Origin of the sequence: Thalassolituus alkanivorans (assembly GCF_020447205.1) — a bacterium.
In the GTDB taxonomy this organism is placed as follows: Bacteria; Pseudomonadota; Gammaproteobacteria; order Pseudomonadales; family Oceanobacteraceae; genus Venatoribacter; species Venatoribacter alkanivorans.
This window is the reverse complement of sequence record NZ_JAJAEL010000006.1, coordinates 187,536-244,467: the sequence shown is the minus strand read 5'-3', so window position 1 is coordinate 244,467 and position 56,932 is coordinate 187,536. Positions and strand designations below refer to the sequence as shown.

At 53.1% G+C, this 56,932-nt stretch carries 56 protein-coding genes (2 of these 56 only partly in view); 24 read left to right on the top strand and 32 right to left on the bottom strand.

What is annotated here, in order from left to right; translation table 11 throughout:
• The 5 genes from gcvP to LGT44_RS03035 form a co-directional block, all read right to left on the bottom strand.
• A protein-coding gene (gcvP, locus tag LGT44_RS03055) for an aminomethyl-transferring glycine dehydrogenase (protein ID WP_230331833.1) crosses the window boundary here: on the bottom strand, nt 1-286 show its start. The gene continues 2,630 nt to the left of window position 1, outside the view; 286 of the gene's 2,916 nt are visible here — the first part of the coding sequence; the start codon lies at nt 284-286; its stop codon lies beyond the left edge, outside the window.
• 118 nt (nt 287-404) lie between these two features.
• On the bottom strand, nt 405-788 hold the full coding sequence (gene gcvH, locus LGT44_RS03050) for a glycine cleavage system protein GcvH (RefSeq protein WP_230331834.1): 384 nt from the start codon (nt 786-788) through the stop codon (nt 405-407).
• A gap of 49 nt (nt 789-837) precedes the next feature.
• On the bottom strand, nt 838-1,932 hold the full coding sequence (gene gcvT / locus LGT44_RS03045) for a glycine cleavage system aminomethyltransferase GcvT (protein WP_230331835.1): 1,095 nt from the start codon (nt 1,930-1,932) through the stop codon (nt 838-840).
• 285 nt (nt 1,933-2,217) lie between these two features.
• Nucleotides 2,218-2,898, bottom strand: a complete 681-nt coding sequence (locus tag LGT44_RS03040; RefSeq protein WP_230331836.1) for a TetR/AcrR family transcriptional regulator — start codon at nt 2,896-2,898, stop codon at nt 2,218-2,220.
• Between the two features lie 32 nt (nt 2,899-2,930).
• Nucleotides 2,931-3,947, bottom strand: a complete 1,017-nt coding sequence (locus tag LGT44_RS03035; protein WP_145465995.1) for a helix-turn-helix transcriptional regulator — start codon at nt 3,945-3,947, stop codon at nt 2,931-2,933.
• Nucleotides 3,948-4,207: 260 nt separating this feature from the next.
• Between LGT44_RS03035 and LGT44_RS03030 the strand changes: the two genes are divergently transcribed.
• The 4 genes from LGT44_RS03030 to LGT44_RS03015 all read left to right on the top strand — a co-directional run bounded on the left by LGT44_RS03030 (nt 4,208) and on the right by LGT44_RS03015 (nt 9,226).
• The gene (locus LGT44_RS03030; RefSeq protein WP_145465994.1) at nt 4,208-5,356 is read left to right on the top strand and encodes an efflux RND transporter periplasmic adaptor subunit; all 1,149 of its coding nucleotides are present in this window, start codon (nt 4,208-4,210) and stop codon (nt 5,354-5,356) included.
• 10 nt (nt 5,357-5,366) lie between these two features.
• Complete coding sequence (locus LGT44_RS03025; RefSeq protein WP_145465993.1) at nt 5,367-8,414, top strand: efflux RND transporter permease subunit; 3,048 nt, start codon at nt 5,367-5,369, stop codon at nt 8,412-8,414.
• A 158-nt stretch (nt 8,415-8,572) separates the two neighbouring features.
• Nucleotides 8,573-8,923 carry a DUF3301 domain-containing protein gene (locus LGT44_RS03020; protein WP_145465991.1) on the top strand — a complete coding sequence of 117 codons (351 nt, stop codon included), beginning with the start codon at nt 8,573-8,575 and terminating at the stop codon, nt 8,921-8,923.
• A 69-nt stretch (nt 8,924-8,992) separates the two neighbouring features.
• Nucleotides 8,993-9,226 carry a GNAT family N-acetyltransferase gene (locus LGT44_RS03015; protein WP_145465990.1) on the top strand — a complete coding sequence of 78 codons (234 nt, stop codon included), beginning with the start codon at nt 8,993-8,995 and terminating at the stop codon, nt 9,224-9,226.
• A 53-nt stretch (nt 9,227-9,279) separates the two neighbouring features.
• Here LGT44_RS03015 and LGT44_RS03010 read toward each other — a convergent pair whose 3' ends face one another.
• Both LGT44_RS03010 and LGT44_RS03005 read right to left on the bottom strand, forming a co-directional pair.
• Complete coding sequence (locus tag LGT44_RS03010; protein ID WP_225693346.1) at nt 9,280-9,984, bottom strand: glutamine amidotransferase-related protein; 705 nt, start codon at nt 9,982-9,984, stop codon at nt 9,280-9,282.
• Between the two features lie 11 nt (nt 9,985-9,995).
• The gene (locus tag LGT44_RS03005; protein ID WP_145465988.1) at nt 9,996-10,253 is read right to left on the bottom strand and encodes a DUF3820 family protein; all 258 of its coding nucleotides are present in this window, start codon (nt 10,251-10,253) and stop codon (nt 9,996-9,998) included.
• Nucleotides 10,254-10,431: 178 nt separating this feature from the next.
• On the opposite strand from LGT44_RS03005, the gene LGT44_RS03000 reads away from it, so the two are divergent.
• Nucleotides 10,432-11,085, top strand: a complete 654-nt coding sequence (locus LGT44_RS03000; RefSeq protein ID WP_145465987.1) for a flagellar brake protein — start codon at nt 10,432-10,434, stop codon at nt 11,083-11,085.
• A gap of 26 nt (nt 11,086-11,111) precedes the next feature.
• On the top strand, nt 11,112-13,775 hold the full coding sequence (locus LGT44_RS02995; protein ID WP_145465986.1) for a putative bifunctional diguanylate cyclase/phosphodiesterase: 2,664 nt from the start codon (nt 11,112-11,114) through the stop codon (nt 13,773-13,775).
• A gap of 37 nt (nt 13,776-13,812) precedes the next feature.
• On the opposite strand, the gene ppnP is transcribed toward LGT44_RS02995, so the two are convergent.
• A complete protein-coding gene (ppnP, locus tag LGT44_RS02990; RefSeq protein WP_145465985.1) occupies nt 13,813-14,094 on the bottom strand; it encodes a pyrimidine/purine nucleoside phosphorylase in 282 nt (93 codons plus the stop codon).
• Nucleotides 14,095-14,165: 71 nt separating this feature from the next.
• Nucleotides 14,166-16,247, bottom strand: a complete 2,082-nt coding sequence (locus tag LGT44_RS02985; protein WP_230331837.1) for an ATP-binding protein — start codon at nt 16,245-16,247, stop codon at nt 14,166-14,168.
• Between the two features lie 407 nt (nt 16,248-16,654).
• On the opposite strand from LGT44_RS02985, the gene LGT44_RS02980 reads away from it, so the two are divergent.
• Nucleotides 16,655-18,541: a DEAD/DEAH box helicase gene (locus LGT44_RS02980; RefSeq protein ID WP_145465983.1), complete on the top strand. Its 1,887-nt coding sequence runs from the start codon at nt 16,655-16,657 to the stop codon at nt 18,539-18,541.
• Here the strand turns inward: LGT44_RS02980 and LGT44_RS02975 are convergent.
• The 8 genes from LGT44_RS02975 to urtA form a co-directional block, all read right to left on the bottom strand.
• Nucleotides 18,538-18,723: a hypothetical protein gene (locus LGT44_RS02975; RefSeq protein ID WP_230331838.1), complete on the bottom strand. Its 186-nt coding sequence runs from the start codon at nt 18,721-18,723 to the stop codon at nt 18,538-18,540. The two genes, LGT44_RS02980 and LGT44_RS02975, sit on opposite strands and share 4 nt — an antisense overlap.
• The gene (locus LGT44_RS02970) at nt 18,705-19,079 is read right to left on the bottom strand and encodes a zinc ribbon domain-containing protein (protein ID WP_145465981.1); all 375 of its coding nucleotides are present in this window, start codon (nt 19,077-19,079) and stop codon (nt 18,705-18,707) included. Before LGT44_RS02970 ends, LGT44_RS02975 begins: the two co-directional genes overlap by 19 nt.
• Nucleotides 19,080-19,093: 14 nt before the next feature.
• Nucleotides 19,094-20,326: a formamidase gene (gene fmdA, locus LGT44_RS02965; RefSeq protein WP_145465980.1), complete on the bottom strand. Its 1,233-nt coding sequence runs from the start codon at nt 20,324-20,326 to the stop codon at nt 19,094-19,096.
• Between the two features lie 122 nt (nt 20,327-20,448).
• A complete protein-coding gene (gene urtE / locus LGT44_RS02960; RefSeq protein WP_145465979.1) occupies nt 20,449-21,138 on the bottom strand; it encodes an urea ABC transporter ATP-binding subunit UrtE in 690 nt (229 codons plus the stop codon).
• Between the two features lie 21 nt (nt 21,139-21,159).
• Nucleotides 21,160-21,924: an urea ABC transporter ATP-binding protein UrtD gene (urtD, locus tag LGT44_RS02955; protein ID WP_145465978.1), complete on the bottom strand. Its 765-nt coding sequence runs from the start codon at nt 21,922-21,924 to the stop codon at nt 21,160-21,162.
• Nucleotides 21,908-23,095 (bottom strand): urea ABC transporter permease subunit UrtC, encoded by a 1,188-nt coding sequence (gene urtC, locus LGT44_RS02950; RefSeq protein ID WP_230331839.1) that lies wholly within the window; start codon nt 23,093-23,095, stop codon nt 21,908-21,910. The genes urtD and urtC overlap by 17 nt, the downstream gene beginning before the upstream one ends.
• A 9-nt stretch (nt 23,096-23,104) precedes the next feature.
• Nucleotides 23,105-24,031 (bottom strand): urea ABC transporter permease subunit UrtB, encoded by a 927-nt coding sequence (urtB, locus tag LGT44_RS02945; RefSeq protein WP_145465976.1) that lies wholly within the window; start codon nt 24,029-24,031, stop codon nt 23,105-23,107.
• 57 nt (nt 24,032-24,088) lie between these two features.
• The gene (gene urtA, locus LGT44_RS02940) at nt 24,089-25,342 is read right to left on the bottom strand and encodes an urea ABC transporter substrate-binding protein (protein ID WP_145465975.1); all 1,254 of its coding nucleotides are present in this window, start codon (nt 25,340-25,342) and stop codon (nt 24,089-24,091) included.
• A 302-nt stretch (nt 25,343-25,644) separates the two neighbouring features.
• Here urtA and LGT44_RS02935 point away from each other — a divergent pair, with 302 nt between their 5' ends.
• Both LGT44_RS02935 and LGT44_RS02930 read left to right on the top strand, forming a co-directional pair.
• On the top strand, nt 25,645-29,127 hold the full coding sequence (locus LGT44_RS02935; RefSeq protein ID WP_230331840.1) for an ATP-binding protein: 3,483 nt from the start codon (nt 25,645-25,647) through the stop codon (nt 29,125-29,127).
• Complete coding sequence (locus LGT44_RS02930) at nt 29,114-30,025, top strand: response regulator transcription factor (protein WP_145465973.1); 912 nt, start codon at nt 29,114-29,116, stop codon at nt 30,023-30,025. Before LGT44_RS02935 ends, LGT44_RS02930 begins: the two co-directional genes overlap by 14 nt.
• 170 nt (nt 30,026-30,195) lie before the next feature.
• Here the strand turns inward: LGT44_RS02930 and LGT44_RS02925 are convergent, their stop codons facing one another.
• A complete protein-coding gene (locus LGT44_RS02925) occupies nt 30,196-30,777 on the bottom strand; it encodes a TetR/AcrR family transcriptional regulator (RefSeq protein WP_230331841.1) in 582 nt (193 codons plus the stop codon).
• A gap of 156 nt (nt 30,778-30,933) precedes the next feature.
• On the opposite strand from LGT44_RS02925, the gene LGT44_RS02920 reads away from it, so the two are divergent.
• Both LGT44_RS02920 and LGT44_RS02915 read left to right on the top strand, forming a co-directional pair.
• Nucleotides 30,934-31,545 carry a glutathione S-transferase family protein gene (locus tag LGT44_RS02920; RefSeq protein WP_225693360.1) on the top strand — a complete coding sequence of 204 codons (612 nt, stop codon included), beginning with the start codon at nt 30,934-30,936 and terminating at the stop codon, nt 31,543-31,545.
• Nucleotides 31,546-31,603: 58 nt separating this feature from the next.
• The gene (locus tag LGT44_RS02915) at nt 31,604-32,212 is read left to right on the top strand and encodes an NADPH-dependent FMN reductase (RefSeq protein ID WP_230331842.1); all 609 of its coding nucleotides are present in this window, start codon (nt 31,604-31,606) and stop codon (nt 32,210-32,212) included.
• 50 nt (nt 32,213-32,262) lie between these two features.
• Here LGT44_RS02915 and LGT44_RS02910 read toward each other — a convergent pair whose 3' ends face one another.
• The 10 genes from LGT44_RS02910 to LGT44_RS02865 form a co-directional block, all read right to left on the bottom strand.
• Nucleotides 32,263-32,574 carry a DUF3601 domain-containing protein gene (locus LGT44_RS02910; protein ID WP_230331843.1) on the bottom strand — a complete coding sequence of 104 codons (312 nt, stop codon included), beginning with the start codon at nt 32,572-32,574 and terminating at the stop codon, nt 32,263-32,265.
• Nucleotides 32,571-32,954 (bottom strand): hypothetical protein, encoded by a 384-nt coding sequence (locus tag LGT44_RS02905; protein WP_230331844.1) that lies wholly within the window; start codon nt 32,952-32,954, stop codon nt 32,571-32,573. The genes LGT44_RS02910 and LGT44_RS02905 overlap by 4 nt, the downstream gene beginning before the upstream one ends.
• A 63-nt stretch (nt 32,955-33,017) precedes the next feature.
• The gene (locus LGT44_RS02900; protein ID WP_230331845.1) at nt 33,018-33,443 is read right to left on the bottom strand and encodes a DUF1761 domain-containing protein; all 426 of its coding nucleotides are present in this window, start codon (nt 33,441-33,443) and stop codon (nt 33,018-33,020) included.
• Between the two features lie 1,074 nt (nt 33,444-34,517).
• Entirely contained in the window at nt 34,518-34,826 is a 309-nt protein-coding gene (locus LGT44_RS02895; protein WP_230331846.1) for a hypothetical protein, read from the bottom strand.
• 111 nt (nt 34,827-34,937) lie between these two features.
• Nucleotides 34,938-35,378, bottom strand: a complete 441-nt coding sequence (locus tag LGT44_RS02890; RefSeq protein WP_230331847.1) for a tetratricopeptide repeat protein — start codon at nt 35,376-35,378, stop codon at nt 34,938-34,940.
• A gap of 101 nt (nt 35,379-35,479) precedes the next feature.
• The gene (locus LGT44_RS02885; protein WP_145465967.1) at nt 35,480-35,686 is read right to left on the bottom strand and encodes a hypothetical protein; all 207 of its coding nucleotides are present in this window, start codon (nt 35,684-35,686) and stop codon (nt 35,480-35,482) included.
• A 115-nt stretch (nt 35,687-35,801) separates the two neighbouring features.
• Nucleotides 35,802-36,191, bottom strand: a complete 390-nt coding sequence (locus tag LGT44_RS02880; RefSeq protein ID WP_230330466.1) for a hypothetical protein — start codon at nt 36,189-36,191, stop codon at nt 35,802-35,804.
• A 487-nt stretch (nt 36,192-36,678) separates the two neighbouring features.
• Entirely contained in the window at nt 36,679-37,227 is a 549-nt protein-coding gene (locus LGT44_RS02875) for an NADAR family protein (protein ID WP_230330467.1), read from the bottom strand.
• Between the two features lie 24 nt (nt 37,228-37,251).
• Nucleotides 37,252-38,202, bottom strand: coding sequence for an alpha/beta hydrolase family protein (locus LGT44_RS02870; RefSeq protein ID WP_230330468.1), 951 nt, complete (start codon nt 38,200-38,202; stop codon nt 37,252-37,254).
• Nucleotides 38,199-38,807: a DUF998 domain-containing protein gene (locus LGT44_RS02865; protein WP_230330469.1), complete on the bottom strand. Its 609-nt coding sequence runs from the start codon at nt 38,805-38,807 to the stop codon at nt 38,199-38,201. Before LGT44_RS02865 ends, LGT44_RS02870 begins: the two co-directional genes overlap by 4 nt.
• 334 nt (nt 38,808-39,141) lie before the next feature.
• On the opposite strand from LGT44_RS02865, the gene LGT44_RS02860 reads away from it, so the two are divergent.
• The 3 genes from LGT44_RS02860 (at nt 39,142) to LGT44_RS02850 (ending at nt 43,536) form a co-directional block, all read left to right on the top strand.
• On the top strand, nt 39,142-41,571 hold the full coding sequence (locus tag LGT44_RS02860; RefSeq protein ID WP_230333519.1) for an ATP-dependent helicase: 2,430 nt from the start codon (nt 39,142-39,144) through the stop codon (nt 41,569-41,571).
• Between the two features lie 59 nt (nt 41,572-41,630).
• Complete coding sequence (locus LGT44_RS02855; RefSeq protein WP_230330471.1) at nt 41,631-42,866, top strand: DUF4124 domain-containing protein; 1,236 nt, start codon at nt 41,631-41,633, stop codon at nt 42,864-42,866.
• 184 nt (nt 42,867-43,050) lie between these two features.
• Nucleotides 43,051-43,536: an FKBP-type peptidyl-prolyl cis-trans isomerase gene (locus tag LGT44_RS02850; protein ID WP_145465959.1), complete on the top strand. Its 486-nt coding sequence runs from the start codon at nt 43,051-43,053 to the stop codon at nt 43,534-43,536.
• 114 nt (nt 43,537-43,650) lie between these two features.
• Here LGT44_RS02850 and LGT44_RS02845 read toward each other — a convergent pair whose 3' ends face one another.
• Both LGT44_RS02845 and leuA read right to left on the bottom strand, forming a co-directional pair.
• Nucleotides 43,651-44,055 carry a cyclophilin-like fold protein gene (locus tag LGT44_RS02845; RefSeq protein ID WP_145465958.1) on the bottom strand — a complete coding sequence of 135 codons (405 nt, stop codon included), beginning with the start codon at nt 44,053-44,055 and terminating at the stop codon, nt 43,651-43,653.
• A gap of 139 nt (nt 44,056-44,194) precedes the next feature.
• Complete coding sequence (leuA, locus tag LGT44_RS02840) at nt 44,195-45,880, bottom strand: 2-isopropylmalate synthase (RefSeq protein ID WP_230330472.1); 1,686 nt, start codon at nt 45,878-45,880, stop codon at nt 44,195-44,197.
• Between the two features lie 391 nt (nt 45,881-46,271).
• Here leuA and LGT44_RS02835 point away from each other — a divergent pair, with 391 nt between their 5' ends.
• The 3 genes from LGT44_RS02835 to LGT44_RS02825 all read left to right on the top strand — a co-directional run bounded on the left by LGT44_RS02835 (nt 46,272) and on the right by LGT44_RS02825 (nt 49,366).
• Entirely contained in the window at nt 46,272-46,769 is a 498-nt protein-coding gene (locus LGT44_RS02835) for an Lrp/AsnC family transcriptional regulator (protein ID WP_225693373.1), read from the top strand.
• Between the two features lie 28 nt (nt 46,770-46,797).
• Nucleotides 46,798-47,682 (top strand): bile acid:sodium symporter family protein, encoded by an 885-nt coding sequence (locus LGT44_RS02830; RefSeq protein ID WP_230330473.1) that lies wholly within the window; start codon nt 46,798-46,800, stop codon nt 47,680-47,682.
• Between the two features lie 61 nt (nt 47,683-47,743).
• On the top strand, nt 47,744-49,366 hold the full coding sequence (locus tag LGT44_RS02825; RefSeq protein ID WP_145465955.1) for a sensor histidine kinase: 1,623 nt from the start codon (nt 47,744-47,746) through the stop codon (nt 49,364-49,366).
• 76 nt (nt 49,367-49,442) lie between these two features.
• Here LGT44_RS02825 and LGT44_RS02820 read toward each other — a convergent pair whose 3' ends face one another.
• A complete protein-coding gene (locus LGT44_RS02820) occupies nt 49,443-50,354 on the bottom strand; it encodes a LysR substrate-binding domain-containing protein (protein ID WP_225693377.1) in 912 nt (303 codons plus the stop codon).
• 132 nt (nt 50,355-50,486) lie between these two features.
• Between LGT44_RS02820 and LGT44_RS02815 the strand changes: the two genes are divergently transcribed.
• From LGT44_RS02815 to LGT44_RS02795, 5 genes are all read left to right on the top strand, one after another.
• Nucleotides 50,487-51,176, top strand: coding sequence for a sterol desaturase family protein (locus LGT44_RS02815; RefSeq protein WP_230330474.1), 690 nt, complete (start codon nt 50,487-50,489; stop codon nt 51,174-51,176).
• Nucleotides 51,173-51,871: a lysoplasmalogenase gene (locus tag LGT44_RS02810; RefSeq protein WP_230330475.1), complete on the top strand. Its 699-nt coding sequence runs from the start codon at nt 51,173-51,175 to the stop codon at nt 51,869-51,871. The genes LGT44_RS02815 and LGT44_RS02810 overlap by 4 nt, the downstream gene beginning before the upstream one ends.
• A 96-nt stretch (nt 51,872-51,967) precedes the next feature.
• Complete coding sequence (locus tag LGT44_RS02805; protein WP_230330476.1) at nt 51,968-52,327, top strand: translation initiation factor Sui1; 360 nt, start codon at nt 51,968-51,970, stop codon at nt 52,325-52,327.
• Nucleotide 52,328: 1 nt separating this feature from the next.
• Nucleotides 52,329-52,955, top strand: coding sequence for an NAD(P)H-dependent oxidoreductase (locus LGT44_RS02800; RefSeq protein WP_230330477.1), 627 nt, complete (start codon nt 52,329-52,331; stop codon nt 52,953-52,955).
• Nucleotides 52,948-54,783, top strand: coding sequence for a monovalent cation:proton antiporter-2 (CPA2) family protein (locus LGT44_RS02795; RefSeq protein ID WP_145465949.1), 1,836 nt, complete (start codon nt 52,948-52,950; stop codon nt 54,781-54,783). Before LGT44_RS02800 ends, LGT44_RS02795 begins: the two co-directional genes overlap by 8 nt.
• Before the next feature lie 44 nt (nt 54,784-54,827).
• Here the strand turns inward: LGT44_RS02795 and LGT44_RS02790 are convergent, their stop codons facing one another.
• Nucleotides 54,828-55,223, bottom strand: a complete 396-nt coding sequence (locus LGT44_RS02790; RefSeq protein WP_145465948.1) for an acyl-CoA thioesterase — start codon at nt 55,221-55,223, stop codon at nt 54,828-54,830.
• A gap of 149 nt (nt 55,224-55,372) precedes the next feature.
• On the opposite strand from LGT44_RS02790, the gene tadA reads away from it, so the two are divergent.
• Together tadA and LGT44_RS02780 are read left to right on the top strand one after the other, a co-directional pair.
• A complete protein-coding gene (tadA, locus tag LGT44_RS02785; RefSeq protein WP_268866356.1) occupies nt 55,373-55,900 on the top strand; it encodes a tRNA adenosine(34) deaminase TadA in 528 nt (175 codons plus the stop codon).
• Nucleotides 55,901-56,009: 109 nt separating this feature from the next.
• Nucleotides 56,010-56,932: the 5' portion of an alpha/beta fold hydrolase gene (locus LGT44_RS02780; protein ID WP_230330478.1), read on the top strand. The gene runs 73 nt beyond the window's last position; the window shows 923 of its 996 coding nt (coding positions 1-923); its start codon is at nt 56,010-56,012; its stop codon lies off the right edge, out of view.

Genomic DNA, 56,932 nt, shown 5'->3' with positions numbered 1-56,932 from the left:
GGTAACCCAGACCGATGTAGCTCTTAAAGATCTTATTTTTCGCCGCCAGCGACTTTAAATAATTCAGCGCATCGTATTCGCTTTTACCGTCGGCAATGTCGAGGAAAGGCGCGCGCAGAATATCAGCAGGCACGATTTCGGCACTCAGGGCTTCCAGCGAGTCGGCACCAACGGCAGCCAGCAGAGCGGCTTCTTCGTTGCTGTCCGGGCCTGCGCCATTGGAGGCAATGTGACGGCCGATAAAATTATCGCGTTGTTCCAGATCTTTAAGAGACAGTGTGGTCATGGGAGAACTCAAAAAAGTTAAGCTGGTGAGGCAGTGCTGCTAACGGTGTTAACAGCACGTCTTAACGGCACTTCTTAATCACTGCGCCTGCGCTGCGGCAGGCGCCAGTGGTGTCGTCTTACTCGCAGGCAGCCGCGTAAGCGTCGGCGTCGAGCAGGTTGTTCAGGTCGTCGGCGTTAGCCAGTTCCATTTTGAAGAACCAGGCGTTGCCGTACGGATCTTCGTTAACCATTTCCGGAGTATCAACCAGCGCGTCGTTAACGGCGATGATTTTACCGGCCAGTGGCGCGTAGATGTCGGAAGCGGCTTTCACCGATTCAACTACGGCGATGTCCTGCTCGGCTTCCACTTCGGCACCGACTTCAGGCAGTTCAACGAATACCACGTCACCCAGCTGAGCCTGGGCAAAATCGGTAATACCGATGGTTACGGTGCCGTCGGCTTCGAGACGGATCCACTCATGGGAAGTCACGTATTTCAGTTCGGCTGGGATATTGCTCATGTTGATCTCCACTCAAAAATAAAAAGCGTAAAACGAATTCGTTAAGGTATCAGAACTGCTGCTTGCCGTTACGGACGAATGGCAGCTTAACCACGCGTGCGGGCACTAATTTACCACGCATTTCCACCAGACACTTGTCTGCTGTGCCAACTGGTACGCGCGCCATGGCAATGGAATACTCCAGACTCGGGGAGAAGGTACCGGAGGTGATTTCACCTTCGCCAACGCCGTCAACCACAACCTTCTGGTGTGAACGCATCACGCCGCGCTCTTCGAGTACCAGGCCAACCTGCTTCAGCGCCTGCTGTGGGTTAGCTGCGCGCTCTGCTTTTTCGGCTTCCAGTGCGGCACGGCCGATAAAATCACGCTCTGCCGGTTCCCAGGCAATGGTCCAGCCCATGCCGGCCTGCAGTGGCGAAATGCTTTCGTCCATATCGTTGCCGTACAGATTCATACCGGCTTCCAGACGCAGGGTATCACGCGCGCCCAGACCGGCCGGAGCAACGCCGGCATCCAGCAGCTGCTGCCAGAATTCAGCCACTTCGGCTTCCGGCACCATAATTTCCAGACCGTCTTCACCGGTGTAACCGGTACGGGCGTAGAACCATTCGCCTTTGCCTTTGCCCTGGAAAATTTTCAGGCTGTCGATCAGTTCGGCGGCGTCGGCTTTTACCTGTTTTACCAGCTCAATGGCTTTCGGGCCCTGCACGGCAACCATGGCCAGTTCCGGGCGTTCGGTGAGGCTGACTTCAAAGCCTTTGCTCTGCCGTGACATCCACTCCAGATCTTTTTCGCGGGTGGAGCAGTTCACCACGGTGCGGTACCAGCCATCCATTTTGTAGACGATTAAGTCGTCGATCACACCGCCTTCGTTATTCAGCATGCCGGAGTACAGGGCTTTGCCGGTTTCCTGCAGCTTAGCGACATCGTTGGCCAGCAGTTTCTGCAGGTAGGCGGTGGCATCCGGGCCGCGCACATCGACGATGGTCATATGCGATACGTCGAACATACCGGCCTGCTCGCGCACAGCTTTGTGTTCCTGAATCTGCGAGCCGTAATGGATGGGCATATCCCAACCACCAAAGTCGACGATTTTGCCGTTGGCTTCGAGGTGCTTGGCGTACAGAGCGGTTTGCTTGGCCATGTTATGTCCTGCTGTAGTCAGTCGTGATGTGATCGTTTGCTGTCTTTATTCTGCCCCGCCTGCGCTCTGGCAGAGGGTGCTTTGTCTGCTGTAAAAGCGGACGAATGCTTTGTTTCAGATCGTAAAAAAGGGCGGCAGTATAGCGCCTAAAACGGACTTAGGCACCCTCCAATCTGTAAATAGCTGGACTATGGTTCCATTTTATAAATATTGGCCTGTTTAAGCCTGCGGGCCGCATGGCCGCTGGGTTGATGCTGTTACCTTAAATGGTGGAAATCTGACTGTTCAGTCAGAAAAAGGTATGGCACCGGGCAGGTTTTGCGGGATGTACTGAATCGCGCGCAGGGTCAGCTGCAGGTGTGTGCGCAGCATGTCGTCAAAGCCCAGCGGTTGTTCCTTGCGGGCAAACACGCCGTCGATGGTCAGCAGGGCAAAACCGTGGATCGACGACCAGCAGTTATTGGCCAGAATCATCGGCTCTGTGTTGAGGAATTCGCCGCGCTGCGCCCCTTCAGCCATCAGCTGCAGCAACACGTTAAAGGCACTGTGGGCGGATGTGCGTAGTTGCGGATATTGTTCGCGGTTGGTGATGCTGCTGCCGAAAATAAGACGGTACTTTTCCGGATTGGCAATGGCATAACGCAGGTAGGCCTCGCCGGCCCGCAGCAGGTTCTCGGCACTGCTCAGGCTGGGGTCTATACAGTCGCTGGTAATACCGCTGAGTTCATCGAAGGTCTGGCGTGCCAGTTCGACCAGCAGGCCATTTTTATCGGCAAAGTGGCGGTAGGGGGCGGTTTGTGAAACGCCGACCACCCGTGCCAGGGCGCGCAGGCTGAGATTCTCGGCGCCCTGTTCACGGATGCTGTCGACCGCTGCGCTCAGCAAAGCCTCACGCAGATTACCGTGGTGGTAGCTGGTGGTGGCGTTGTTCTGGTTTGAGGCGACGCTGGTCATCGGGAGATCCATAAAAGATTCCCGCTATTCAAACCAGTTACGCCTTAAGCGTCAACTTCACTGAGCTGTTTATTCTGTTCCGCCGGCGTGCCGCTGACGCTGCCGTTTTTCGCCAGATGCGCCTGGCTGGGAGAGTACCCACACCATTTTTTAAACGCTTTGGAGAAGTTTGCAACGCTGGAATAGCCCAGTTCAGCGGACAGTTGCGTGACGTTATAAACCCGTCGCTGCAGCCAGTCGCGGGCCTGAATCAGGCGCAGTTCGGACAGCAGCTTCTGGTAGTGCGTGCCACTGTCCTGCAGGCGCCGTTTACAGGTGCGTTCACTCAGGCTGAGCGCCTGTGACAGCTGCTCCAGTGATGGCGGTTCCGGCAGTTCAGCGCGCAGCAGATTGGCCGCTTTGCTGGCGACCAGCATGCTCGGTCGCGGTGGCAGTTCGCGCTGCAGTTGCGGCAGATTATGCGGGTCAGCCTCGTTGTGCAGCAGGCGTGTCGGCAGGCGGATGGCCAGGTACGGTGCGTTGAAATGAATCTTCAGCGGCACATAAGCGGCGTAACGCTGTGGTTGTTCGCAGCCTTGCGGCAGGAACAGCTGAATATCGCTGTGGCTGGTGGCGGTCAGTGGCAGGCAGGTGGCGTGCAGCCAGGCAACCAGTACATCCAGCACACTGGCCGGCAGTTGCTCGGCCACCGTCGGATTGGCGCGCCAGCGCAGCTCGATATGGCAGGTTTCGCCATCGTCTTCCTGATACAGACCAAACAGTCGCGTCAGCAGGTTGTCTTCACGCAGCAGTGCGCAGCCCTGCGCCAGAGTGTTAAACAGCGTTTCCTGATGCAGTGCCAGCGCCAGACCGTAGTCGAGTGCCAGATTCTGTTGCGGCAGCTGTTCCTGTGCCCAGTCGAGCAGGTTCAGGATCTGGCTGACCGCAACGCGGCTGCGGCTGTTAAACAATGCATCGGCCGGCAAATCCATTGGCGGCAGTTGCTGATTTTTAATGCCTTTGCTGGCCAACAGGCGCAGCAAAATATGCAGTGAGTTAGCAGTACAGTTTAAAGGGCCCATGGTGTGTCTTTTTTTTATGTGGTGAGAGTGCAGAACTGTACGGCAAAACAAACGTTTAACAATGTGTTATCTGGCAGACATCTACCCAGAAATGGCCTGTAACCACCCAAAGATTTTCCGGATGGGACATTTTTGTTGTGTTGACGATGCTCACATTGTCGTCATAGTATGTTTTCACTGTAAACATGCCGGTGTTGTTAATGCGCCCGGCGGTGTTCGTCGTGATCAATGGGTTTGCATAATTACAACAGGAGCGCCCTATGTTTTTTCTGCGTCTGCAAGGTCGTCATTCCGGCCGTTTTCTTTTTACCTTAATTGGCCTTTTTCTGGCCGGATCTGCTCTGGCACAACCGGCTTTACCGGTCGAAACCGTCAGTGTGCAATGGCAGGAATATGCCCGGCCGCTGCGTATCAGTGGTGTGCTGGAAAATAAGTCTGAACAGAATCTGGCGTTTAAAATCAATGGCCTGGTACGCCGCGTGGCGGTGGATGAAGGGCAGTGGGTAAAAGCCGGGCAGGTGCTGGCGGCCCTCGATCTGGAAGAAATCGACGCGCAGGTGGCCAAGGCTGAATCGGTGCTGGCCAATGCCGAGCGTAATCTGGCGCGTTTTCAGTCGCTGCAGGGGCTGGATGCCTTGTCGGTGGAGCAGTTACAGAGTGCCGAAACCCAGGTGGATGTTGCCCGCTCTGACCTGACCGTTGCGCGTTTTAATCAGCGCCATGCGGTTATCCGTGCACCGGCTGATGGCCGGGTGCTGAAGCGTTCGGTAGAAGCTAATGAAATGGTCAGCAATGGCAAGCCGGTGTTTCTGTTTGCCGCCCGCACCAGTGGCTGGGTGCTGCGTGCCGGAGTGACCGACAAAGATATCGTTCGTCTGCGTCTGCAGGATCACGCCGAAGTAACCTTTGATGCTTACCCCGGTGAAATATTTCAGGCGGAGCTGAGTGAGCTGGCCGGACGCGCCGATGCCAGTCAGACCTTTGAGATCGAATTACGTGTGAGCGCTAAACCTGAGCAGCCGCTGCTGGCCGGTTTTGTTGGCCATGCTGTGATTATGCCGGCACAGACCCGTCCGGCGGTGTTGCTGCCGGTTGGCGCTATGGTCCGGACCTATAACAAACAGCCTGCGGCCCAGAGTGCTCATCAGGGCGGTCATCAGGGGGCTCGCGCCGAAGTGGAGGTGTTTGTGGTGCAGAACAACGACGGTGAGTATCAGGCGCAGTTACGCCGTCTGCCGCTTCTGGCGCTGGATCATGATCAGCTGGTGATCACCGGTGGTTTACAGGATGGTGAACAGGTTGTGGTGGCGGGTGCGTCTTATCTGAGCCATGGCCGTGTGGTGACGCTGCCGGAGTCTGCGCTGGTGGAAGCGGCACCTGCTGTGCCGGTACCGGCTGTGGCTGAATAAGGAGCGGGTTATGCAATTACCTCAACTCGCGATCCGCAATCACCAGTTCACCTGGGTGATGTTTTTATTGCTGGTGCTGCTTGGCGTGGTGTCATTTTTTACCATGCCGCGCTCAGAAGACCCGCAATTCGATTTTTCTGCCGCCGTAATCAAAGTGGTGAATCCGGGAACAACGCCGCTGGATATGGAAAAGCTGGTGGTTGATCCGCTGGAAGCTGCGCTGAATGAACTGGATGACCTGCGCGAAATTAAAACCAGCGTGGAAGATGGTCTGGTGGTGATCCGTGTGGAGTTTTTATACGGCACCGATCCTGATGATAAATACGATGACGTGGTTGGCGCGGTATCGCAGGTACGCGATCAGCTGCCGGCCAGTATTGTCGATCTGGATATCGACAAAATATCCCCGGCCGATGTCAGTATTCTGCAATTGGCACTGGTATCAGAGCAGGCGGATTATCCGGAATTAAAAAAGCACGCCGAAACCCTGGAGCAAAAACTGGAGCGGGTCAGCGGTGTTAAGCGGGTGGATATTGCCGCACTGCCAACACTGGAAGTGCAGATTCAGGTCGATCAGCGCAAGGTAAATGGTCTGGGCATCAGCCTGAATGAAATTCAGGCGGCGGTTGCCAGTGCCGCGCAGAATTTACCCGGTGGTCACGCCAATGCCGGTGAGCGGCGCTTTACCGTACGCACCAGTGGCGACTATGAATCGCTGGATGCTATCGGCGATACCGCCGTGCGCGGTCAGGGCCAGCGTCTGATTTATCTGCGTGATATTGCGCAGATTTCGTTAACCGAAAGTCTGCCCAGTTACCGTGCGCGTTTAAATGGCGAAAAAGCGGTATTTATTTCTGTGGTGCAGCGTAAAGGCAGCCAGATTTTTCAGGTACGCGAGGGCATTCAGAAGGTGCTGGATACCTACACTGATAAGCGTCTGCCGCAGCATATCGCGTTAAAAACCGTCATGGATCAGTCGCTCAGTGTTGAGCGTCAGATTGACGGTTTTTTTGATAATTTAAATCAGGGCCTGATTCTGGTCGCTGTATTGTCACTGATCGTGCTGGGCCTGCGTCCGGCGCTGGTGGTGGTCGCGGCGATTCCATTATCGATTTTTATTGCCATCGGCTGGGTCGATTTAGCCGGCTTTGGTCTGCAGCAGATGTCCATTGTCGGGTTGGTGATTGCGCTGGGCTTACTGGTGGATAATGCCATTGTGGTGGTGGAAAACGTTGCCCGTCATTTACGTGACGGCGACAGTCCGACCGAAGCCGCGGTTAAAGGCAGTTCACAGGTCGCCTGGGCGGTGGCTTCAGGTACGCTGACCACCGTACTGTCTTTTTTACCCATGTTATTAATGCAGAACGGCTCCGGCACTTTTATGCGCGCTATGCCGGTAACTGTAGTATTAACCCTGTTTGCATCGTTATTAATTGCTCTGACTTTAACGCCGTTACTGGCGAGTAAATTAGGTAAAGCCGCAAAAACCACTACCCGCAGCCAGAAAAAACTGGAAGCAATCGCCGATGGTTTTTATCTGCGCTGGCTGAACCGAGCGCTGGCCAAACCTAAGCGGGTGCTGGGTATTTCGCTGGCGTTATTAATCGGTTCGTTGTCGCTGTTTCCGTTAATCGGTGTCAGCCTGTTTCCGAAAGCCGAAAAACCAATGATTCTGGTGAATATTGATATGCCGGAAGGCAGTGGCTTTGAGCAAACCGAAGCCATGGCACAACGGGTTGAAGCGCTGGTGCGTAAACAGCCTTTAGTGGTGGATATTGCGCAGAACGTTGGCCGCGGTAATCCGCGGATTTATTACAACATTATGCCATCGCGGCAGACGGTGAATTTTGCGCAATTATTTGTCACCTTAAGTGCGCATGAACTGGCACAGGTCGAACCTTTGGTTTCATCCCTGCGTGATGAGCTGGGCCGGATTGCCGGTGCACAGATTACGGTTAAGGAATTTATGCAGGGGCCTCCCGTCGAGGCGCCGGTTGAAATCCGCATTATGGGTGAAGAACTGAAGCAGATTCAGCGGGTGTCGCTGGATGTCGCCAGTATTATGGAACAGACCCCGGGCGTCGTTGGTGTGGATAATCCGGTCGGCAAATATAAGGTGGATCTGCATGTGCAGATTAACCGTGATAAAGCCGCCATGCTGGGTATTCCGCTCAGCACCATTGACCGTACCATCCGTACCGCACTGGTGGGTTTACCTATGGGTGTTTACCGCGATGATGACGGTGAAGAATACAATTTAGTGCTGCGTTTATCGGAATATCCGCGTCCGGAGCTGGCGACCTTTGACGATATTCAGATCACCACCGCGCAGGGAAAACTAGTGCCGCTTTTGCAGGTTGCCAGTCTGGAACTGGAAACCAGCATTGCCCGCTTCCAGCATTTTGATACCGAGCGTATGGCACGGGTAACCTCGGATGTGTTACCGGGTTTTACCACCGAAGCCGTGACCAACGCCGTGGTTGAACAGTTGCAGCAATATGCCTGGCCGGAAGGTGTGCACTTTACTATTGGCGGTGAGCAGGCCAACCGCAAAGAAGCTTTCGGCGGTATGGCCCAGGCTCTGATTCTGGCGGTATTCGGGATTTTTGCCGTGCTGGTGCTGCAGTTCCGTTCTTTTGTGCAGCCATTAATTGTTTTTGCCGCCATTCCTTTTGCCTTAATCGGCGCTTTGCTGGCGTTGTTTATTACCGGCTATACCTTCAGTTTTACCGCCTTTATCGGCCTGACCTCGCTGGTGGGTATCGTGGTGAATAACTCCATTATTCTGGTGGATTATGCCAACCAGATGCGGCGCGAAGGTATGGAACAACTGGCAGCCATTGCCGCTGCGGCGCAAACCCGTTTTGTACCTATTGTGTTAACCACGCTGACCACTATTGGTGGTTTATTGCCGCTGACCTTATCCGGCTCCAGCATGTGGTCGCCAATGGGTTGGGCCATTATCGGCGGCCTGCTGGTTTCGACCCTGCTGACCCTGATTGTGGTGCCGGTGCTGTACCGTTTTCTGGGCAAAATGCCTGAGGAGCCAGAAGCGTAAGCTGTCGCGCTGATGCGTGCGGCCAATAAGGCGGAAACCTTTTGTGGGTTTCCGCCTTTTTTATGGTGCTGATCCGGGCTTTTAATTTGCCCGCTTTGCCTCCATATTCTGCCCATCGGTAATTTATGTCCGCAAGGGCGGAATTAAAGGCGGACATTATGATGCTTGGCTGGATTTTCTTTTTTGCCTGCGTAGCGCTGGCGTATCTTTTCTGGAACCGGCAACAGCAGGCGCGGCTTCTGGCGCTGCAGTCGGTGCGTCGTCATTGTCAGCAGGAAGATGTACAGCTGCTGGACGATACCCTGGTGCTGGAGCGGATACGCATCCGCCGCATTCCGTCTTTGCAGCTGGTAAAAGGCGAGGGCCGCAGTCAGCCCGGCGGCTGGCGGTTGGTAAGGACTTACCGTTTCGAATTTTCTTCTACCGGTGATGAACGTTATCAGGGCCTGCTGACGCTGATTGGCCGGCGGGTGGCAAAGCTGGAGTTACAGGCGCATCGTATTCACTGATCCGAATGTACTGACAGGTATTTCAGGATCAGGAGATTTAAAGCCGGGTTATTGATAGGCGGAGGTTGTATGGTTATTCATCAGGCAGAACAGCAGCGTTTTATTATTGAACAGGACGGCCACGAATGTGTGCTGGACTATGTGGTTGAAGGCAAACAGATTGATTTTACCCACACCTATGTGCCTTTCCGTCTGCGCGGTAAAGGTCTGGCTGAAGAGCTGGTAAAAGAAGGGCTGGCCTGGGCAAAGGGGCAGGGGTATGACATTCAGGCCAGCTGCTGGTATGTGCGTAAGTTTCTCTGATGGCTGTTCTGGCCAGCAGATATTTTTCAGGCTTTTTTTAACGGCGAATAAATTTATAGGCGGATAAATTCTGCCAGCCAGCGTCCAACGCTATCGGCATCGGTAGGTTGGGCGAGGGTATTCATCCCTTCGCGGAACAGATCCGGGCCGATGCAGTTTTCCCGCCGTGGCAGTAATTTCTGGGTGTAATCCACGGTAAATTCAGGGTGCCCCTGAAAGGTCAGCACCCGCTGGTCAATATAAAACGCCGCATTTTCGCAGAATTCACTGCTGGCCAGACGCCGTGCTTCAGGCGGCAGGGTCAGTACCTGATCACGGTGGCTGTATATCAGACGTAAATGCGACAGGTCATCGTTGAGCCAGCTCGGGCGGTGTTCAATACGGGTGGTGTGCACGCCGATGCCCCAGCCTTTATCGCTGCGCGCAGCATAACCGCCGAGGGTGTGCGCCAGCAGCTGGTGACCAAAGCAGATACCAATCATTTTACTGTGCTGGGCGTAGGCCTGCCTGATCCAGTCCTGCAGCGGTGCAATCCACGGCAGGTCGTCATAGACACCGGCTTTGGAGCCGGTAATCAGGTAAGCGTCGCATTCTTTAATATCCTGCGGTAATTCCCCTTGTTGTACCTGATAAAAGCGGTATTCGAGGGGGATGCCCAGACGGGAAAAAAATTGCGTGAACATATTGCCGTACGAACGGTATTCGTCCAGCAAATCGGGGTAGAGGGTATCGGTTTCCAGCAGGCCCAGCGTTTTCATAGCGTGTGTCGTCAGTGCAGAGTGTCGGAAGCAGGGTTGACCAGTACAGTCGCTGACTGGCCGCGTAACGGTTTGAGAATATCTTCCAGACCGTTGATTTTAATTTCCAGTGCTAATGCCAGCAGCATGCCCAGCTGGCCGGCCGGCATGCCCTTGTTATTCAGCCACAACAGGTATTCTTCGGGAATATCGATCAGCACCCGCCCCTGATATTTGCCAAAGGGCATGGTCATGGTGACCAGGCGGAGCAGGTCGGATTTATCAAACACAGGCTACCTCAGAATGCTGTTAAAAGGGGCCATTCCCATCAGTTTGTGGTGTGACCATCGACATGATGAGCGGTGGTCGCGCAGCCTGCAAGTGCTGCAAAACGCTTGGACACTTTGTCAGGCATTTTTCTGGTCTACACTAAAGTATCAATAACCACTTTGGCCAGATGTACCGGGCATGGAAGAAAAAAATACACGATTTGAGGATCTGCGGCTGACGCCGGGCCAGCCGTTGCAGCTGGATTTTGAGGGCTATACCACGGAACGTGACAGGTCCGTTCTTATTGGCTATCGCGCCGGACAAAGCATTGTTGTTACCACACCACTTGTTAATGGCTCACCCATGGTGCTTAAGCTCGGAGCACCACTGGCTGTGCGTTTATTTGCCACGCAAATGAATTGTGCCTGTGCCTTCCGTACCGAAATTACGCATATTTCCCGTGCACCTTATCCGCACCTGCATCTGGCAATGCCATCTTCTCTGGTGCTGGGTGAAGTACGCAGCTCGGTCCGGGCCAAGGTCGCGCTGATTACGTCGGTACATTACGGCGATAACTTCGCGCAGAAATGTTCAGCCATGATTAAAGACCTGAGCCTGGGTGGTGCGCGTCTGGAAGCAAAGATGCTGCCGGTCGAGGTTGGTGAAAATGTTCAGCTCACGGCGCAGGTGGCGGTCAGTGGTATTGAACGCATTATTAAGCTCGACGCTATTGTCCGCGCGATTACGAAAGAAACCGGCGGCGTCGGCGTTGGGCTGCAGTTTCAGGCTATGAGTGATTCTGATCGCATCACATTGCACGCTTACGTGCTTTCCAATATCCACCGGCAGTAGCCGTTTTCCAGTTCTGGAGTAGTTGCATGACTGGTATGTCATTTTCTGCCGACCGGCAGGACCACTGGAGTCAGATCTGGAAAGATCTGATCAGCGGCAAAGCGCCTGATAACGGGTTGCAGAAACCGGCCCTGGTTGTCAGTGCGCGGCTGGAGTCGTTGCTGGAAAGCAGTGCGCAGCGTTTTTTACACAGTCGCTCCGCTACCTTAAGCGCCGATCTGCAATCCTCTTTACAGCGGATTGCTGCCCATTTACAGGCTTCTCAGATTGCTCTGTTGTTATGCCCGCAAGGTGTTCATACGCAGCCGCTGTGCATTCTGGCCAGTCAGGATGAAGCCAGTACAGGAAAATTACACGGGCTTGTCGCGCAGCGGGAGCAATGGTGTGGGCTGGTTAATGGCCAGCAGCCACGGTTGCTGTCAGCAGCGCAAGCGCCGGGTGAGGATGAACGCCTGGTGCTGCAGGCGATGGCTTGTGATCAGGTGCTGCTGTTGCCGGTTACCGGCGGTCATAATGCCGCTGGCTGTATGTTGCTGGGCTTTAATGCTGCCACGCCGGTACCGGGTGAAGGTGAGCGCTCGCTGCTTTCAACCTTTACCCAGCTTTGCTTTCTGGTGGTCGACCGTCTGGCGGTTATGAACCATCTTGAGCAGCGTGAGCGTTCATTGCTGCAGACTGAACGTCTGGCCAGAATCGGCAGCTGGTACGATGACGTACTCAACAACTGCATCACCTTTACCCCTCAGGCGGGCGAAATTTTTGAGCTCAGCCCACAGATCACTCAGGTCAGCCTTGAACATTACATTGCCTACCTGCATCCGGAAGATAAGGACCGGGTTATCAGCACGTTGCAGCACAGCCTGAAAACGCTGCAACCCTCTGATATGACTTATCGCATCTGCACGCCGTCAGGGCTGGTCAAAGTGATTCACGGCATCGGCGAAATTCTGGTAAACGAAAACGGCATTGCTGTGGCACGGGTCGGTACCGTGCAGGATATTACCGAGGCTCATGCCCGTGAGCAGCGGCTGCAGCAGTCGGCGCGGGTATTTGAATCCACCATGGAAGGGGTGGTGATTACCAATCCGGATGGTCTGATTGAAGCGGTCAATCCGGCCTTCAGCACCATTACCGGTTACAGTGAAGAGGAAGTTCGTGGCCGGTCTGTGGATATGCTCAACCCCGAGCGGCGACAGCGTAACGTTCTGCAGGATATCCGCCGTGAAGTGCAGGAAAAGGGATTCTGGCGTGACGAGGTGTGGAACCGGCGTAAGAACGGCGAGGTGTTTCCGCAGTTTTTAACGGTAACCAGTGTCCGTGATGAGCGTCAGGCAATCAGCCATTATGTGGCGGTGTTTGCCGATATTTCACGTCAGAAAGAATCCGAGCAGCAACTGGATTATCTGGCCCATTACGATTCACTCACCGGCCTGCCCAACCGCAGCTCGCTGCTGGTTAAGCTGCAGACTGCCATTGACCTGGCAACTCAGAAACGGCGTAAAGTCGCGGTGATCACCATCGATCTGGATCATTTCAAACACATCAATGACAGCCTTGGCCATCCGGCCGGCGACCGTCTGCTGCAGGAGTGTGCCCGGCGCTTGCGTGAACGCCTGCGTGACTCTGATACCGTGGTACGGCAGGGCGGTGATGAGTTTGTGGTGGTGCTGGAAAATATCGTCAGCGAGGATCAGGTCAGACGCGTGGCTGAGATTATTCAGCAGTTATTCGCCAGTGCTTTTGACGTCGGTATCGGCCGCGAACTGTTTATCGGCGCCAGCCTGGGTATCACGCTGTTTCCCGATCATGGCCGTGATGTTACCCAGCTGATCAGTAATGCCGATGTGGCGATGTACCAGGCCAAGAGCAAAGGCCGTAACCATTATCAGTTTTATACCAATGACCTGACTCAGGCGGCGACTGACCGGCTGGAGCTGGGTAATGAACTGCGTCATGCGTTACAGCGCGATGACGAGCTGCAGCTGCATTATCAGCCACAGGTCTGTATCCGCAGCGGCCGGGTGACCGGTGTTGAAGCCTTAATCCGCTGGCAGCACGAACAGGAAGGCATGATTCAGCCGGGACGTTTTCTGCCGGTGGCGGAAGACAACGGCCTGATGCCGGAACTGGACAGCTGGGTGCTGAATAAAGCCTGCCGGCAGCTTGCTCTCTGGCAGCAGCAGGGGATTGCTCCGCTGATTCTGGCGGTCAACATTACTCAGCCGACCTTTGTTGCCGGTGGACTGGTGGAGCGCCTTAAAGCCTTGCTGGATATCTATCAGCTTGATCCCAGCTGGCTGGAGCTGGAAATCACCGAAGGGGCTTTGCTGGAACCGACCGCGCAGGTGCTGTCGACCATTGCCGGGCTGAAAGCGCTGGGGGTGATGCTGGCGGTGGATGACTTCGGCACCGGCTATTCGTCGCTGGCGTATCTGCACCGTTATCGGGTCGATAAACTGAAAATTGACCGCAGTTTTATTAACAGTGTTGAGCGTGAAGAAGAAGGGCGGGTGATCACCAGCACCATTATTAATATGGCGCGCGGGCTGGGTTTGCAGATTCTGGCAGAAGGGGTGGAAACGGCACCGCAGCTGGAGTTTTTACGCAGTAACGGTTGTGAAACCTATCAGGGGTTTTATTTCAGCCGGCCATTGCCGCTGGCTGAACTGGCACTGTTGTTACAGCACTGAAGCGGCCAGCAGGGCTGGCCGCTTGCGTGCCAGGCGCTTATTCGTAGGTACAGAAATAGGCGGTCTGAGTCGCCATTTTTACCTGGAATTTAACGTTGGCCGGCACTTCGAAAGATTCGCCCTGAGCGAAGGTCTGCCATTCGCTGGCGCCTGGCAGCAGTACGTCCATGCTGCCGGAAACGACAGTCATCACTTCTTTCTGGCTGGTGCCGAATTCGTATTCACCGGCTTCCATTGCGCCAACAGTCGCTGGCAGAGTCGCGGTTTGCAGGGCAATAGACTTTACCTTGCCATCAAAATATTCGTTTACTTTCAGCACAGTTAAGCACTCCTCGTGAATTGGAGTGGCGATTATACGCATCCGCTGCCGGGCGGCAATCAGCGCTCTGCTCAGTCGGCGCTCTGCCGGCTCAGCGGGAAGCGGATAACAAAGCGTGTACCCTGTCCGGGAGCACTGCTGACTTCGAGCGAGCCATGCAGCTGGTGGCTGACCAGATCCTGAATAATATAGGCACCTATACCGCTGCCGCCCTGATTGCGCTTGGTGGTAAAGAACGGATCAAACAATTGCTTCAGGGTGTCTTCATCCATACCGCGGCCATTATCACTGAAGGTGATTTCTACCTGCTGATCGCGCTGCTGTGCTTCTATATGAATCTGGCCACGCTCTGAGCTGTTGTCATCAAACGCGTGGGTCAGTGAGTTCATCATCAGATTGGTGAATATCTGCGCCACAGCACCGGGATAACCGCTGATAAAAATTCGCTGTGGGCATTCAACACTGACATCAATCGGGCGGTATTTATAATTCGGCCGCAGAGAAACAATGATGCTCTGCAGATAATCGCCCAGCTCAAAATCCCGCCGCTGTTCGCTCGACTGGTCGACGGCCACCTGTTTGAAGCGTGCCACCAGATCGGCGGCGCGACGCAGGTTATCGGCGGTAATCTGCACGCCTTCTTCCGAGAACTGAATAAAATCATCAAAGGTTGCTTTATTCAGTTGTCCGTTGCGGAACTGCTGGGCAATTTCTTTCAGCTGGTCTTCCAGTGCGCTGACCGCAGTAACACTGATACCCAGCGGGGTGTTGATTTCATGCGCCAGACCGGCGACAACTTCGCCCAGCGCCGCGTGTTTTTCCAGATTCACCAGCTGTTGCTGTGTCAGCTTCAGTTTACGCAGCGATTCATTGGCCTCGGCATTTTTCTGTTCCAGTTCGCGCGTGCGTTCTTCTACTTTGGATTCGAGGGTGGTGTTCAGCTCTTCAACCCGCTGTTGCTCTGCCTGCAGCTGATTGTTGCTGTCTGACAGACGGCGGGTGAACTGATCAACCTGGCCGACCAGGGTGTTAAAGGCGTTAACGATTGGTGTGAATTCGTTGTCGGCATCGTATTGCAGCGGACGGAACGACGGCTGACTGGCTTCCCGGTTGTAGGCCACGGTGCTTTGCAGGCGGTTCAGAATCTGTTCGAACGGACGGAACAGCACTTCCAGTACAAGCGCCATAATAGAAATAAACAGCACGGCGATGCCGATGTTGATGGTCATACCGTCAGCCAGCCGTTGTTGTACGGCCAGCGCCAGGTCGGCATGGGGGATGCGCACGCCCAGCACCAGACCGGTCTGACTGCGGGCGGCAAACAGATATTCGCCGTCTTTTTCCTGCAGCTCACTGGCGTTACTGGTCTTCAGGTTCAGCAGGTTGCTGTTGTTAACGATGGTGTTTAATTCGCTGTTTTGCTCCGGGCCAACCAGATAGCGGCCGCTGCTCTGATGCAGCAGAAAAGGGCGCGTGCCCGGCGTCAGTTTGAGTTCACGTACCTGCTGACGCAGTTCATCCATAGCCCAGTCGACGGTGGCAATGCCGATCAGCTGTTGCTGGTTGTCGTACATCAGCGCATCCACGGTCATGATCAGAGCTTCGGTGCCGGCGTTATCTACGTAAGGCGGGCTCCAGAAAAGATCGGCATTACGTGGCTGATCGCGCGGCCAGTCGGCAGGAATCGCCAGTCTGTACCAGGGTTGGTTAAGGTAATCGTAACGCTCGCTGCTCAGATCCCAGGTGGCCATAACATCCTGGCCGTTATGGTAGGCGTAAGGGCCAAAGTAGCGGGCATCCGGATCAATGGTGTAAGGCTCAAACCAGATGCCGCCACCCAGTGCCTGATCGAATGACTGAAAGGTGCGCACCAGTAATTTTTGCAGGACAGCGCGGACCTCTGCCGGATGTGTACGGTGATGCTGCTGCTGGTGATGCTCGCCGCTGCGTGCCAGCCCGAGAGCGGTGCGCTCCATTTGTGCGGCGGTTGCATCCAGATGGTGAACACTGGCCACAACGGCTGACATTATCTGCTGACGGTTGAACTCCAGAACGGAGTTGCTGGCGCGGCTGTTGTAATGCAGCAGCAGGGCAGTAAAGCCTGCAATCTGCAGAATGATGACACACAGAAGAATACGGTTTTTGATATTCATGTTTTACATCTTGATACCAATCTTGGGCCTGCTGACACCTGAGCCTGTTGAATCAGCGCTAAAGCCAGACTAGCAGTAACTGTGCGGCTTGCGTAGCGTCAATTCTGACACTATTCACAATAAGATGCCCGCCCGTCAGCACTGAAAGGGCTTTAAATTCAGCCGCATGCAGATAACTGGCACGTGTGGCCACATCTGAACCTGTGTCCGGCTGCTGCAGAAGAGGAACAATTGCTCCCTTTACAACCAGACAATTGTTACACCGGGACAAAATAATTAAGGCGAGCGGGCAGGGTTTCCTATATAGTACGCCCCCCTTAAGAAAACCGACGAGTCGGGCCTAGCCGTGTGAGCAGTAGAGTGCGAACCAGAACGGCCAAGCCCTTCCTCTACTACACAGGTACAATATGACCGATTCTACTCCTACAGGCTTTGCGAGCCTGGGTTTACCTTTTTCTATTCTTCGTACTCTGGAAGAGCTGGGCTACGAAGCTCCGTCTCCGATTCAGGCCGAAAGTATTCCCCCACTGCTGGAAGGCAAAGACGTTCTGGGCATGGCTCAGACCGGTACCGGTAAAACCGCTGCCTTCGCACTGCCACTGCTGAGCCGCACCCAGGCTGATTTTAATTCGCCACAGGTTCTGTGTCTGGCGCCTACCCGTGAGCTGGCACAACAGGTGGCTGAAGCCATCAAAACCTACAGCAAATACATTCCGGGTATTGGTGTTACTGCTATTTATGGTGGTTCCGATTACGGCAGCCAGCTGCGTGAACTGAAGCGTGGTCCGCAGTGGGTTGTGGGTACTCCGGGTCGTGTAATGGATCACCTGCGTCGCGGCACCCTGAACCTGGCCGATATTAAAGCCGTGGTTCTGGACGAAGCCGACGAAATGCTGCGCATGGGCTTTATCGACGACGTGAACTGGATTCTGGAACACACGCCGCGTACCCGTCAGGTGGCTCTGTTCTCCGCGACTATGCCGCGTGAAATTCAGCGCGTTGCTGAAACTCACCTGAAAGATCCGGTTGAAGTAAAAATTCAGACCAAAACCACCACCAACGATAAAATTCGTCAGCGTTACTGGTTTGTTGCCGGTGCTCATAAAAATGATGCACTGCTGCGTATTGCCGAAACTGAAGAATTTGACGCCATGATGGTGTTTGTCCGCACCAAACAGGCAACTGAAGAAGTCGCTGATTTTATGCAGGCTAACGGCTTTAAATGTTCACCATTAAACGGTGACATTCCACAGGCGCTGCGTGAAAAAGCGGTAGAAAAACTGAAAGCCGGTCAGCTCGATATTATTGTTGCGACCGACGTTGCGGCCCGTGGTCTGGACGTTGAACGTATCAGCCACGTAATCAACTACGATATTCCGCAGGATACCGAATCCTACGTTCACCGTATTGGCCGTACCGGCCGTGCGGGCCGTAATGGTGAAGCCATTGTGTTTGTTCGTGGCCGCGAAAAACGCATGCTGCGCGATATCGAAAAAGCGACCCGTCAGAGCATTGAAGAAATGCCACTGCCGACCGCTAAAATGGTTAACGAAAAACGCCGTGAACGCTTCCAGGCACAGATTCTGGACGCCATTCATCCTGAGCGTAACAACCAGTACCGCGAAATGATTGAGACCATTCTCAGTCAGAACCCGGTCGATGCACTGGACGTTGCTGCCGCACTGGCCGCTCTGCTGCAGGGTGAAAAATCACTGTTTATTAATGAACAGACTGATGCCCGTATGGCCGACGCCCGTGAGCGTGAGCTGCGTAACGAAAGCCGCAGTGAGCGTCCGTCCCGTGACCGTGATTCCCGTGGTGATTCACGCGAGCGTGGCCCGCGCAGCAAGGCACTGCCGGAAGAGCGTCCGAAGCCATTAAAAGGTCACCCGGAAGTGGAAATGACCCGTTATATGGTTGGCATTGGTTATGACGACGGCCTGAAGCCGGGTAACCTGGTTGGCGCGGTTGCTAACGAAGCGGACCTCGACAGTGATTACATCGGTCATATCGAAATTTTTGATAATTTCGCTGTAATCGATTTACCGGAAGGTATGCCGGCCCCGACCATGGGCAAACTGCGTAAAGCACGCGTTTGTGGTCGTCCGCTGGAAATTAAAGTCTATAAAGAGTCTGAAGTACCGCAGGGTGGTGCTGGTGCTCCACGTCGTGCTCCGCGTCGTACCGAAGGCCAGAAAGACGGTTTCGCCAAGAAACCACACCGTGGCAAGCCACGCGATAACGGCGCTCCGGCACCGGGTACCCGTGCTCCACGTAAGCGTCGCGAAGCTTAATTAAGACTGCGCAACGTTAATAAAAAAACCGGCCACTGGCCGGTTTTTTTATTTCTGCCAATATTTCCTGCGTCAGTATTTTTCCTCACGGCAATATTTTTTCTGTAGAAATAAAAAGCCCCGGCAAACCCGGGGAAAAGGACAGACGAAATTGTGCGGATGATCAGTGGCTGATCATCCATGGCCGCATGCCGGGGAACATCTTATTGCCGTCAGCGGTATACATCAGATTACTGCGGCGTTTAGGCTCGCAGCCGCAACCATTACGATGTTTATGCTGATGGCGCGCCAGCTTTTCCTGTTCACGTTCGTGATACTGGCTGCTGGTCATAACCTCCGGTGCATGCTGCGCTTTTTCGTTACGCTCCATGGCTTCTTTGGTTTCTTTCAGCATTCTGGCCAGCTGTGGCGGCAGCATGATAATGCGCGCCGACAGCGTCTGGCAGTGTGGACAGGCGGCTGGCTGATCATGCTTTTCCATGCTCGCCAGTTCCTGAAACACACCATGCTGCGGACATTTGTAGTCATACAGTGGCATATGCGGCTTCCTCCTTATTTAAGATCCGGAGCTTTCGGAATATCAACTGAACCATCCAGATGTTTAACCGGCCCGTTGGCATTCGGCTGGATATCAAATTCAAAAATATCCGTCGGCAACCACAGGGTGGCGCAGGAGTTCGGAATATCCACCACGCCACTGATATGGCCCTGAATCGGCGCACAGCCAATAATCGCGTAACCCTGTGCTTCGCTGTAGCCAAACTGGGTGAGGTATTTAATCGCATTCAGACAGGCCTGACGGTAAGCAATACTGGTATCCAGATAATGCTGTTTGCCATTTTCATCCACCGAAATACCTTCAAAGATCAGGTAGTCATCGTATTTCGGTACCATCGGGCTCGGTTTGAAAATCGGATTCTTAATCTGATATTTGGCCATACCGTCTTTAATCAGATTAACCCGCATATGAATCCAGCCGGCCATTTCGATGGCACCACAGAAAGTGATTTCACCATCACCCTGGCTGAAGTGCAGATCGCCAACGGATAAACCGGCACCGTCAACATACACCGGGAAGTACACTTTGGCTCCGCGGGTTAAATCTTTAATGTCGCAGTTACCACCGTGTTCACGCGGAGGTACGGTACGGGCACCTTCTGCCGCAGCGGAATTACGCTCGTCGCCTTTCATTCGGCCCATATGTGCGGTTTCTGCATACGGCAGGCAGGCGAGTTGCGGTGTTCTTTCCGGGTCGGTATCAAACAGTTCTTTTTCCCGTGTGTTCCACATATCCAGCATGTCACGGGATGGCAGGCAACCGATCAGGCCTGGATGCAGAATACCGGCAAACTCGACACCGGGAACATGACGGGATTTGGTATAAATACCGTTAAAATCCCAGATAGATTTCTGCGCTTCCGGAAAATGATTATCCAGAAAACCGCCACCGTTCTGTTTGGAGAAAAAGCCGTTAAAGCCCCATTGCTGTTCAGCAAAGGCGCCGATATCGAGAATGTCGACTTCCAGCAGATCGCCGGGTTCGGCGCCTTCTACGGCAATCGGACCCGAAAGAAAATGCACCTTGGTCAGGTCAACGTCACGGACATCGGAGGCGTCATCGTTATTTTCAATTTGTCCGCCGGTCCAGTCGAAACACTCAACAATAAAATCATCGCCCGGTTTTACCGTAGCAACCATCGGAATATCCGGGTGCCAGCGGTTGTGCACATTGTCGTGCTCATAAGCGGATTTATTCAGATCAATCTTGATGATGGTATCAGTCATGGTTTGCTCCTTGAGTGGCCTTAACAGCCTCTTGGTTCAGCGTATTACCGCAAATTGGAAAACGCCGGTTAAAGTTTTTATGCCTGTCGGCGATGTGCTGAACAGGCGTCATGCATATTCTTTTAAACGGATAAGTAACGGCTGATGGTTGCCTGGTCGGCCTCGGCGACCGGAACGTCGAGCACAATGGCGCCTTTTTCAATCACCAGAATGCGGTCGGCAATATCAAGAGCGAAGCTCAGCACCTGCTCGGATACCAGAATGGATAAATTGCGCTGAGTGCGGATCTGTTTCAGCGTGCGGGCCATTTCTTTAATAATGGATGGCTGGATACCTTCAGTCGGTTCGTCGAGCAGTAACACGCTGGGATTGCTTGCCAGAGCGCGGGCAATGGCAAGCTGCTGCTGTTGGCCGCCGGATAAATTACCGCCACGACGGTTTTTCATTTCGTCCAGAACAGGAAATAAGCTGTACAGGTCGGAAGGAATCTTGCGTTCACCTGTGCTGGTCAATCCGGTTTCGATATTTTCAGATACCGTCATGGTGGAGAAAATCATCCGCCCCTGCGGTACAAAACCAATACCGGCACCAACGCGCTCGTGACTTTTCAGGCCGGATAATTCTTTGCCCGCCAGTGTCAGGCTGCCTTCTTTACTGGGAATCATGCCGATTAATGATTTCATCAGCGTGGTTTTACCCATGCCGTTACGGCCAAGAATGGCAACAATTTCTTTGGGTTTAATACTCAGGTTCAGATTGCGGATAACATCACTCTGACCATAGGCAACGCTGTAATCGGATACTTGAAACATAAAATAACTCCGCTTTTAAGATCAGTGACCGAGGTAAACTTCGATGACTTTAGGATCGGATTGCACCCGCTCCATGGAACCTTCTGACAGAACCTGGCCCTGGTGCAGTACCGTTACCCGGTCGGCGATATCGGCGACAAACTGCATGTCGTGTTCAATAACCAGCACCGAGCGGTCTTTGGTAATACGCTGCAATAATTCGGCGGTCTGTTTGCGTTCCGATACCGACATACCGGCTACAGGTTCATCCAGCATTAACAGCTCCGGGTCCTGAATCAGCAGCATGCCGATTTCCAGCCATTGCTTCTGGCCGTGGCTGAGCAGGTCGGCGTTCATGTCGAGCTTGTCACCCAGGAAAATCATGTCGGCAATTTCTTTAACCTTGGCGACTACTTCAGTGTCGCGGCGAAAGGTCAGTGCCCCCCAGACATTACGGCCACGGGGAAAAGACAGTTCGAGGTTTTCGAATACCGTGAGGTCTTCATAAATAGACGGGTTCTGGAATTTACGCCCGACACCGGCATGCACGATCTGGTGTTCATTCAGACGGGTCAGCTCCGTGCCCTTGAATTTAATTGAGCCTTCAGTGGCTTTTGTACGTCCGCAGATTAAGTCCAGTACCGTGGTTTTACCGGCCCCGTTTGGGCCGATAATGACGCGGATTTCCTGTTCTTCGACATACAGCGATAAATCGTTTACTGCTTTAAAACCGTCGAAAGAAACAGTCAGACCTTCAATGCTCAGCACAAATTCTTTTTGCGGAATGGATTTATTGGTTTCCAGCATGGCTGTACTCCTTGTCTGCAGAATTGGTTGTGGTTGCGGTTTTGCCGGCTTCAAGACTGACGACCTGAGACTGGCTGGCAACCGGTGCGGGTTTTCTGAAACGCTGCAGGCGTGGTTCAACGTAGGTCTGATACAGACCTGCCAGGCCATTAGGGAAAGCCATTACTACGCCGATAAACAGAGCACCCATGGCAAACAGCCATAACTCGGGGAAAGATTCTGAAAAGCTGGTTTTGGCCCAGTTCACCAGTAAGGTTCCGTAAACCGCACCCAGAATCGACAGGCGGCCACCAACGGCGCAGAAGATAACCATTTCAATGGAAGGTACGATGCCGACAAACGAAGGTGACATAAAGCCAACCTGCAGGGTAAACATGGCTCCGCCAATGGCAGAGAACACAGCGGCAACGCAATAGATAAAAATCTTAAAGCTGGACACGTCGTAACCGGAAAAACGCACGCGGTCTTCACGTTCACGCATGGCAACCAGTAACCGGCCAAGTTTGCTTTTGATAATGTAGCGTGCAGCAATCAGGCAGCCGATCAGCAGGAACGCATTAATAAAATACAGAATGTATTTGGCGCTGTCGGTGCGGATATCCCAGCCGTTCAGTGTGCGTAAATCGGTAATGCCGTTAACGCCGCCGGTATAGCCCTGCTGACCGATAATTAAAATTGTCAGAATAGCGGCAATGGCCTGAGTAATAATGGCAAAGTACACACCGCTGACCCGGCGCTTAAACATTGCCACGCCAATGATAAATGCGAACAGGGCTGGCACCAGCACAACGGCCAGTAAAGTAAAACCAAAGCTGTGGAAAGGTTCCCAGAACCATGGCAAAGCAGTCAGCTGATTCCAGTCCATAAAATCAGGAATTCCCGGTGTTGACTGAATAGCCGTATGCTCAGGTGAAGATGCTTCCAGCTTCAGAAACATCGCCATGCAATAACCACCCAGGCCAAAGAAGACACCCTGACCCAGGCTGAGAATGCCGCCATAACCCCAGCATAAAACCAGGCCCAGTGCGACAAAGGCGTAGGTTAAATATTTACCTACCAGATTCAGGCGGAAAATATCCATCGCCAGTGGCATAACGACTAACAATATAACGGCGAGAATCAGTAAATGACTGAGCTGATAACGCCCGATAAAATCTTTGATTTTTGTCATAACAAACTCCTAGCGGCGGATTTTCAGAGAGAACAGACCCTGTGGACGCAGCATCAGAATGCCAACCACGGTCAGAAGGGTAAGAACTTTGGCTGTCGAGCCGCTGAGGAAAAATTCCATCGTCGACTGCGCCTGTGAAATGGTAAATGCAGAGGCAACAGTACCAATCAGGCTGGATGCACCACCGAACACAACGACCAGGAATGTATCGACAATATAAAGCTGGCCGGAGGTCGGACCGGTCGAACCGATCATGGTGAAGGCAGAACCGGCGATACCGGCAATACCGCAACCGAGAGCGAAGGTCATGCGATCGACTTTTTCGGTATTAATACCGACTGCGGCGGCCATCGGACGATTCTGTACGACCGCGCGGGTTTGTTTGCCGAGGCGGGATTTCTGCATCATTAAGGCAACACCAACGGTGATGACAATGGTCAGGCCCATAACGAATAAACCGTTAATCGGAATTTCAATGCTGTCGTTCAGTGCGTAAGAACCCATCAGCCAGTCAGGCAGGGTGACTCCGACCTCACGGGCACCAAATACGCTGCGATACAATTGCTGCAAAATCAGGCTCAGACCCCAGGTAGCCAGCAGGGTATCCAGCGGACGCTTATACAGGTGGCGGATAATGGCCCATTCAACCAGGGCGCCGAGCGCTGCGGTGACAATAAAGGCGAATATCATCGCGATAAAAAAGTAACTGCCATAAATGGATGGCAGATATTCGGCAAACAGGGTTGAGGTAAGGTAGGTAACGTAGGCACCGAGAATCATAAATTCGCCGTGCGCCATATTAATAACGCCCATCTGGCCGAAAATAATGGCAAGACCCAGCGCCATCAGTACAAATACAGAAAATAAAATCAGCCCGGCAAACCCCTGCATGGCAAAGATCGAGGTCAGCTCGGTCATGGTGTAATCAGCAAACATAATGAATTCTCCGGTGAATAAAGCGGGTAAGCAGCGGCCCGCAGGCCGCTTAATGTCTTACTTGTAACCGGCTGGGAATGGGTCTGGTTCGATCAGGTCTTTGGTTTCGTACACAATTTTGTACTGACCATCAGCCTGGGCATTACCAATGCGGGTTTTTGACCATAAGTGATGGTTTTCATGAACCCGTACATAACCTTCCGGAGCGGTTTTCAGTTCAATGCCCGGAGAGGCCGCACGAACTTTATCGATATCAAAGGAACCGGCTTTTTCAACGGCGGCTTTCCACAGCCATGGGCCAAGGTAGGCTGCCTGGGTTACGTCACCAATAACGATGTCTTTGCCCCAGCGTTCTTTAAAGGCTTTAACAAAGTTTTTGTTGTTGTCGTTGGTCAGGCTCTGGAAGTATTTCATCGAGGCGTAAGCACCTTCGATATTTTCACCACCAATACCCAGAATCTCGTCTTCGGTAACGGAGATAGTCAGTACCAGTGGTTTTTCTTTGGTCATATCAATACCGGCGGCTTTCAGCTGCTTATAAAACGCAACGTTGGAACCACCCACAACTGAGGCAAAGATCACGTCCGGTTTTTTCAACTTGATCTTGTTGATGACCGAGTTGAACTGGGTGTGACCCAGCGGGTAATACTCTTCGCCACTGACTTTCAGGCCGAGTTTGTCGATATGCTTACGCGCGATTTTGTTGGAGGTACGTGGCCAGATGTAATCTGAGCCGAGCAGGAAGAAAGATTTAGCCCCTTTTTCTTTTACTACCCAGTCGATACCGGCAAGAATCTGCTGGGTTGCTTCCTGGCCGGTATAAATAACGTTAGGGGACTGTTCCAGACCTTCATAAAAAGTCGGGTAATACAGCATGCCGTTATACTGTTCGAAAATCGGCAGTACGGCTTTACGTGATGCTGAGGTCCAGCAGCCAAATACTGCCGCGACTTTATCGTTAATCAGCAGTTTCTTTGATTTCTCAGCAAAGGTCGGCCAGTCACTGGCGCCATCTTCCTGAATAAATTCGATTTTACGGCCCAGCACACCGCCCATGGCGTTGATTTGTTCGATGGCCAGCTTTTCTGCCTGCACCGAACCGGTCTCACTGATGGCCATGGTGCCGGTTACTGAGTGCAGAATACCGACCTTTACGGTTTTATCGGTAACGGCCAGACCAGTGCTGTTAGCACTGTCGGCATAAGCTGGCAGGCTGGCATTGGCGAGCATAACGGCTGCAGGTATTGCCAGCAGGTTCTGTAAAAAACGACGGCGGACGCTGCCGTTAAAAGGTTTGGATTTGGAGTGCATAGTCAGGCCTCTTGATGACTGATTGAGTACGTTTTTGAGTTGAACTTAAGCCTGCTCAGAATGCGTCAGTGGGCTTCCTGTAAGAATTCGCCGATTGCTCCAGTCACCTACGTCATTTGACGCATAGCAGTTGGCATGGGATGTGATTAGAGTCCTGAGGCCTGAGAGGAAGAGCCTGCGGGCCGGCACAAGATGGATTTTTCTGCGCTTAAGCAGGTGTTGTGGACAGGATGTCTTTCTATCGGCGTCACCGCGGTGGCGACAGGTCAGCTGACAATAAGCTGAGAGAGGCAGAACAGACTATGTCTGAGCAAGTGGTGTACAAAACCCGGCGCAGTTACAACCGCTGGGTAGCAAACCAGACACTGGAAGATTACGCCCTGCGCTTTACTGCCAAAAAGGCGCGGCGCTGGTCGGCCGCGCGTGTTTCCAATACGGCGCTGGGAGCCATTTCTTTTTTAGCGCTCGAAGCCATCGGTGCGGCAATTACGCTGATGTATGGTTTTAACAGCGCCGTCAGCGCCATTATGGTGGTGTCAGCCATTATTTTTCTGACCGCGATTCCCATCAGTTACTACGCTGCACGCTATGGTGTTGATATTGATCTGCTCAGTCGCGGTGCCGGTTTTGGCTATATCGGCTCAACCATTACCTCGCTGATTTATGCCTCGTTTACCTTTATCTTTTTTGCCCTTGAATCAGCCATTATGGCCTCGGCGATGGAGATATTATTCGGCTTGCCCCTGGCCGCAGGTTACCTGCTCAGCGCACTGATCGTGATTCCGCTGGTGACCCATGGCATTACCTTTATCAGCCGCTTTCAGCTCTGGAGTCAGCCGTTGTGGCTGATTCTGCAGTTGCTGCCGTTTATCTTTATTCTCTGGCACGAATGGTCCGCTGCAGAGCAGTGGATTGCATTTCCCGGTATTGGCAACCGCACAGAAGATGCACCGGAAAGTGGCGGAAAATTTAATCTGATCTACTTTGGTGCAGCCTCGGCGGTGGTTTTTTCACTGATTGCGCAAATCGGTGAGCAGGTCGACTTTTTACGCTTTCTGCCGGAGCCAGAACCCCGGCATAAACTGCGCTGGTGGCTGGCCCTGATTGGTGGCGGTCCGGGCTGGATTCTGGTGGGAGCACTGAAAATTCTCGCGGGTTCTTTTCTGGCGGTGCTCGCGGTGCAGCATGGTTTATCTGTGCTCGATGCCGCAGACCCAACCCAGATGTACCGCGTAGCTTTTGGCTATATCAGCGATTCGCCTATGGCTGTTCTGGCATTGACCGGTATTTTCGTCATTCTCTGTCAGGTAAAAATTAACGTAACCAATGCTTATGCCGGTTCTATTGCCTGGTCGAATTTCTTTTCGCGCCTAACGCACAGCCATCCGGGCCGGGTGGTTTGGCTGGTGTTTAACGTGATGATTGCACTGCTGTTAATGGTGCTGGGGGTTTATCAGTCGCTGGAACATATTCTGGGTATTTACTCCAATGTTGCCGTGGCCTGGGTGGGGGCTCTGGTCGCCGATCTGATCATTAATAAACCTCTGGGTTTAAGCCCTAAGCATATTGAGTTTAAACGAGCCTATTTATACGACATAAATCCGGTCGGCTTCGGCGCTATGTTGCTGGCATCGCTGATTGGTATCGTCTGTTATGTCGGCGTTTTAGGCGAACTGCCGCAGGCTTTATCACCTTATCTGGCATTGGCGACGGCTTTTATTACATCGCCTTTATTGGCCATTATTACCCGTGGCCGCTTTTATCTGGCGCGCGATATTATTCCCCTGGCAGAAAAAGCGGCAGAAGAAACAGCAGAGGAAAATGCAGAGGAAAATGCAGAGACACCGGCATCTGCTGTGGCTGCCGCACCGCTGCAGTGCGTAGTGTGTGATAACCATTTTGACAGTGAAGATATTGCCAGCTGTCCGGCCTATAAAGGCCATATCTGCTCTTTGTGCTGTACGCTGGAATCCCGCTGCCATGATCAGTGTAAAGACAGGTCGCGCTTAAGCGAGCAGATGCAGACCCTGCTGGAAACCCTGTTGCCGGTCTGGCTGGTACAGAAAATGAATCCGCGCCTGATGCAGTTCAGCGGTTTATTGTTATTAATTGCCGGTATTGTCGCCGTGTTGTTCTGGCTGGTGTATGTGCAGGTACCCGCTGCCGATTCCGGTCAGCATCTGGTCGGGGCAACCTTAATCCAGGTGTACCTGTTATTACTGATTATTGTAGGTGTATTAATCTGGCTGTTTGTTCTGGCCAACGAAAGCCGCCAGTTTGCGCTGGACGAGTCGATGCGGCAGACAGAGTTATTAACCCGCGAGATTGCAGCCCACGAAGCAACCGACCGGGCATTGCAGCAGGCCAAAGAACTGGCTGAGGCTGCGAATCAGGCCAAGAGCCGTTATCTCGGTGGAATCAGTCATGAATTACGCAGCCCGCTGAATTCTATTCTGGGGTATGCACAGCTGCTGGAAAAAGACAGTCAGCTACTGCCGGGGCAGCGTAATAAAATCAGCCTTATCCGTCGCAGTGGTGATCATCTGGCGGATCTGATTGAAGGCTTACTGGATATTTCCAGAATTGAAGCCGGGCGTCTGGAAATCCGCCGCGATGAAGTCGCTATCGGCCATTTATTACAGGAACTGGTGGATATGTTCCGCCTGCAGGCAGAAAGCAAAGGCGTGGAGTTTATTTATCTGCCCTGTGCTCATTTACCGGAAATGGTCGCCACCGATGAAAAACACCTGCGCCAGATTCTGATTAATCTTTTATCCAATGCGGTTAAATTTACTCAGCAGGGCTCGGTGACACTGGCGGTACGTTATCGCAGTCAGGTTGCCGAATTTACCATCATTGATACCGGTGTCGGGATTGAAGAAGCTGAGTGCCAACGCATATTTCAGCCCTTTGAGCGCATCCGCAAACCCGGCTTGCCGCAAATGCCGGGGACGGGTCTTGGGCTGACCATCAGTCAGTTACTGGCCGATATTATGGGCGGAGAAATTACTCTCAGCAGCGAGCCGGGCAAAGGCAGTGTGTTCCGCCTGTCGATGATGCTTTCCAGCCTTGCCAGATCCTCTAAACGTTCATCACCGGCCCGGCAGATCAGTGGCTTAAAAGGTGCGCAAAAAACAGTCATGGTGGTTGATGATGATGCTTCTCATCGTGGCCTTATCAGCGAGATATTAATGCCGCTCGGTTTTGTGGTGCTGGAAGCGCCGGATGGCTTTTCCTGCCTGCAGTCGTTTGCCGGTGCCGGGGTGGATGTTTTTCTGCTGGATATTTCCATGCCGGGAATGACCGGTTGGGAATTATTGCGGCAATTGCGCAGCCGTGGTGTTAAAGCGCCGGTTATTATGGTGTCAGCGGATGCCGAAGATCGCCAATCGGCAGCGAATCAGGGCGGTGCCATCCCGGCGACCGGGCAATTAAACGACGCCTACCTGATTAAACCCATCCGTGATCAGGCGCTGCTGGATAAAATTGCCACCGTGCTGGAACTGGAATGGTATTACCACAGTGAAACGACCAGCGGCGAGCGTTTTATAGCCGCCACAAGCGACAGCCTTAACTGGCAGAATATTCCGCCAGCAGAGGCGCGTGAACTTAAGGCAATGGCCGAGATCGGTTATGTCGGCGGAATAGAGCTGGTATTACAGCGTATGGCCAGTGCAGGCGCCGATGAGCGTTGTATTAATCAGTTGCGTGAATATGTGCGTAACTATCAGTTTGCATCCGTCATTTCCATCAGCCAGAAGGTACTTGCCAATGATCCGGGCTGAAAGCAAAGGGCTGGTATTAATCGCCGATGATACCGCCGAATCGTTAACCATGCTGAATGAGGCATTAAGCACTGCCGGTTACACCGTATTGGTGGCGATGGACGGCATACAGGCACTGAATATTGCCGAACGAATGGCGCCGGATTTAATTCTTCTGGATGCCATTATGCCGAATATGGATGGCTTTGAAGCCTGTAAAGCGTTAAAGGACAACGTCGATTTGCAGGATATTCCCGTTATTTTTATGACAGGTCTGAGTGACAGCGAACATGTTATCCGCGGATTGGAATGTGGCGGTGTGGATTACCTGACCAAGCCGGTAAGGCTGAATGAGTTACTCGCCCGTGCGCAGGTGCATATTAATAATGCCCGTAAAACCCAGAGTGCCCGCGGCGCATTAAATGAATTGGCACAGCCGGCATTTTCCTGCTCACTGCATGGCGAAATACTGTGGTCTACCAACCGTGCGCAGGAATTACTGGCGGCACTGAATTACAACGGTGATGCCTTAGCGCAGGCATTGCAGCAGCAGGCAATTGGCTGGCTGAGCCGCGCGCCGCAAAAACACAGCCAATTTAAACTACAGCTGGGTGAACAGACGCTGACCCTGCGCTTGCTGGGACAGCCTTATCCGGGAGAATTTTTACTGCGCCTGATGGAGGAGGATGACACCTTGCTGTGTCAGGACTTACGTCAGCAGTTTGGCCTTACCGAGCGTGAATCAGAAGTACTTTTGTGGCTGGCGCGGGGAAAAAGCAATCAGGATATTGGCCAGATTCTGACCATGAGCCCGCGTACGGTGAATAAACATCTGGAGCAGGTATTCCGTAAGCTGGGAGTAGAAAACCGCACCTCGGCGGCAGCAGTCAGCCTTGGAGTACTGGCAGTTAACCATTAGCAGGCTGTTGATTTCCTATCTGCGTTGCCACTGCAGTGTTAAAAACCGACTCAAAATGCTCATTTACGACCTGTAAACTGCGCTTTTTCGCCGGTTTTTGCCTTGCATTGACTGCCTCGAAAACGAAAATCAACGGCCTGTTAGAGCGTGAATTAACAGGCCCTGAACTGTTACCAGGCTTCGAGCTCGGCCAGCATAAATTCAAGTACGTCATGCACACGTTTTTTTCCGGCATTCTGACGTAACAGCACCATGGCATGTACCTGGCTGGCGAGAAAACGTGAGGCGGTCAGCGGGTCACGCGGGCGGCTGAGCTCGTTATTATCAATGGCCTGCTGCAGGGCTTTCTTCAGGCTTTCTTCCTGGCGGCGCAGGCCGTTTTTAATCAGGTTCAGACTTTCTTCATGTAATTGTCCCGCATTCAGGCTGGCGTTCAGCAGCATACAACCGGCGCTGGCCTGATCGTGCTGCAGTTGCTGCTGTATCAGGCGGAAGTAAGCAATGATGGCGGCTTTTCCCTGCTGCTCCTGCAGTGGCCGCAGCATGCGGTTAAAAATATTATCGGTATAGAGCATCAGCGCCTGGTGGAAAAAATCCTGTTTATTGCCAAAAGTCTGATACAGGCTGTAGCGGTTAACCCCGAGTTTCTGCACCAGATTTTCCATCGATAGTTGGCGGAATCCTTCGCGCCAGAACAACAGCATGGCCTGATGCAGTACCTGAGCGGGATCGAATGACTTGGTTCTGGCCATTAAATTACCTGTATGTTCTGAAAATTGCCGGCAGGATCAGGCAGCTTAGCGAATTCTTTCTTGACTGATCATTCTGATATTGGCTAGTGTAATCCAGAATGATCATTCTGAAAATAAAAGAGTCTGATCCGCTAACCCGTCAATCAAGGAATCCGTATGAAACTGTACAGCGCCAATATGGCACCCAATCCGCGTCGCAGCCGTATGGCTCTGGCAGAAAAGGGCATTACCGGTGTCGAGGTGATTAATATTGATCTTGCCGGAGGCGAGAACCTCAAGCCTGAATTCCGCGAGCGTAACAGTCTGGCGAAAGTACCGGTACTGGAGCTTGATGACGGCACCTGTATTGCTGAAACCGCAGCCATATACCGTTATCTGGAAGAAATTCAGCCGGAACCGAACCTGATGGGACGTGATGCCAAAGAGAAAGCGCTGATTGAGATGTGGGATCGCCGCCTCGACAACGCCTTATTAATGCCGATTGGCCATTGCTTCCAGCATACGACCGGCTTTTTTAAAGACCGTATGACACCGGTTGCCGCCTGGGGCGAAGAAGCCGGTAAGCTGGCGGCTGCGTTCTTACCCATTCTGGAACAGCAGCTGCAAAAGCATGAATTTGTGGCGGGTGATCACTTCTCTGTGGCAGACATCACGGCTCTTTGCTCGCTGGAGTTCGGTAAGGTGATTCAGTTGCGTATTACCGAAGATTTTCCGGCTATTCAGCGCTGGCACGCGCAAATGAAAGCGCGTCCGTCCTATACTGCATAACAGTCTCAGTCCGCCGGGCAGCCGCCTGGCGGATTACCATTGCGCAGGGGAGGTTGTTATGAATACCGATCTTAATATTTGTCTGGTGGTGGCCAGCCATCGTGCCAATTCACAAAGTCGCCGTATTGCCGATTATATGAATCAGCATTTTCTGGCCGGTAAGGCGAGTCTGATCGAACTGTATCAGAGTAAGCTGCCACTCTGGGATGGCGAGCCAGTGGCCGCGGGCAGTACAGAAGAACAGGACGTGGCTCAGGTAAAAGCCCGTGCCGAAGCCGCTGATGCTTTTGTATTTATCGTGCCGGAATGGCACGGCATGGTGCCGGCCGGGCTGAAAAATTTTCTGCTCTGGTGCGGGATGAAAGAACTGGCGCATAAACCGGTATTACTGGTTGGTGTATCGGCTTCGGCCGGTGGTGCTTTTGTGATTGCCGAGTTACGCCACAGCGGCTATAAAAACTCGCGCCTGTTATATCTGCCTGAGCATCTGCTGCTGCGTGATGTGAATGACCTCTGGATGGGCCAGGAAGGGCGTATGAGTGATGTTTATCTGGAAAAGCGCACCCGTTACGCGCTGGACTTACTGATGACCTACACCGAAGCCCTGAAACCGGTACGTGACAGATTGTGTGCCGGACTGGCGGATTTTTCTAACGGTATGTCGTAACACATACAGGCCGGCTGCCCGGTGACAACGTGCGGACCAGAGCACAGGGGTTAGAGCGCGCGGATATACTGCTCTAAGTTGTCCAGCAGCTGGCCCTGTTCCTCCGGGCGCCATTGCAGGCGGATATGCCATTCCTGTTCACCGTCGAACGACACGAAAAATGACATGCCGTCATCGTACGGCAGAAATGAATAACCCAGAAAGATCCAGCTTTCCCCAACGTCGTGCAGATGCTGATCGTAATCGGTAAATTCCTGAATAACCTCATAACGCTCACCGGCGCGCAGAAATTTATGATTGTCACCGCAGTTTGCTGCTTTATGGCCGGTCCAGGTACCGGCAGGTTTTGGGCCGAAGGTCATGGGTAAGAAGACTCGTGTTGAGATAGAGCAACAGACTTATCTGCTTCGCTCTGGTTGTCTGTTTTATCGTCGCGCTTTTTACCATTTTCATGCCAGGTCTTAATCGCTGACGTTGCCATCTGTGAAAAATTCTTTGAGACATGACGGCCCTGATACATTGACGATGTATTATCAGCAAGCGGAACTGAGCAGTGAATATCGTCCGCCAGTTTATGCAGATACTCACGTCCAGCCATTTGATACCGGATCTGTTCCTGATCATTCAGTCTGATCGTATAGCTATAGCCAAATGCACCCATGCTGCAGTTCACATCGAAATAGAGGCTGCCTTCGTGTTCCAACAGAAACCACGCCTGTTTTTCAGAATCGATGACTTTCATTTTTGTGAGATCCTGCGGTAAAAGGCGGAATATTCCTGTCTGCGGTACTTCAGGCTGCATACATCAGTTAAATGCAGCAATGATCGCACCGATCAGAGCCAGTTCAGTCACACTGTGTGCCGAATTGATTAACGTTAGTTTTGCGGATGTGCGGGCGAAGCCATTGTAGTAGCCCAGTGATGTGGCCGTAAATACAATGGCAACCACTGCGCCAAAAAACGCCCCGATCAGAACGCCGGATGTATTCAGAGCTGATAGCAGCAAAGCGATCAGTAGGGTTTTGCTTAACCCTGATACCAGAGAAATGGCAAAAGCACCGCCAAGACCTTCGGTGTTATCAGCTTCTTCTTTGCTCAGCCCTAAAGTGTTTGCCCAGGCTTTACCGAAAACGGCCCAGTGATACCAGACAAACCCCAGAACATAGCTTGTAATTGCGGCAATTACGACCGCAATATAGTTCAGGTTTTGTAATGCTTCGATAAGGTTCATATTGGTTCTCTGGGTTTTAACGTTTGGTTAAGGTGCCGGCTTTAGCCGGTCCCGAGTGAGCGAAGCGAACGACTTGAACCAATTGTTAGACCCTACCTCTGATTGCGGCAACAGCTGCTGCATATGATTCATTGCCAATTCCAACCTGAGCCCAAACTGGGCGTGACTCATTGCCTTGCCTGTCATACTGTTCGTCAGCATCCCAAAGTGTAAGTATTTGATTTGGGAAAAGGTACTCTGAGGCGATGAACTGATGAGCGCCAGAGTTATCTGCGTTGGCTATTAGAGAAAAGAGCTCTTCAGCAGAGAGGGAAAAGACATCAAGGCTTTGGAATGTTGCAGTAAACCGCTCGCTGGCAGATATGCCAATAAATATAACTCTGTCGTCTGGGTCGCATTCAACTTGAATTGAAGCATTACAAAAATAGTCCAGAGAACGACGAGATGACTCAAGCGGGAAGCCTGCGCGGAGCAGCGACTCTCTAGCTTCCGAGCGGAGACTTCCAAGCTTTACGGGGCCAGCTCCACTTAGTGGAGATATTTCTAGGATGAGCACATAAGCCTCGATAGGTCTAGCGCCGCGTTCACCGGCGCGTAGTTGATTGACTTGTTAGGCTTTGATTTCACTAGAATATTTCCATAACCAATGAATTGCCTAGCGGCGGGAAATTGAAAATAACAGACTCGTACTGACTTTCGACTGTTTCTATATCAATTGAATCTCCACTCTCGAACTTAATGCTCAACACAGAAGGACTCTTTAAGCTCGCGTTCTCCGCACATTGCCGACCAAGCATACCCCATGGGCCTGAATTCGGCGCATCATCCCATTCGTAGCATGTACCTTCGATTGAGGCGAATACCCGCTCATTGCACTGAATATTGAAATTGACAAATTTAATATTAAATCCATATGAAGCTAGCTGAATAGATTCTACAAATTGTGACTCCTTTGAGAAGTAGTCATTCAAAACCTTGACGATTTCTACATTAAATAAATTCATACTCAGTCCGATTGAAGCCTAATGCCAAGCTAAGCAGTGTGCGTTAGCACGTCCTTGCTTGAGCGCCTTGTTAACTGCTTGTGTCACGAACGGCACCATTTTTGTCTGTTTGAACAATAGTACCCCCATAAATATCTTCGACAGCTTCATTCTCAAAATTTACATGGTGCCAAAGCCAAACACCTCTGTAGCCCATTGCCAAATGTGTGACGCGAAGAAATTTATCAAGAGTTTCTTCAATAGCAATTTTATCGTGGTTTTCTAGGGTCTCGGTTTCTCGTATAGCTCGACTTAAGGCTTCAAGTTCATTAATTTCTTCAACCTGCATCACCGCTCTTGTGCGGTCTTCGAAATCGATTGTTACAGTATAAAGATTCATGAGTTCCTTGAGCAGTTAACGCCCGCCTCAACTGCCGAAGGTTACTGGCGCCTTTTGTGCGGTTTTTGCACAAAAGGTGACAGTGGCCGGAGGTCAGATTGCAGGCGCTTGTTAGTTGCCATTAATTTTAGCGAGTGCCGCATTGACCCGTGCTACCATAGCTGGACTATTGTCATCTGCTTTTAGATAGTTATTGAACACTTCATTTGCCTTGCTTAAATTTCCAGAATTGTAGTAAGCAAGTGCACGCCAGAAGAATATCTCCTCAGTTCCAACACCACCGATTCTTTCCGCTGATTCAAATGCTTTAACTGCATCATCATATTTCTCAATTTGAAAGAGTACTTCACCTTTGAACCTCCAGCTTAAAGGGTTCTTTTTATCAAGCTGAATGATTGCATCTGCTCTCTTCAAAGCCTCAGTAAACTTTCCTTCTCGAAAGCAATCAGTTGCAATATTCGGGTCGGTTAAATTATCAATGCTATTATCACAACCTGCATACGCATTGATTCCAATCAACGCGAATAATAGTGAAGCTACTTTTTTGAACATTTTTTATTCCTTTAACGATGCAAGGCAACTAACACCCAAAGCAGCGGCGCGCGTTAGCGCGTCCAGCCCGCAGGGCGATGCTGCCTTTGCTTGTTATGTGTTTACTCACAGTTCTCTAGCCCACATATTGGTGTGCCATTATCATTGTGTTTGCCGACCAGACTAATACACTTAAATGTTTCACCACCGTCAGTAGACACTTTAACTTCGAGATCTTGGTTTTCGAATGTTTGCAGCTCTTTAATTAGCTGCTTGATTGTCTTTCCACGAGTAACCCACTCAGGGTTTTCATTTACTTTATCGTTCACTGTACTCACTTATTAGACTGACACATAACGTTTTTGTTGTGGGGCGGTGAAGCGTAGTGAGGAACGAGCGAAGTTTAACTGTCCCAGAACCGAAGGTGCGTTCACCAACTTATTTTTATGAGTCACGGAAATGACCATTACTTTCTATTCCATGCACAAGGTTCAATGCTAAATCATAGCTATCGGTATTTGTAAGTTTTTTTCGGATTTTAATTGCAATTTTCAAAGCATCTTTTTTATTCAATTCCACATCTAAGAGAGAATTTATGTAGTATGGCTTTCCACTCCCTTTAGATATCTTCTTTTGAGTTAGACGTTTTTCAAGTTTAGGCTCTCTATAGCCAACAACCTTCATATCTTCTCTGGTGCCGCCCCACTTAATTGGGAGTGTCAAAATGTATTTACTTCCGAAGAGTGTATAGTAATTGACAACAATACTACCTCCATCACGACAGCTATCAATACTCGGCTTTCCTTTCAATATTAAGAACATCTTAAGACTCATAACAGTTTCTTAGTAGGCAGGCTCATTAACACATCTAAGCCCTTATTCAGATTCCCAGCCTAACCCAATGTCCGGGTTGTAAAAATCATCGTTATTTTCTTTCTTGTCAGGATATAAACGCGCATGCGCGCTTTTACCCTGAAGTGTTCTTTACATTTGGCGCCTTATCGTTTTCTTCCAGACACGCTGCCGCCAGTCCTTGTATACGCAGGGCAGGAATCGCGTAGCTTTCTTATTCGGGATTGTTAGCGGGGAGGACGGTCGTTTGGACGGTGTGTTCGTACGATATGGCGGCATCCCTGCTGTGATCCGAGAGTACTGAAGTTTTAGGATGGGTTCAATAATTGATAGAAATGGTTGCAACTGGCAAAAGGCGTCAGTATCGATATTTCCGCTATCCGGAACGGTCTGGCCAGCGGGCAGGGATGCCGGAGGGATAAGATAGAAACGGTTAGCGAGGTCTTTTAGTGTCTGGAATTGTAGTGGTTTAGCATTTCAGCTGGTCACGTACCCGCATCAGGGCAAAACCCAGCAAATTCTGGCCCTGCCAGTTATGTGGCTCATAGGCTGCCGGATCGTCGGCCGTCAGGCCAATTCCCCATATCGCATCCACAGGGCTGGCCTCTACCAGAATACTGTCCCCGGTATTGAGCAGAAATTCCTTCAGCTCCGGGTTTTGCGAAAATTTAGCAAAGTTAGCTGATACCACGATTTCAAAGCGGTGTTGTAGCCATTTATCCTCGTCGAAGCCAAGTATGCCTCGTCCCGCTTTTTTTGCTTCGTTCGGTGTCTTGCTGGCAAGCACTACTTTCAGCGCATTGTTATCGCTGAAAAGCTCAGCCTTTTTGGCCATCATATAGTGTTCTGCCGTCAGGTATGTCTGCTGTTCATCGACAAATGGTGACTCGTACCACTGACTGAAACATGATTTTGAGACACCTGTTTTGGGCTTTTGGTGGCCCCAAAAGAAAATATAGGTCACAGGGTTGCCGTGACTGATATGGTCAATGAGTTCTTCCCTGCTCTGAATCGTCAATTTGGCACCACACTTCATTTTTTATTAAGAATTGCTGTTAAGCTGTTTATGAGAACCATCCAGCCATGACCTTATATCCTGTATAACGTCGTCAACCCTGCTGCTTCCGTCGGGCATATTAAATGAATGATCAAGGTTGTTATACATCTTAAATTCAATATTGGGCTGGTCTTTAGCAAGTTCTGCCGCTTGCTCCTGAGCCAGGCGTACGGAAACATTTTTATCCAGCCCCGACTGAATGAGTAACAGTGGGGTTTCTACTCTGGACAGTATTGCTCTTTGGTCAATTTCAAACATGTTTCGCCACCAGCGGTAACCATGCCCGCTCATACTAAGCTCAAAGGGTTCGCTGTTGAGGATATGTTTATAAAAGCCGGTAAAGCCATTCGCGGCTTCCTGGTATGCCTCAGCGGATGGCGACTGGGATTTTATATTGTGCAGAACATCGTCTATAAATCTTGGGGCACCACCGTTGAGTGATACGGTGGCATTAATGTAACTCAATTCTGACGCGATCAGGTTGGCAACGACAGCGCCTTCACTCCCTCCGAGCAGGACGATTCTTTTATATTTTCTTTCTTTGCGTAAGGTGCTTAACACCTGGGTGTAGTCTTTCACCCTCTGCTTTGGTGAGTCGTTTTCGATATAGGCAGCAGGGCAGTCATCCCTTTCAGAAGCGTTGCTCCAGGGTAATTCGGCGGTAATGCCATATTTCTCAACCGTTAAAATACTGGCTTGCGGCATTACATCCGGGAACTCGCTGTTAATCCGCTTATTGTGGCGGACACTGTTGCAATCGGAACCCTGTATTAATACCAGCAGTGTCTTCTCCGGATTATCCTGAGCAAGCAGATAGTAGGTGATATTTGTACCATCGTTTCTGGCTATCTCGAAGGATTCCGCAGCAGGTAAGCCTCGGGAGCAGACCGCCTGAGAGATGAGCAGTACGAACAGCGTTAAGGCTTTAATGTTCATGCGATCATGAAGACAGAATAACCAAACAGCCAGAGAATCTGGAAACCGTAACTCAGCCGCTGGTGAGTGCCCGGGTTGGTTCTTTCTTTAAAGGATACGCTCAGTCGGTATGAAAAATAAAAGCAACCGAGCAGGCAGATTAACGAAAATACTCTGATGGCTGTCGGGTTAGTAATCGGGTTTGTATCCGAAAATACAGTAATTGCCGGGGCAACAATAAACGAAATCAGCATAACCATTCCCGACCATGAATGAATCTGGCAAGGCATGGTCGGGGTCGTTGTATATGGATCTGCATCCATAGGAAAAAGGCCGCAAATCCAGGTACTTAATCCATGAATGACAACCATAATGCCGATAGCAACGGTTGCTGTGCTCTCGGCGTGGGTGCTGATCAGGTAATATCCAAACAGGATAAATAAGAGGCCTAAAGGGTAATTGTTAATAAGTGGTGAGAGTTTCTGGGTTGGACTGCCAGCAGCACCCAGCTCGCTGCAAAATTGCCTGGAATGGCTGTAGTTCGGATAGAACAATGAGGCAATAATAACGCCTGCTACGATCCAGATGGAAGCAATGATTCCCGTGTAAGAAATAACGCTAAGCACGTTTAAATTCCCTCTGACAGTTGGTCATTTAATGCCGGGCCGGTTTCGCCGCACAAACAGTTAGTCGCCCCTTTTACACCATTATCAGGCGTGTTTATCGCTGCCCATATTGTCTATTGTTGAGTGGGTAGTCAATGCGTGGGAGGAGAGGCTGGGCTGGATTGAACCTGCGGGGTGCTTGCAGGTATGCCGGTTCTGCGTTTCTTTATCCGGATTATGGATAGGTTCCGTTGCAAGAGAACCGTGTCTGGCCGAAGAGCGGCACTCTCTGCATCAATCTGTGTCGCCAATCTGTTAGAATCCGGCGACTGAACTCCAGAGGCCCGTGCCCGCTTTGACCAACAGTAACTTACCTCCCAATACGCCCCCCGGCCATGCGCTTGCTGTGTCTTCTGCACAGGAACAGCAAGCGGCGCAGGTAAGCCGGGCACCGCAGCAGGCGCAGCTGACACCGCAGCAGGCACAGGTGATTGCGCATCAGCAGGGTCATGCCAAGGTGGTGGCGGTGGCGGGTGCCGGTAAAACCACGACGCTGACGCACTTTATTGCTGCCCGTCTGAGCGAGGGCGTAAGCCCACGGCGTCTGCTGGTGCTGATGTATAACCGCGCTGCGCGGGAGGATTTTGAGGCCAAATTAGGTCGCTTATTGCCTCGTCAGGCGTTGCCCGAGGTTCGTACCTTTCATTCGTTGGGGCTGCGTATTTATCAGCGCTTAATTGCTCAGGGTGTCTTGCCGCCGTTTCAGGGCAAGCCGTTATCCGATGGCGAAATGGAGCCCATTGTCTGGCGTTTATTGCAGCAGCTGGCGGATGACGATACCCGTCAGGAAATTCTGTCGCAGCGGAAAAAATGGGTCGAACCGGCACTGGCCTTTATTGATCTGGTGAAATCCGGTCTGCAGCCGCCGGCTGAGGTGTTTGCCGCGCTGGAACTGCCCGACAACTGCAAAATTTTTATCGACCTGTTTGATCTGTTTGAAGACTGGCGCCGTCAGCAACGGCGCATCAGTTATGCCGATATGCTTTACGATCCGGTAATGGCCTTTATTTATCAGCCGGAAATCGCCGCAAAGTTTGGCGGCCATATGCAGTGGATTCTGGTCGATGAGTATCAGGATATTAATGCCATTCAGCAGCATCTGCTGGAAGTGCTGTACGGTGGTCGCGGTTCTGTAATGGTAATCGGTGATCCGGATCAGACGATTTATGAATTCCGTGGATCAAAGCCGGAATTTATTGTTCAGAAATTTGATCAGCAGATGCAGCAGGTCAGTACTTACCAATTGCCGCACACCTTTCGCTATGGCCATGCGCTGTCGCTGCTGGCCAATCATCTGATTACCCATAATAAAGAGCGTGAGCCGGTGCTGTGCCTGTCGCATCCGTCCACGCCGCAGACGAAAGCCAGACTGCATTTTGCCCGTTATGAACCAGCGCTGATTTTAACCCTGATTAAAAGCGAGGCAGAAAAGCAGCCGCTGGAAAATATCGCCGTTATTAACCGCTTATGGGCGCTATGTGCGCCGATTGAGCTGGGGCTTCTGCAGGCCGGTATTCCTTATCAGCTGCATAATTCACAGTCGGTACTGGATCGCTGGGAACTGCAGATTTTCTGGATATTACTGGAAATATCGGCCGGGCGTTTTGCTGCGCGTAATACAGAACAACGTACCGATGCCTGGCTGCAGTTACTGACCACGCCATACCCGAAGATTAAACGCTCAACACTGGAGCAGATTGCCCGCACCATGGCGCAGGCCGATGCCGACTTTGGTGAGGCGCTGCAGGCGGCGGTGCCGGAGGATATGAGTAAATGGCAGCGCCAGCAGCTGGATGCCCGGGCCGAAGTACTGGCCAGTGCTGAGCATGTGGCGATGCCAGCGTACCGGTTATTACAGCAGTATATTGATCAGTCGGGTCTGGAAGACGGCATAGCCGACAGTGCTTTCTCGGCGCAGCAGATTGAAGACCGGCTGCAAACGATTAAGGCCTTTGTGCATTTTATGCGTGAGTCGGAACAGAACAGCCGCAACGCGCTGGATTATCTGCAGCAATTAAAGGCGCAGCGTCTGCAGCAAAGCCGTGAGAAAAAAGGCGGTGTGCATTTAACCTCGATACATAAGAGCAAAGGTCTGGAGTGGCCGGTGGTGATTATTCCCGGTTTAAATGCCCACTATTATCCTTATACCCCCGAAGGTGAATTCACTACGCCAGCCAGCGAAGAAAGTGAGCGGCGTTTGCTTTATGTGGCGATGACCCGCGCCAAACAGCAACTGCATTTAATTGCGCCAGATCCGTTTAAAGATCAGAAACGTGGTGGCGGGCAAACTTCCGCCCGCGACTGGAGCAGCCGCTTTCAGCAGGAGCTGATGGTTGAACGCAGCGTTGATATTGCCCGCGCTATTGAAACGAAATCGGACTCTGTTGCCTTAAAAATACCCCATGGCAGCCCGGCATCCTGGTTGCAGGATTATTGCCGCCAGCTGGATATTAACCTGAAGTTTACCCTGGATACTTCTGCGTCTGCATCGGCAGAACGTACACCGCGGCGGGCGGCACCGGGTTATCCCAAAGCGCCGGCGGATTATATTATCGAACGTAAATATTCGGCCGCAGAAGAACAGCGCCGTATCCGCCATGACACACTCGGGGCTGGGGTCGTGCTGGCGGAAGATGAGCGTTATATTAAAATCCGTTTCGATGGCGAAGCTCAGGCGCGTACGCTGGATAAAAAAACTGCCAGTGCTTTTATGGAAAATGAATAACCGGCCTGATCTGTTTATAGCCCTTGAAACAGGCCGACAAGCTGCAGGAGAAAAGAGACATGAAGTCATTGCTGCGCATTATGCTGACCACGCTGTTTGTTACCTTTATAGCAGCGCTGGCGCTGGAACTGTTCTGGCTGAACAGCACGCCTGAGCAGCGTCAGCACTGGCTGAGCTTAAGTCCGCTGCCACTGGACATTAAGCCCAACGGCTGGCTGTTACCGCAATTATTCAATGCACATACAACGGCTTCTGCGACGACGCGGCCGGGTGTCGCTTCTGAGCGCGCTCCGGGCCGTTATGAGTCTTGGTCTGATACTGCCCCTGCGGCTTCCTCATCCAGCGCAGTGCCGGCTAAAAGTCTGGCGGACAGCATGCCCGGCGGTTACCGCAATCATGGTGGCGCGGAATGTGTGCGTCCACCGACACAGGATATCCGTGATGTTGAACGCGGTGCGGTCTATCGCTGGACCGATAGCGAAGGCAAGGTGCACTTCGGCGACCGGCCGCAGCAGAGTGGGGCGGAAGACCTCAGTAAAAAATACGCCGCGGCGACTCAGGGTGTGCGTCTGGTGATGGAATACCCGGGCTGGGCCGGTGACGCCCAGCTCGAATTTCAGCTGCGGCGTGAAGCCGATTTACTCTACCGCGTATTAACGCGCTTTATTCCGCAGAAAGCCTGGCGTCAGATCAACCTGAATCTGGTGCTGTTTGCCAGTCAGAGCGCCTTTGATGAATTCCGCCAGCAGCAGGGGGCAAACAGTGGCTGGATGGCGTATTACAGTGGCGGCCATAATCAGGCATATCTTGCCCGCCAGCAGCGTGACGAATGGACGCTGCGTATTGCCCGCCATGAAATGACCCACGCGATGATGACCGGCATGCTGGGCACGACACCGATCTGGCTCAGCGAAGGGATGGCACAATATCTTGAAGGTCTGCAGTGGCAGATGAATGCCGGCCAGATAAAAGCCGATGCCGCAGGTTTTAACCGGCTGAGCGCCCAGGGACTGACCGGTTTCAGCGAGCTGGCCGGACGCAGCCATGCTGAGTTTAACGGCATGGCGCAGGATGAGAATTACGCCCGTGCGGCAGCGATGGTGTTTTTTCTGATTGACCATGACGATGGTAAGCGCTGGTTGCGGCAGACTCTGGGCCATTATGCGCAGCATCCCTGTGCACCTTTTATACCGTCACAATTCTTTAATCAGGCCTACCCCGGCGGGCTGGCGGCGGTAAACGGGCGCTACGCCCGCTGGTTACAGGACGGGCATTTCACCACGCACTATTACTGATGACAGGATTGGGTGCGCGGCAGGGGGTGGTACTCAGATAGCCAGTTGTTATACTGAGCGCTTTCGTAGAGATCGGTCGTACAGGTTTATCCGGGTCGCCTTTGCGTAACGCCACAACGCCTTGTTCAGACAGGGCGGTTATATTTCAGTCCGGTGATGCCGGGCCCAACAAGGACAACACCTTATGACCATTGCACAACACAAAATCGTAACCATTCACTACAAAGTTGTTGATGTTGCCAGCGGCGAAGTTATCGATTCATCTGAAGGTGGTCAGCCAATGACTTACCTGCATGGCGCACAGAATATTATTCCGGGTCTGGAACAGGCTCTGGAAGGCAAGCAGGTTGGTGATGAATTTGAAGTCACTGTTGCTCCTGCCGATGCGTACGGCGAGTACAGCGAAGAGCGCGTACAGCAGGTACCAATGGAAGCGTTCGAAGGCGTCGAAAAAGTTGAGCCTGGTATGGCCTTTACCGCTCAGACTGAACACGGCCCGATCAACCTGATCGTGACCGAAGTTGATGAAGCCATCGTTACTGTTGATGCCAACCACCCTCTGGCCGGTAAGTCTCTGAGCTTCAGCGTTAAAGTTGAATCTATCCGTGACGCCAGCGAAGAAGAACTGGCTCATGGCCATGTTCACGGTGAAGGCGGTCATCACCACTGAGTATTTGCCCAAGGGTAAAATACTTAATAAAAAGCCGGCTTATCGCCGGCTTTTTTTATGCATTTTTAATTTATTTTTGCGGATATTTATTTCTGCTTAAAAAATAACGGCTGGTTATTGTCCGCTGGCTTTTTTCAGATCCAGTGGTTCGGCAATATCCACTTCAACGACGGTACCGGCTTTTACATCGGCCAGTGCGCTGACTTCATCAAGGGCATCGCCCCAGATATTACAGGCATTGGACAGGCGGATTTCACCGTGGCGAGAAATAGGTGTTGGCCCGAAACCAATGACAATGCTGCTGCCATCGGCCCAGAAGGCAATATCGCCGGGTTGCACGATATTCACCGCATTATCTTCATAGCTTACCCGTACCGGGCAGTCGAAAATAACTTCCTGCCCCCAGGTTTGTACCGTGGCGGTAAAAGGCACCGCCTTAAGAATGGCCTGAGCAGTTGGGGTGCGGCGCAGTGCAATACGGATTTCGTGGTTTTCAAAACGCATAGCCAGTAACGTCATAAGAAATTCCCCCGTCGTGTCAGTAAAGACAACGGCATAAATGCATCCGCCGGCATCGTGCCGGCGGTGCAGTTCCGTTGCATTGGATTACCTTCAGACTAGCAGAGCGGTTTTTTTGCCGCGCTGCTTTTCTTGGTTCTCAGGCGACGGCCCGGCTGTCAATGATTGCCTTGTTAATAGTAAACAGGATGGCATTAAGGCTGGCCGAGAGGGTGTCACCATCCTGAGCGACCGCGGTATAGCGGCTGCCGCGGATGCTGGCCTGCACAAAGGCCATGGCGGTGGCATCGGAACCTTCACTGATGGCCTGCTCGTCAAACTGGACAATCTGCACGTCCACGCCGGTGGCTTTGTGCATGGCGTCAGCAAAGGCGCTGATGGCACCGTTGCCATGACCATGAATCAGCATTAATTGGCTGCCGTCATTAATAGACGCCTGCACATGATACTGGCTGCCCTGTTTGTCGATCTGGTAACCGGCCAGCGAGTAGCGACCATCGCTGTTCATAAACTCTGTGCGGAATACGCTCAGAATCTGCTCCGGGCTGAGTTCGCCTTCCTGCATTTCGGCGCGGCGCTGAATCGGCTGCGCCAGTTCGATCTGCATCCAGCGTGGCAATGTGGCGCCGATCTGCTGTTCGAGCAGATAAGCAGCACCGCCTTTACCCGACTGGCTGTTGACGCGGATCACCGACTGGTAATTGCGGCCAAGGTCGCGCGGGTCGATTGGCAGATAAGCCACATCCCATGGCTCGTCGTCCTGTTGCTTGCTCAGACACTTGCGGATGGCATCCTGATGGCTGCCGGAGAAGGCGGTATACACCAGCTCGCCGAGCCACGGATGGCGCGGATGAGTCTTGATGTTGGTACAGGCTTCTACGGTGGCGATGATGTCATCGGCCATGCTGATATCCAGCTCAGGATCAACGCCCTGGCTGTACAGGTTCATGGCCATGGTCACGATGTCCATATTACCGGTGCGCTCGCCATTGCCGAGCAGGGTGCCTTCGATACGGTCGGCACCGGCGAGCATCGCCAGCTCGGCGGCGGCTACTCCACAACCACGGTCATTGTGGGTATGAATGCTGATGATCAGGCTGTCGCGCTTGTTCACATGGTCGCAGAACCATTCAATCTGGTCGGCAAATACGTTGGGCATGCTGCTTTCGACGGTGGCCGGTAAATTGATGATGGCTTTTTTCTCTGCAGTCGGTTGCCATACATCGATCACGGCGTTGCAGATCTCAACAGCAAAATCGACTTCGGTGGTTGAGAAGCTTTCCGGTGAATACTGGAATACCCACTCGGTCTGCGGATGGCGTTTGGCTTCGCTGGCAACTTTACGCGCACCGTTCACGGCGATGTCGATAATGCCCTGTTTGTCGAGATTAAAGACACGCTGACGCTGTACCGGTGAGGTGGAGTTATACACATGCACCACCGCGCGGCGTACGCCGGCAAGGGCTTCGTAGGTGCGTTCGATTAATTCATCACGCGCCTGCACCAATACCTGAATGGTAACGTCTTCCGGAATCTGGTTGGCTTCGATCAGCCAGCGTACAAAGTCGAAATCCGGCTGTGAGGCGGCAGGAAAACCGACTTCAATCTCTTTGAAGCCCATGTTGATCAACAACGCCCACATCTGCTGTTTCTGCGCAACGGACATGGGCTCGATCAGCGCCTGGTTACCATCACGCAGATCAACTGAACACCACAGCGGCGCGGTGGTCAGAGTCTGGTCCGGCCAGCGGCGATCGGTTTTGGCGATAACGGTTGCAGGGCGGTACTTACGATGGTTAAAGCGGGCGGTGGTCGGGGTATTCATATCCGGTCCTTGCTCAGATTTTATAAAAACTGGTCATTGATTGCGTGTTTTAAGCCTTTTGAGCTTGTTCGTGTTTCCTTTCTGACTGTCTTTGCTCAGACCTTGTGAGTCCTCTCTGGCCCTGGCCACTTTTGGTGGCTGGGCGGACGCGGTGTCTTGTGAACAGCGCGTTCAGATGCCTTCCGGTAAGGAAGAGATCTGGTTAACAGTATGTGCACAGTATATGCGGCATGCTGGCGTTTATGATTGCAAAGTTGCTATTGATAACCCTTAATTTTGATACAATATTGCGCGATGTTTATTGTCTTTGGCGATTTGTGCCAATGTCTTTTCGTGGCACGGATTGCCCTGACCGGCAACGACTTGTATCAGCTCAACAGAAGGTCGTTTTATGAACTCAGATATGCCCGATGGTATGGCCCGGCTGGATCGTATTGACCAGCGCATTCTCGAATTACTGCAGCAGGATGGCAGTCTCAGCAATCTGGAGCTGGCCGATAAAGTCGGCCTGTCGCCCTCGCCCTGCTCGCGCCGGGTAAAAGCGCTGGAAGAAAGCGGTATGATTCAGGGCTACCGCGCCCATCTGGATGCCCGGCGTCTGGGGCTGGATCTGCTGGCGCTGATTTCGATCAGCATGGATCGCCATACGCCGGAGCGTTTTGATAACTTCGAATCGCAGGTCGCGGCCTGTCCGGAAGTGCTGGAGTGCTACCTGATTACCGGCCAGTCGGCCGACTATGTATTAAAAGTGATCGTGCGCGATATGAATGCCTACCAGCAGTTTCTGCTTGGCACCCTGACCCGTATTGAAGGCGTCAGCGGAGTGCATTCCAGCTTTGTAATGCGTAAAGTCATCGACCGCACGGCGCTGCCATTAGCAACGCGCTGATGGGATGATTTTTCTGTAAGGAGACGATGTGTTAACCCAGGTTGCTTTACCACTGGCTCTGGCCATGATGATGCTGGTGATGGGGCTGAGCCTGCGCCCGGTGCACTTTATCGCGGTGGCGCGTGAGCCGAAGCTGATTCTGCTTGGTCTGGCGCTGCAATTATTATTGTTACCGGCGCTGGCGCTGATGCTGGTTATGATGCTCTCTCTGCCAGCCACGCTGGCCATCGGCCTGATTATTCTGGTGGCCTGTCCCGGTGGTGCCACCTCAAATATTATCAGCCATTTAAGTGGTGGCGATGCGTCGCTGTCGGTCACCCTGACGGCTCTTATTACCTTGCTGGCACCTTTGACGTTACCGCTGTGGGTGAATACCCAGCTGCACTGGCTGAGCCTCGATCAGCTTGAACTGTATCTGCCCTGGCTGCCGACATTAATGCCTTTATTACTGGTGACGGTAGTACCGCTGTTGCTGGGAATGGTGCTGGCGGCGCGTTATCCGCAGCCGGTATTACGGGCGTTACCCTGGTTTAATCGTTTGTCATTGTTGCTGTTTATTATTCTGGTGATCGCCATGGCCGTGGCCAACAGCGAGCGCCTGCCGCAATTATGGTCGCAGGCGACACTGGTGTGTCTGGGGCTGTGTGTGCTGGCGATGGCGGCGACCGCTTTGATCAGTCGTTTACTGCGCCTGAGCGAGCGGCATACGCTGACGCTGATGATCGAAGTGGGTATCCAGAATGCTGGCACCGCCATGCTGATCAGTGCGACCATCCTGCAGCGGCCGGACCTGGCGCTGGTGGCGTTGTTTTATGGCATCCTGATGAATATACCGGCACTGCTGCTGATTGGGCGCCGGGTTTTGCGTCAACCGGCCAGTGTTGTCATGCCGGCAGGAGGATCTTCGCTATAATGATCAGAGCCTATCTCCATCGCAGCCGGACCGCTGCGTTGCCAACCAACAGGGGCCAACTTTGACCAGTCGTCTGTCATCGATAGAAAGTAAGCTGACCTTTTATGTGCTGAGCTTCAGTATTTTTCTGGGGGTGCTGTTCAGTGCCGCGCAGATTGGTTTTGACTATACCGCCGAGAGTCGCCGTTATCATGAGCTTACTGCGCAACTGCTGGAGCGACAGAGTGGCCCGGCGGCGCTGACACTCTATAACTACGATGGCAGTTCGATGCAGAGTATTCTCGACAGTCTGCTGATGAACCCGGCGGTGGTGGCCAGCGTGATTGTGGAAAACGAGACCGGCTTCGAGAAACGTGCCGGTCTGAGCAAACGCGAGCTGAGCGATACCGCTAATTCCTTTTATTACCGTGCCCACGATGTCGAACTGCTGGAACCGGCGATCTATTCCAAGAATCCACGGGTGATTGGCCATCTGACGGTCTGGTCGGATGAGCGTCTGACCCGCCAGGGCTTTGAACGCCGCGCCGGTATTACGTTATTGCTGGATGTGCTGCGCAATATCACGCTGGCGGTGGTGCTGATTCTGGTGTTCCGTGCGCGTCTGACCAGCCCGCTGAAACGTCTGATGGAACGCCTGATGGCCATTGACCCGCGTCAGCCAATAACCGCACCGCTGGTGGTGGAAGGCTCGCTGCGCAACAGTGAACTGGACGATCTGGCGCACAAGATGAACGATGTTTTACGCGCAATGGAAGGCGAAATCAGCCAGCGCCAGCAGGCCGAAAACCGTATCCGTCAGCTGAATGAACAACTTGAAGAAAAGGTAAAAGCCCGCACTCAGGCATTGCATGACAGCAACAGCCAGCTGCAGAGCAGCCTGAACGAATTACAGCGCACGCAGGATCTGTTACTGCAGGCGCAGCGTATGGCGTCGCTGGGTCATCTGGCGGCGGGTATGGCCCATGAAATCAACAATCCCATCGCGGTGGTGTATTCCAATATCGCGACGCTGAGTGAGTATCTGACCGAGCTGATTGGCCTGGCCGATCAGTATCAGGCCGCCGAACATGGTATTGCCGATAAAGCCCTGACACAGGCACTGGTGCAGATGCGTACCGCCATTGATCTGGATTTTGTGCGCGACGACGCCCCGGATCTGGTGCGTACTTCCAAGCAGAGTCTGGAGCGCGTACGTAATATTGTCAGCGAGCTGCGTACCTTTGCCGATACCGAGCATCAGCATAAAGAAATCACCGCACTGGATGAGCTGATGCAGCAGGCGCTGGCCGAGCAGAACATCAGTGCGCGTAACGATTTACGGGTTTACAGCTATTTGCAGCAATTGCCGCAGGTGTCGTGCATCCCGGAACAGGTACGGCTGGTGTTTAACAATATTCTGCACAACGCCGCCGATGCGATGCCCGATGGCGGCACCATTGAAATTGCCGGCGATCTGCAGGATGACTGGGTAGCGGTCATGGTCAAAGATTCCGGCACCGGTATGAGCGAAGAAGATCTGAGCTGTGCCGTTAATCCCTTCTTTACCCGCAAGGAAATTGGTCAGGGTACCGGCCTTGGCCTGACCGTGGCGTACAACGTGATGGTCAATCATGGCGGTGAGCTGCTGATCGACAGCTCTCCGGGTAAGGGCACCGTGGTTACCCTGCGTTTTCCACGCAGCTGACAGAGCCTGTCGCCAGTGCCTGTTAACAGGCACTGAGCAGGCTCTGAATATCCTCCCGTTCTTTCTTTGCGGGGCTTTATGCTCCCGTCAGATTCACCAATTCCTTCAATAATTCCCGTAACCAGCGGTGTGCCTGATCGCGCTCACGGCTCTGATGCCAGATCAGCTGCAGTTCAACCGGTGGGCAGGCAAAGGGCAGGGGCGCGGTCTGCAGTAACTGCTGCCAGAGACTGTGGCTGACCAGCTGTTGCGGTACCACGGCAATCAGGTCGGTACTGGCGACTACCGGCGGAATCGATACAAAACTGCTGACCCAGAGCTGCACCTGACGTGGCAGGTCTTTATGTCCCAGCAACTGCTCAATCGGTGTGCCCTGACGGTTACGTGGCGACAGGCTGACATGTTGCAGGCGGATAAACTCGTCGTAGCTGAGATCGGAGCGGAACTGCGGATGGTTACGCGCGGCAATCACCACCAACGATTCCTGCAGCAGCGGAGCATGGCACAGCCCCGGTTGCGGCTGGTCGACATAATCGATGGCCAGGTCGAGGCGGCCATCCTGCAGACGCTGCACAATATCCGGGCTTTGGTCGGTTTCTATCTGCAGGGCGACACCCGGCGCGCGCTGGCGCAGCTGCTGCATCAGCCAGGGCGCAGCCAGATATTCCACTGCGCCATTGGCACACAGACGGAAATGGCGGCGGCTGGTGGCGGCATCGAAGCTTTGCTGATCGGCCCAGCCCTGTTCAATCAGTTCCAGCCCGTCACGGACTTTGGCGTACAGCTGCAGTGCCCGCGGGGTCGGTTTCAGGCCGCTGGCGGTGCGCACAAACAGATCATCACCCAGCTGCAGGCGCAGACGTTTCAGGGCGTTACTGACCGCCGGCTGACTGAGATGCAGACGTGTGGCGGCACGGGTCAGGTGCTGTTCTTCCATTAAGGCGGCAAACAGCGGCAGCAGGTTCAGATCGAGGGAACGCAGGCTCATGGCTTTCTCACACATTATTCATAATGGTGATAATACATTTTTTAATTATTGATTGGCCTTTATTTAGCCGCCGGCGATAGAGTGGAGACAACTTAAAAATAATAACAACTGTAATAACGACAGGAGATGCTTATGGCCTTTGATCATCTGGCCTTCCGCGCCCGTTACCGTGCCTCCATTGCGCGCTTTTATTCCGGTGGCCTGCATGCGCTGGTGGTCGCGGCAACCGGGCTGGGGGTGATCCTGTACAGCTTCAGTCAGGTGGCGCAGGGCAGTGTTACCGAATGGCTGGTATTGCCGCTGACCATGATGCTGGTGAATTTCGGCGAATACGCCACCCATCGCTGGCTCGGGCACCGTAAAACCCGTATTGGCCGGCTGTTTTATTCGCGCCATACCGGCGACCACCACAGCTTTTTTATTGAATCGGCAATGCCCTTTGAAAGCGTGCGCGACTGGCGTGTGGTGCTGTTTCCGGCCTGGCTGATTTATGTGTTTTTAGTATTTCTGATTATTCCCGGTACCTTGCTGCTGCAATGGCTGTGGTCGGATAACGCCGGCTGGATTTATGCCGCTGCGGCGCTGTGTGGTTATCTGTTTTATGAGGTGATGCACTTCAGTTACCACCTGCCGGCAGGCAGCTTTGTTGAGCGCACGCCGATCTGGTGGCGCTTGCGGCATCTGCACCAGTTACACCATGAACGCGAGCGTATGGCGCAGTGCAATTTCAATATCACCCTGCCGTTATTCGACTGGCTGCTGGGCACACTGTACTGGCGCGCACCGGGCAATCGGGCGACATCCGGGGAGAAAAACCGATGAAACAGACACTGTTTGGCCTGGCCGTGATTCTCGGCGCGCTCTATATCCTGCTGTGGCCGCTGCATCCCTATCCGCTCAGCTATGTCCTGAAAGCCAGCCCGGTATTGCTGCTGGCGGTTGTTGCCTGGCTGCAGTACAGGAACGCTGAAATCAGTTTACGGGCAGCCTGGCTGTACGCGCTGGCGATGCTGACCTCAGCCGCGGGGGATGTGTTTCTCGACTTCGACCGCAGCCTGTATTTAAAGCAGGCGCTGGCCGCGTTTTTGCTGGCGCAGCTGAGTTATATCGCGCTGCTGTGGCCACTGCGGCAGAGCCGCCGTGGGGATGCGCTGCGGGCCGGCTTGCCGGCGTTGTTTGCGGCCTTTCTGCTGTGGCAGTTTTACCCCAATACCGGCGCGCTGTGGTGGCCGGTGCTGATCTATGTGCTGTGTTTATGGGGTATGGCGGTACTGGCGTTACGCAGCGGCAACCGCTGGATTGCCGCCGGCGGTGTGCTCTTTATGCTGGCCGACAGCCTGATTGGCGTAAACCGCTTCTGGCTGCCGTTTGAGCACTCCATACCGGTGATTGTCAGCATCTATATCAGCGCTCAGTTACTGCTGGGGTATGGCCTGTTGCTGGCGGCGGATTCACCTCTGCTGAAAGCAGCAACCGGCAGGCAGAAAAGCATGGCGGAATCCGCTCCGGCAAGCTGAAATCCGTGATTGCGTCAGGGCGGTGGATGGTTTAGTTTGCCGCTTCTTTACGGTCATTATTGGCCAGTTCTGTCGCATAGCAGTGTGAGTGTTCCCATGGCAAAAAAATCTTCTTCCGGTGGTCTGGTGTATTCAACCGAGTTTGGTCGTGCCTGTCCTGAGTGTCGCGAACCTCAGGATCAGTGCCGTTGCGGCGAACCCGAAGTACCCGCTGGAGACGGTATTGTGCGCGTCAGCCGCGAGAGCAAAGGCCGTGGCGGCAAAGTGGTGACCATTGTTAGCGGTGTGCCTTTACTGGGCGCCGAGCTGAAGACGCTGGCGAAAGAACTGAAGCAGAAATGCGGCGTGGGCGGCGCATTAAAAGACGGACTGATTGAGATTCAGGGCGATCAGCGTGACCTGCTGGTCAGCGAGCTGAGTAAGCGTGGTTTCACCGTTAAGAAAGCAGGTGGCTGAGATGCAGGCCACTTCTGCTGGCGCTCAGACAGATTCCACAGCACCGCGTGCGCTGATCGTTTACGCCCATCCCCAGCATCAGCATTCCTACGGCAACCGCGAATTACTGGCGGCCGTGCAGGGGCTGGAGCAGGTCACCGTGCATGACCTGTATGAAGAGTATCCCGATTTTCATATCGACGTGGCACGCGAGCAGGAGCTGCTGCTGTCCCACGACCTGATTATTTTTCAGTTTCCGCTGTACTGGTACAGCGCCCCGGCCTTGCTGAAAGAATGGCAGGACCGGGTGTTCGACTTTGGCTTTGCCTATGGCCAGAACGTGCAGCAGGAACAGCAATCTCAGGCGCTGGCGGGTAAGGCGCTGTGGCTGGCGGTTACCGCCGGTGGGCCGGTGAACTCCTTCCGCGAAGAAGGCATCAGCCGCCGTCCGCTGAGCGACTATCTGCTGCCCTTTGAGCAGAGTGCCGCGCTCTGTGATATGCGTTATCTGGAGCCGTTTGCTGTGTACCGCATCCGCAAGCTGACCAAACCTTATCTGCAGGAACGCGCCGAAGAATACCGTGCGGCGCTGTTGCAGCACCTGCGCGACCTCAGCAACCGCCCGTCACAGGAGAATGCCGATGCATGACAGTGGCTTAATGCAGCAGGCTTTTGTTTTTCTGCTGTCGGCGGTGGTGGCGGTGCCGCTGGCCAAGCGGCTTGGTCTTGGTTCGGTACTGGGTTATCTCTGTGCCGGTGCGGTGATCGGCCCCTTTGCGCTGGGTTTAATCGGTAACGACGTTGAAGGCGTGATGGCCTTTGCCGAATTCGGCGTGGTAATGATGCTGTTTCTGGTCGGTCTTGAACTCGACCCATCGCTGCTGTGGCGTATGCGCGTGCCTATTTTAGGACTCGGCGGCCTGCAGGTGGTGGTCACCAGTGTGCTGATTCTGCTGGTCGGTGTGCAGCTGGGCTTTCCCTGGCAGCAGAGTCTGGCGGTGGGCATGATTCTGGCGATGTCATCCACCGCCATTGTGTTGCAGACCCTGAATGAAAAATCACTGCTGAAAACCGAAGCCGGGCAATCGGCCTTTGCCGTGCTGCTGTTTCAGGATATTGCCGTGATTCCGATGCTGGCCATTCTGCCGCTGCTGGCACTGGACAGCTCGCTGGTGGCTGCGGCTTCGCACACCGGTTTGTCCGGCTGGCAGAAAACCCTGCTGGTACTGGCGGTGGTGGCCTCCATTGTGATTGTTGGCCGCTGGGTCAGCCGCCATCTGTTCCGCATTATTGCCAACACCCGTATGCGCGAAACCTTTACCGCCACCGCACTGGCGCTGGTGGTCGGCATTGCGCTGCTGATGGAGCTGGTCGGCCTGTCACCGGCACTGGGCACCTTCGTTGCCGGCGTGGTATTGGCCAACAGTGAATACCGCCACGAGCTGGAAGCGGAGATTGAGCCCTTCAAAGGTCTGCTGCTGGCGCTGTTCTTTATTTCCGTTGGTGCCAGCATCGACTTCGCCTTGCTGGCGGCGAACCCCTGGCTGGTGCTGGAACTGGTGCTGGGGCTGATCATCATCAAAATGCTGGTGCTGATTGTGCTGGCGCGGCTGTTTGGTCTGTCGGCGCAGAGCAACGGTATCTTTACCTTTGCCCTCGCTCAGGGCGGCGAGTTTGCCTTTGTGCTGTTCACCTTTGCCGGTAATAACCAGATTTTACCGGCGACGATGATTGAGCCGCTGGTGCTGGTGGTCGCGCTGAGCATGGCGGCGACACCGCTGCTGATTATCCTTAACGAGCGCCTGATTCTGCCGCGGCTGTCGGGCAATAACAGCACGCGCCCGCACGATCAGATCGAATCGGAAGAGGCGCGGGCTATCGTTGTCGGCTTTGGCCGTTTCGGCCAGATTGTTGGCCGTCTGCTGCGTATGAACGGCTTTGCCATTACGGTTCTGGAGCACGACGCGACTCAGGTCGATACCGTGCGCCGTTTTGGCCATAAGGTATTTTACGGTGATGCCGCGCGCCTCGATCTGCTCGAAGCCGCCGGACTGGCCGACGCCGAGCTGCTGGTCGTCGCCATCGACGATCATGAACGCTGTCTGCAAATCGTCGAAGTGGTGCGCCGCCATTACCCGCAGCTGCGCATTATTGCCCGTGCCCGAGGTCGTCGTCAGGCGGCGGAACTGCTGCGTGCCGGGGCTGATCATGTGGAGCGTGAAACCTTTAACTCAGCGCTGGCGCTGGGGCGCGAAGCACTGCGTTCGCTTGGCTTCCGCGCTTATCAGGCGCAGCGTGCGGCGGAACTGTTCCGCCACCATGATGAGCTGAATGTGCGCTCGCTGGGCGAAGTGCTGGACGATGAATCGGCCTTTATTAACCGCGCGCGCCAGCATGCCGTCGATCTGGAACAGGTACTGAAAAACGACCAGAAGGTCGATGCCGAAAGTGGTGATCAGGCCTGGGATCGGGACTAGCCTGTATCTCAGGCTGTATCTGAATGACGCGATAAAACAGGCGCTTACAGCGCCTGTAAGTGCTCGCTCAGCTGGGCACGGATAGGCTCCGGAATCGTCACCGACTGCTTGGCGTCGTGATCAAAATGCACCATCACCGCCGAGCCGCGGGCGCCCATACGGCCTTCCTGCCAGGCTTCGTGGGCAATCACCATCGAGCTGTTGCCCAGCTTGGTGAGGTAAGTGCGGATCTCCACATCTTTGCCGTAAAACAGTTCACCGACAAATTCGACTTCGATTTTGGCGATGATCAGATGCCAGTTGTTGATATCCAGATCCGGAGTAAACAGGCGGAACAGCGGCGTGCGGGCATCTTCAAACCAGACCGGTAAAACGGTGTTGTTGATATGACCCAGGGCATCGGTTTCAACAAAGCGCGGGCTCAGGTGGTGCGTCCACATAATATTATTCCTGTTATTAGTAGGTCACTGATTGTACCTGCTGAGTCTGTCAGCGGTACTGGCAAAGAGTATAAAATGGCAAAGAGTACAAGATGCCCGGCGCCCTGAGCCATCCATTCACGATTTCAGTCAGATAATACGAGGCCACTTTGCCAGATTCAGCCATACAGATTGTTAACGACGAGCAGGGCATGCGGCTGGCGCTGGCCGAAGCGCAGCGCGCCTACGATGCCGGTGAAGTGCCGGTGGGTGCGGTGGTGGTGCTGAATGGCGAGGTGGTAGGGCGTGGGTTTAATCAGCCCATTACCAGCCTTGATCCGAGTGCTCATGCTGAGATGGTTGCCGTGCGTGATGCCGCCAGAAATATCGGTAATTACCGCCTGCCGGGCGCTACGCTGTATGTCACCGTGGAGCCCTGTACCATGTGTACCGGTTTATTAATTCACAGCCGCATTGCACGGCTGGTTTATGGTGCGACCGAACCGAAAGCCGGTGCTGTTGAAAGCGCGCTGCAGTTACCGGCACAGCCTTTTTATAATCATGTGATGGAAATTGAGGGTGGGGTGCTTGCTGAACAATGCTCCGCTATGATGTCATCCTTTTTTGCCATGCGTCGTGAAGCCAAAAAGCGTCTGAAGCAGGCGGCAGCTCCGGCAGCAGACGAGGCTGATAAATAGTCCGGGCAAAAAATAATAAAAAGTAAGAACAAAAATAATAAAAAAGACCAACGACTCCTACTCACGACAACAACCCAAAATCATTAAAACGCTCATCGGGAATACCGTTATGCACTTTTTACGTCTTGTGCTGCTGGCACTGTTGTCACTGCAATTACTCGCCTGCGCTAAAATGCAGGACACCCTCTTTGAAACCGGCCTGAAAGCCGAGCGCGCGATGTCGGCGCTTAACCGCCATGAGCTGGATGTGGCGGGTCATCACTGGGTGTATCTCGATTCAGAAACCGCCGATGCGCCGGTGCTGCTGATGCTGCATGGCTTTGCCGTCGATAAAGATAACTGGCTGCGTTTTGCCCGCCATTTTAAAGATTACCGGGTGATCGCGCCGGATTTACCCGGCCATGGTGAAAGCTCCTATAACCCGCAGCTGACCTACGATTTCGCTGCTCAGGCCGGCTGGCTGGCGGAGTTTGTTGGCGCGCTCAGGCTCACTCAGCCCGTACATGTACTGGGGAATTCCATGGGCGGTGGCATTGCCCTGCTGTACAGCGCTGGGCATCCGCAGCAGGTGGCTTCTATTACGCTGATTGATGCCGCTGGTGTGTACCCACCGCATCTGAGTGAATTCCAGCAAATTATTGATAACGGCGGGCGCAATCCGCTGGTGGTCGAAAACATGGACGACTACGATGCGCTGCGTAACTTTGCCATGGTGCAGCAGCCGTTCCTGCCGTGGCCGGCGCCGGATGTTCTGGCGCGCCGGGCGATGGCACGCAATGCGATTAATACCGACATCTTTGCCGATATTCATGCGGTGGCCGAAGCCGCACGCCACAGTGACGATAACCTGCGTTTACTGCAGCAGATTCAGCAACCGGTACTGATTCTCTGGGGTGAGCAGGACCGCGTGCTGGATGTCAGTTCGGTGGGCGTGTTTGAGCAGCACCTGGCGCACAGCCAGAGCCATATTTTTGCCAATGTTGGCCATGCGCCGATGCTGGAAGTGCCGGATGACAGTGCACAGGTGGTGCG

Excerpts from the sequence above, each read along its gene's own strand:
- gcvH (WP_230331834.1), bottom strand. The coding sequence starts at position 788 with ATGAGCAATATCCCAGCCGAACTGAAATACGTGACTTCCCATGAGTGG.
- gcvT (WP_230331835.1), bottom strand. The coding sequence starts at position 1,932 with ATGGCCAAGCAAACCGCTCTGTACGCCAAGCACCTCGAAGCCAACGGC.
- LGT44_RS03040 (WP_230331836.1), bottom strand. The coding sequence starts at position 2,898 with ATGGATCTCCCGATGACCAGCGTCGCCTCAAACCAGAACAACGCCACC.
- LGT44_RS03035 (WP_145465995.1), bottom strand. The coding sequence starts at position 3,947 with ATGGGCCCTTTAAACTGTACTGCTAACTCACTGCATATTTTGCTGCGC.
- LGT44_RS03030 (WP_145465994.1), top strand. The coding sequence starts at position 4,208 with ATGTTTTTTCTGCGTCTGCAAGGTCGTCATTCCGGCCGTTTTCTTTTT.
- LGT44_RS03025 (WP_145465993.1), top strand. The coding sequence starts at position 5,367 with ATGCAATTACCTCAACTCGCGATCCGCAATCACCAGTTCACCTGGGTG.
- LGT44_RS03020 (WP_145465991.1), top strand. The coding sequence starts at position 8,573 with ATGATGCTTGGCTGGATTTTCTTTTTTGCCTGCGTAGCGCTGGCGTAT.
- LGT44_RS03015 (WP_145465990.1), top strand. The coding sequence starts at position 8,993 with ATGGTTATTCATCAGGCAGAACAGCAGCGTTTTATTATTGAACAGGAC.
- LGT44_RS03010 (WP_225693346.1), bottom strand. The coding sequence starts at position 9,984 with ATGAAAACGCTGGGCCTGCTGGAAACCGATACCCTCTACCCCGATTTG.
- LGT44_RS03000 (WP_145465987.1), top strand. The coding sequence starts at position 10,432 with ATGGAAGAAAAAAATACACGATTTGAGGATCTGCGGCTGACGCCGGGC.
- LGT44_RS02995 (WP_145465986.1), top strand. The coding sequence starts at position 11,112 with ATGACTGGTATGTCATTTTCTGCCGACCGGCAGGACCACTGGAGTCAG.
- LGT44_RS02985 (WP_230331837.1), bottom strand. The coding sequence starts at position 16,247 with ATGAATATCAAAAACCGTATTCTTCTGTGTGTCATCATTCTGCAGATT.
- LGT44_RS02980 (WP_145465983.1), top strand. The coding sequence starts at position 16,655 with ATGACCGATTCTACTCCTACAGGCTTTGCGAGCCTGGGTTTACCTTTT.
- LGT44_RS02975 (WP_230331838.1), bottom strand. The coding sequence starts at position 18,723 with ATGGATGATCAGCCACTGATCATCCGCACAATTTCGTCTGTCCTTTTC.
- LGT44_RS02970 (WP_145465981.1), bottom strand. The coding sequence starts at position 19,079 with ATGCCACTGTATGACTACAAATGTCCGCAGCATGGTGTGTTTCAGGAA.
- fmdA (WP_145465980.1), bottom strand. The coding sequence starts at position 20,326 with ATGACTGATACCATCATCAAGATTGATCTGAATAAATCCGCTTATGAG.
- urtE (WP_145465979.1), bottom strand. The coding sequence starts at position 21,138 with ATGTTTCAAGTATCCGATTACAGCGTTGCCTATGGTCAGAGTGATGTT.
- urtD (WP_145465978.1), bottom strand. The coding sequence starts at position 21,924 with ATGCTGGAAACCAATAAATCCATTCCGCAAAAAGAATTTGTGCTGAGC.
- urtC (WP_230331839.1), bottom strand. The coding sequence starts at position 23,095 with ATGACAAAAATCAAAGATTTTATCGGGCGTTATCAGCTCAGTCATTTA.
- urtB (WP_145465976.1), bottom strand. The coding sequence starts at position 24,031 with ATGTTTGCTGATTACACCATGACCGAGCTGACCTCGATCTTTGCCATG.
- urtA (WP_145465975.1), bottom strand. The coding sequence starts at position 25,342 with ATGCACTCCAAATCCAAACCTTTTAACGGCAGCGTCCGCCGTCGTTTT.
- LGT44_RS02935 (WP_230331840.1), top strand. The coding sequence starts at position 25,645 with ATGTCTGAGCAAGTGGTGTACAAAACCCGGCGCAGTTACAACCGCTGG.
- LGT44_RS02930 (WP_145465973.1), top strand. The coding sequence starts at position 29,114 with ATGATCCGGGCTGAAAGCAAAGGGCTGGTATTAATCGCCGATGATACC.
- LGT44_RS02925 (WP_230331841.1), bottom strand. The coding sequence starts at position 30,777 with ATGGCCAGAACCAAGTCATTCGATCCCGCTCAGGTACTGCATCAGGCC.
- LGT44_RS02920 (WP_225693360.1), top strand. The coding sequence starts at position 30,934 with ATGAAACTGTACAGCGCCAATATGGCACCCAATCCGCGTCGCAGCCGT.
- LGT44_RS02915 (WP_230331842.1), top strand. The coding sequence starts at position 31,604 with ATGAATACCGATCTTAATATTTGTCTGGTGGTGGCCAGCCATCGTGCC.
- LGT44_RS02910 (WP_230331843.1), bottom strand. The coding sequence starts at position 32,574 with ATGACCTTCGGCCCAAAACCTGCCGGTACCTGGACCGGCCATAAAGCA.
- LGT44_RS02905 (WP_230331844.1), bottom strand. The coding sequence starts at position 32,954 with ATGAAAGTCATCGATTCTGAAAAACAGGCGTGGTTTCTGTTGGAACAC.
- LGT44_RS02900 (WP_230331845.1), bottom strand. The coding sequence starts at position 33,443 with ATGAACCTTATCGAAGCATTACAAAACCTGAACTATATTGCGGTCGTA.
- LGT44_RS02895 (WP_230331846.1), bottom strand. The coding sequence starts at position 34,826 with ATGAATCTTTATACTGTAACAATCGATTTCGAAGACCGCACAAGAGCG.
- LGT44_RS02890 (WP_230331847.1), bottom strand. The coding sequence starts at position 35,378 with ATGTTCAAAAAAGTAGCTTCACTATTATTCGCGTTGATTGGAATCAAT.
- LGT44_RS02880 (WP_230330466.1), bottom strand. The coding sequence starts at position 36,191 with ATGAGTCTTAAGATGTTCTTAATATTGAAAGGAAAGCCGAGTATTGAT.
- LGT44_RS02870 (WP_230330468.1), bottom strand. The coding sequence starts at position 38,202 with ATGAACATTAAAGCCTTAACGCTGTTCGTACTGCTCATCTCTCAGGCG.
- LGT44_RS02855 (WP_230330471.1), top strand. The coding sequence starts at position 41,631 with ATGAAGTCATTGCTGCGCATTATGCTGACCACGCTGTTTGTTACCTTT.
- LGT44_RS02850 (WP_145465959.1), top strand. The coding sequence starts at position 43,051 with ATGACCATTGCACAACACAAAATCGTAACCATTCACTACAAAGTTGTT.
- LGT44_RS02845 (WP_145465958.1), bottom strand. The coding sequence starts at position 44,055 with ATGACGTTACTGGCTATGCGTTTTGAAAACCACGAAATCCGTATTGCA.
- leuA (WP_230330472.1), bottom strand. The coding sequence starts at position 45,880 with ATGAATACCCCGACCACCGCCCGCTTTAACCATCGTAAGTACCGCCCT.
- LGT44_RS02835 (WP_225693373.1), top strand. The coding sequence starts at position 46,272 with ATGAACTCAGATATGCCCGATGGTATGGCCCGGCTGGATCGTATTGAC.
- LGT44_RS02820 (WP_225693377.1), bottom strand. The coding sequence starts at position 50,354 with ATGAGCCTGCGTTCCCTCGATCTGAACCTGCTGCCGCTGTTTGCCGCC.
- LGT44_RS02815 (WP_230330474.1), top strand. The coding sequence starts at position 50,487 with ATGGCCTTTGATCATCTGGCCTTCCGCGCCCGTTACCGTGCCTCCATT.
- LGT44_RS02810 (WP_230330475.1), top strand. The coding sequence starts at position 51,173 with ATGAAACAGACACTGTTTGGCCTGGCCGTGATTCTCGGCGCGCTCTAT.
- LGT44_RS02805 (WP_230330476.1), top strand. The coding sequence starts at position 51,968 with ATGGCAAAAAAATCTTCTTCCGGTGGTCTGGTGTATTCAACCGAGTTT.
- LGT44_RS02800 (WP_230330477.1), top strand. The coding sequence starts at position 52,329 with ATGCAGGCCACTTCTGCTGGCGCTCAGACAGATTCCACAGCACCGCGT.
- LGT44_RS02795 (WP_145465949.1), top strand. The coding sequence starts at position 52,948 with ATGCATGACAGTGGCTTAATGCAGCAGGCTTTTGTTTTTCTGCTGTCG.
- LGT44_RS02790 (WP_145465948.1), bottom strand. The coding sequence starts at position 55,223 with ATGTGGACGCACCACCTGAGCCCGCGCTTTGTTGAAACCGATGCCCTG.